The organism is Thermoactinomyces mirandus, assembly GCF_013868055.1.
Lineage (GTDB): Bacteria > Bacillota > Bacilli > Thermoactinomycetales > Thermoactinomycetaceae > Thermoactinomyces > Thermoactinomyces mirandus.
Genome location: NZ_JACEOL010000033.1, coordinates 1 through 57,671 on the forward strand (window position 1 = coordinate 1; position 57,671 = coordinate 57,671).

Annotated in this window: 53 protein-coding genes, 3 pseudogenes and 1 riboswitch (1 of these 57 running past the window's edge); of the genes and pseudogenes, 42 read left to right on the top strand and 14 right to left on the bottom strand. The window is 45.7% G+C overall.

The window, feature by feature from the left end:
- Positions 1-330 (top strand): transketolase-like TK C-terminal-containing protein (locus H2C83_RS10185; RefSeq protein WP_281364138.1); only part of this gene is annotated, 330 nt, incomplete at its 5' end.
- Positions 331-408: 78 nt separating this feature from the next.
- Here the strand turns inward: H2C83_RS10185 and H2C83_RS10190 are convergent.
- Complete coding sequence (locus H2C83_RS10190; RefSeq protein ID WP_181740368.1) at positions 409-1,164, bottom strand: arginase family protein; 756 nt, start codon at positions 1,162-1,164, stop codon at positions 409-411.
- A gap of 236 nt (positions 1,165-1,400) precedes the next feature.
- On the opposite strand from H2C83_RS10190, the gene H2C83_RS10195 reads away from it, so the two are divergent.
- Positions 1,401-1,994 carry a TetR/AcrR family transcriptional regulator gene (locus H2C83_RS10195; RefSeq protein ID WP_181740370.1) on the top strand — a complete coding sequence of 198 codons (594 nt, stop codon included), beginning with the start codon at positions 1,401-1,403 and terminating at the stop codon, positions 1,992-1,994.
- Between the two features lie 57 nt (positions 1,995-2,051).
- Here the strand turns inward: H2C83_RS10195 and H2C83_RS10200 are convergent, their stop codons facing one another.
- Entirely contained in the window at positions 2,052-2,906 is an 855-nt protein-coding gene (locus H2C83_RS10200) for a DUF6612 family protein (protein WP_181740372.1), read from the bottom strand.
- A gap of 242 nt (positions 2,907-3,148) precedes the next feature.
- On the opposite strand from H2C83_RS10200, the gene H2C83_RS10205 reads away from it, so the two are divergent.
- From H2C83_RS10205 to rraA, 3 genes are all read left to right on the top strand, one after another.
- A complete protein-coding gene (locus tag H2C83_RS10205; RefSeq protein ID WP_181740374.1) occupies positions 3,149-3,412 on the top strand; it encodes a class I SAM-dependent methyltransferase in 264 nt (87 codons plus the stop codon).
- Positions 3,413-3,473: 61 nt separating this feature from the next.
- On the top strand, positions 3,474-4,280 hold the full coding sequence (gene thiM / locus H2C83_RS10210; protein ID WP_181740376.1) for a hydroxyethylthiazole kinase: 807 nt from the start codon (positions 3,474-3,476) through the stop codon (positions 4,278-4,280).
- A 175-nt stretch (positions 4,281-4,455) separates the two neighbouring features.
- On the top strand, positions 4,456-4,935 hold the full coding sequence (gene rraA / locus H2C83_RS10215) for a ribonuclease E activity regulator RraA (RefSeq protein ID WP_181740378.1): 480 nt from the start codon (positions 4,456-4,458) through the stop codon (positions 4,933-4,935).
- A 50-nt stretch (positions 4,936-4,985) separates the two neighbouring features.
- Here the strand turns inward: rraA and H2C83_RS10220 are convergent, their stop codons facing one another.
- Positions 4,986-6,293, bottom strand: coding sequence for a nucleobase:cation symporter-2 family protein (locus H2C83_RS10220; protein WP_181740380.1), 1,308 nt, complete (start codon positions 6,291-6,293; stop codon positions 4,986-4,988).
- Positions 6,294-6,417: 124 nt separating this feature from the next.
- A riboswitch (purine riboswitch) is annotated at positions 6,418-6,520 on the bottom strand.
- Between the two features lie 276 nt (positions 6,521-6,796).
- Between H2C83_RS10220 and H2C83_RS10225 the strand changes: the two genes are divergently transcribed.
- From H2C83_RS10225 to H2C83_RS10250, 6 genes and pseudogenes are all read left to right on the top strand, one after another.
- Complete coding sequence (locus H2C83_RS10225) at positions 6,797-8,545, top strand: B12-binding domain-containing radical SAM protein (protein WP_181740382.1); 1,749 nt, start codon at positions 6,797-6,799, stop codon at positions 8,543-8,545.
- 278 nt (positions 8,546-8,823) lie between these two features.
- A complete protein-coding gene (locus tag H2C83_RS10230; RefSeq protein ID WP_181740384.1) occupies positions 8,824-9,639 on the top strand; it encodes a YitT family protein in 816 nt (271 codons plus the stop codon).
- Positions 9,640-9,767: 128 nt separating this feature from the next.
- Positions 9,768-10,812: pseudogene (fni, locus tag H2C83_RS10235) on the top strand (type 2 isopentenyl-diphosphate Delta-isomerase).
- Between the two features lie 152 nt (positions 10,813-10,964).
- Positions 10,965-11,444: a MarR family winged helix-turn-helix transcriptional regulator gene (locus H2C83_RS10240; RefSeq protein WP_181740386.1), complete on the top strand. Its 480-nt coding sequence runs from the start codon at positions 10,965-10,967 to the stop codon at positions 11,442-11,444.
- Between the two features lie 341 nt (positions 11,445-11,785).
- Entirely contained in the window at positions 11,786-11,935 is a 150-nt protein-coding gene (locus H2C83_RS10245; RefSeq protein ID WP_181740388.1) for a hypothetical protein, read from the top strand.
- 4 nt (positions 11,936-11,939) lie between these two features.
- Positions 11,940-12,878, top strand: coding sequence for a hypothetical protein (locus tag H2C83_RS10250; RefSeq protein ID WP_181740389.1), 939 nt, complete (start codon positions 11,940-11,942; stop codon positions 12,876-12,878).
- Between the two features lie 62 nt (positions 12,879-12,940).
- Here H2C83_RS10250 and speE read toward each other — a convergent pair whose 3' ends face one another.
- Positions 12,941-13,789, bottom strand: coding sequence for a polyamine aminopropyltransferase (gene speE, locus H2C83_RS10255; protein ID WP_181740391.1), 849 nt, complete (start codon positions 13,787-13,789; stop codon positions 12,941-12,943).
- A 180-nt stretch (positions 13,790-13,969) separates the two neighbouring features.
- Here speE and H2C83_RS10260 point away from each other — a divergent pair, with 180 nt between their 5' ends.
- The 8 genes from H2C83_RS10260 (at position 13,970) to H2C83_RS10295 (ending at position 20,281) form a co-directional block, all read left to right on the top strand.
- Positions 13,970-14,419 carry a MarR family winged helix-turn-helix transcriptional regulator gene (locus tag H2C83_RS10260; RefSeq protein WP_181740393.1) on the top strand — a complete coding sequence of 150 codons (450 nt, stop codon included), beginning with the start codon at positions 13,970-13,972 and terminating at the stop codon, positions 14,417-14,419.
- 136 nt (positions 14,420-14,555) lie between these two features.
- Positions 14,556-15,377, top strand: coding sequence for a glutamate racemase (racE, locus tag H2C83_RS10265; RefSeq protein ID WP_281364139.1), 822 nt, complete (start codon positions 14,556-14,558; stop codon positions 15,375-15,377).
- Between the two features lie 81 nt (positions 15,378-15,458).
- Positions 15,459-16,499, top strand: a complete 1,041-nt coding sequence (locus H2C83_RS10270; RefSeq protein ID WP_181740395.1) for a GerMN domain-containing protein — start codon at positions 15,459-15,461, stop codon at positions 16,497-16,499.
- 229 nt (positions 16,500-16,728) lie between these two features.
- The gene (gene rph, locus H2C83_RS10275; RefSeq protein WP_181740397.1) at positions 16,729-17,502 is read left to right on the top strand and encodes a ribonuclease PH; all 774 of its coding nucleotides are present in this window, start codon (positions 16,729-16,731) and stop codon (positions 17,500-17,502) included.
- Between the two features lie 99 nt (positions 17,503-17,601).
- Positions 17,602-18,243: an XTP/dITP diphosphatase gene (locus tag H2C83_RS10280; protein ID WP_181740399.1), complete on the top strand. Its 642-nt coding sequence runs from the start codon at positions 17,602-17,604 to the stop codon at positions 18,241-18,243.
- Positions 18,240-18,737, top strand: a complete 498-nt coding sequence (locus H2C83_RS10285; protein WP_181740401.1) for a metallophosphoesterase — start codon at positions 18,240-18,242, stop codon at positions 18,735-18,737. Before H2C83_RS10280 ends, H2C83_RS10285 begins: the two co-directional genes overlap by 4 nt.
- Positions 18,738-19,088: 351 nt before the next feature.
- Positions 19,089-19,298: a hypothetical protein gene (locus tag H2C83_RS10290; protein WP_181740584.1), complete on the top strand. Its 210-nt coding sequence runs from the start codon at positions 19,089-19,091 to the stop codon at positions 19,296-19,298.
- A 374-nt stretch (positions 19,299-19,672) separates the two neighbouring features.
- Positions 19,673-20,281 carry a transglutaminase-like domain-containing protein gene (locus H2C83_RS10295; protein ID WP_181740402.1) on the top strand — a complete coding sequence of 203 codons (609 nt, stop codon included), beginning with the start codon at positions 19,673-19,675 and terminating at the stop codon, positions 20,279-20,281.
- Positions 20,282-20,499: 218 nt separating this feature from the next.
- Here H2C83_RS10295 and H2C83_RS10300 read toward each other — a convergent pair whose 3' ends face one another.
- Positions 20,500-20,907 carry a BC1872 family protein gene (locus H2C83_RS10300; protein WP_181740404.1) on the bottom strand — a complete coding sequence of 136 codons (408 nt, stop codon included), beginning with the start codon at positions 20,905-20,907 and terminating at the stop codon, positions 20,500-20,502.
- A 177-nt stretch (positions 20,908-21,084) separates the two neighbouring features.
- Between H2C83_RS10300 and H2C83_RS10305 the strand changes: the two genes are divergently transcribed.
- On the top strand, positions 21,085-21,597 hold the full coding sequence (locus H2C83_RS10305) for a GNAT family N-acetyltransferase (RefSeq protein ID WP_181740406.1): 513 nt from the start codon (positions 21,085-21,087) through the stop codon (positions 21,595-21,597).
- Between the two features lie 304 nt (positions 21,598-21,901).
- The gene (gene abc-f / locus H2C83_RS10310; protein ID WP_181740408.1) at positions 21,902-23,536 is read left to right on the top strand and encodes a ribosomal protection-like ABC-F family protein; all 1,635 of its coding nucleotides are present in this window, start codon (positions 21,902-21,904) and stop codon (positions 23,534-23,536) included.
- A 100-nt stretch (positions 23,537-23,636) separates the two neighbouring features.
- Here the strand turns inward: abc-f and H2C83_RS10315 are convergent, their stop codons facing one another.
- A complete protein-coding gene (locus tag H2C83_RS10315; protein WP_181740410.1) occupies positions 23,637-24,302 on the bottom strand; it encodes an SOS response-associated peptidase in 666 nt (221 codons plus the stop codon).
- 363 nt (positions 24,303-24,665) lie between these two features.
- Between H2C83_RS10315 and H2C83_RS10320 the strand changes: the two are divergent.
- The 10 genes and pseudogenes from H2C83_RS10320 to ric all read left to right on the top strand — a co-directional run.
- Positions 24,666-25,070 (top strand): annotated as a pseudogene (locus tag H2C83_RS10320) (DUF4272 domain-containing protein); the annotation flags it as partial.
- 116 nt (positions 25,071-25,186) lie between these two features.
- Positions 25,187-25,762 carry an LOG family protein gene (locus H2C83_RS10325; protein ID WP_181740414.1) on the top strand — a complete coding sequence of 192 codons (576 nt, stop codon included), beginning with the start codon at positions 25,187-25,189 and terminating at the stop codon, positions 25,760-25,762.
- A gap of 426 nt (positions 25,763-26,188) precedes the next feature.
- On the top strand, positions 26,189-28,150 hold the full coding sequence (locus tag H2C83_RS10330; protein WP_181740416.1) for a sigma-54-dependent Fis family transcriptional regulator: 1,962 nt from the start codon (positions 26,189-26,191) through the stop codon (positions 28,148-28,150).
- A gap of 252 nt (positions 28,151-28,402) precedes the next feature.
- Positions 28,403-30,541, top strand: coding sequence for a hydantoinase/oxoprolinase family protein (locus H2C83_RS10335; protein ID WP_281364140.1), 2,139 nt, complete (start codon positions 28,403-28,405; stop codon positions 30,539-30,541).
- Positions 30,542-30,553: 12 nt separating this feature from the next.
- Positions 30,554-32,830, top strand: coding sequence for a hydantoinase B/oxoprolinase family protein (locus H2C83_RS10340; protein ID WP_181740418.1), 2,277 nt, complete (start codon positions 30,554-30,556; stop codon positions 32,828-32,830).
- A gap of 42 nt (positions 32,831-32,872) precedes the next feature.
- Positions 32,873-33,379 carry an acetone carboxylase subunit gamma gene (locus tag H2C83_RS10345; RefSeq protein WP_181740420.1) on the top strand — a complete coding sequence of 169 codons (507 nt, stop codon included), beginning with the start codon at positions 32,873-32,875 and terminating at the stop codon, positions 33,377-33,379.
- A gap of 197 nt (positions 33,380-33,576) precedes the next feature.
- Positions 33,577-33,978 carry a TetR/AcrR family transcriptional regulator gene (locus tag H2C83_RS10350; protein ID WP_181740422.1) on the top strand — a complete coding sequence of 134 codons (402 nt, stop codon included), beginning with the start codon at positions 33,577-33,579 and terminating at the stop codon, positions 33,976-33,978.
- 16 nt (positions 33,979-33,994) lie between these two features.
- Positions 33,995-34,228, top strand: a complete 234-nt coding sequence (locus H2C83_RS10355; RefSeq protein ID WP_181740424.1) for a hypothetical protein — start codon at positions 33,995-33,997, stop codon at positions 34,226-34,228.
- A 51-nt stretch (positions 34,229-34,279) separates the two neighbouring features.
- Entirely contained in the window at positions 34,280-36,958 is a 2,679-nt protein-coding gene (locus H2C83_RS10360) for a phosphoenolpyruvate synthase (protein WP_246333854.1), read from the top strand.
- Positions 36,959-37,450: 492 nt separating this feature from the next.
- Entirely contained in the window at positions 37,451-38,161 is a 711-nt protein-coding gene (gene ric / locus H2C83_RS10365; RefSeq protein ID WP_181740426.1) for an iron-sulfur cluster repair di-iron protein, read from the top strand.
- Between the two features lie 110 nt (positions 38,162-38,271).
- On the opposite strand, the gene H2C83_RS10370 is transcribed toward ric, so the two are convergent.
- The 7 genes from H2C83_RS10370 to H2C83_RS10400 form a co-directional block, all read right to left on the bottom strand.
- A complete protein-coding gene (locus H2C83_RS10370) occupies positions 38,272-39,597 on the bottom strand; it encodes an MATE family efflux transporter (RefSeq protein ID WP_246333858.1) in 1,326 nt (441 codons plus the stop codon).
- 570 nt (positions 39,598-40,167) lie between these two features.
- Positions 40,168-40,950 (bottom strand): ATP-binding cassette domain-containing protein, encoded by a 783-nt coding sequence (locus H2C83_RS10375; RefSeq protein WP_220184107.1) that lies wholly within the window; start codon positions 40,948-40,950, stop codon positions 40,168-40,170.
- A 30-nt stretch (positions 40,951-40,980) separates the two neighbouring features.
- On the bottom strand, positions 40,981-41,760 hold the full coding sequence (locus H2C83_RS10380; RefSeq protein ID WP_246333855.1) for an ABC transporter permease subunit: 780 nt from the start codon (positions 41,758-41,760) through the stop codon (positions 40,981-40,983).
- Positions 41,747-42,904, bottom strand: coding sequence for an FMNH2-dependent alkanesulfonate monooxygenase (gene ssuD, locus H2C83_RS10385; RefSeq protein ID WP_181740432.1), 1,158 nt, complete (start codon positions 42,902-42,904; stop codon positions 41,747-41,749). The genes H2C83_RS10380 and ssuD overlap by 14 nt, the downstream gene beginning before the upstream one ends.
- 26 nt (positions 42,905-42,930) lie before the next feature.
- Complete coding sequence (locus H2C83_RS10390) at positions 42,931-43,875, bottom strand: sulfonate ABC transporter substrate-binding protein (protein WP_220184108.1); 945 nt, start codon at positions 43,873-43,875, stop codon at positions 42,931-42,933.
- Between the two features lie 106 nt (positions 43,876-43,981).
- Positions 43,982-44,167, bottom strand: coding sequence for a YezD family protein (locus H2C83_RS10395; RefSeq protein ID WP_181740434.1), 186 nt, complete (start codon positions 44,165-44,167; stop codon positions 43,982-43,984).
- Positions 44,164-44,601, bottom strand: coding sequence for an RrF2 family transcriptional regulator (locus tag H2C83_RS10400; protein ID WP_181740436.1), 438 nt, complete (start codon positions 44,599-44,601; stop codon positions 44,164-44,166). Before H2C83_RS10400 ends, H2C83_RS10395 begins: the two co-directional genes overlap by 4 nt.
- 724 nt (positions 44,602-45,325) lie before the next feature.
- On the opposite strand from H2C83_RS10400, the gene H2C83_RS10405 reads away from it, so the two are divergent.
- From H2C83_RS10405 to H2C83_RS10430, 6 genes and pseudogenes are all read left to right on the top strand, one after another.
- Positions 45,326-46,948: a long-chain fatty acid--CoA ligase gene (locus H2C83_RS10405; RefSeq protein WP_181740438.1), complete on the top strand. Its 1,623-nt coding sequence runs from the start codon at positions 45,326-45,328 to the stop codon at positions 46,946-46,948.
- A gap of 122 nt (positions 46,949-47,070) precedes the next feature.
- Positions 47,071-47,265, top strand: a pseudogene (locus tag H2C83_RS10410) (acyl-CoA dehydrogenase family protein); the annotation flags it as partial.
- 15 nt (positions 47,266-47,280) lie between these two features.
- Positions 47,281-48,462, top strand: coding sequence for a CaiB/BaiF CoA transferase family protein (locus H2C83_RS10415; protein ID WP_181740440.1), 1,182 nt, complete (start codon positions 47,281-47,283; stop codon positions 48,460-48,462).
- A gap of 40 nt (positions 48,463-48,502) precedes the next feature.
- Positions 48,503-49,651, top strand: a complete 1,149-nt coding sequence (locus tag H2C83_RS10420) for a thiolase family protein (RefSeq protein ID WP_181740442.1) — start codon at positions 48,503-48,505, stop codon at positions 49,649-49,651.
- 23 nt (positions 49,652-49,674) lie between these two features.
- The gene (locus H2C83_RS10425) at positions 49,675-50,442 is read left to right on the top strand and encodes a 3-hydroxyacyl-CoA dehydrogenase (RefSeq protein ID WP_181740444.1); all 768 of its coding nucleotides are present in this window, start codon (positions 49,675-49,677) and stop codon (positions 50,440-50,442) included.
- A gap of 184 nt (positions 50,443-50,626) precedes the next feature.
- Complete coding sequence (locus H2C83_RS10430; protein WP_181740446.1) at positions 50,627-51,592, top strand: NAD(P)H-dependent flavin oxidoreductase; 966 nt, start codon at positions 50,627-50,629, stop codon at positions 51,590-51,592.
- 103 nt (positions 51,593-51,695) lie between these two features.
- On the opposite strand, the gene H2C83_RS17385 is transcribed toward H2C83_RS10430, so the two are convergent.
- Positions 51,696-51,941 (bottom strand): hypothetical protein, encoded by a 246-nt coding sequence (locus H2C83_RS17385; protein ID WP_220184109.1) that lies wholly within the window; start codon positions 51,939-51,941, stop codon positions 51,696-51,698.
- Positions 51,942-51,980: 39 nt separating this feature from the next.
- Between H2C83_RS17385 and tig the strand changes: the two genes are divergently transcribed.
- The 5 genes from tig to lonB all read left to right on the top strand — a co-directional run.
- Entirely contained in the window at positions 51,981-53,279 is a 1,299-nt protein-coding gene (gene tig / locus H2C83_RS10435; RefSeq protein ID WP_181740448.1) for a trigger factor, read from the top strand.
- Positions 53,280-53,359: 80 nt separating this feature from the next.
- Entirely contained in the window at positions 53,360-53,944 is a 585-nt protein-coding gene (clpP, locus tag H2C83_RS10440; RefSeq protein WP_181740450.1) for an ATP-dependent Clp endopeptidase proteolytic subunit ClpP, read from the top strand.
- Between the two features lie 13 nt (positions 53,945-53,957).
- Positions 53,958-55,223, top strand: coding sequence for an ATP-dependent protease ATP-binding subunit ClpX (gene clpX, locus H2C83_RS10445; protein ID WP_181740452.1), 1,266 nt, complete (start codon positions 53,958-53,960; stop codon positions 55,221-55,223).
- 157 nt (positions 55,224-55,380) lie between these two features.
- Positions 55,381-56,517: a lipid II:glycine glycyltransferase FemX gene (locus H2C83_RS10450; RefSeq protein ID WP_181740454.1), complete on the top strand. Its 1,137-nt coding sequence runs from the start codon at positions 55,381-55,383 to the stop codon at positions 56,515-56,517.
- Between the two features lie 121 nt (positions 56,518-56,638).
- Positions 56,639-57,671: the 5' portion of an ATP-dependent protease LonB gene (lonB, locus tag H2C83_RS10455; RefSeq protein WP_181740456.1), read on the top strand. It continues 629 nt past the right edge of the window; only the first 1,033 of its 1,662 coding nucleotides appear in the window; the start codon lies at positions 56,639-56,641; the stop codon falls past the right edge of the window.

Here is a 57,671-nt window from a genome sequence, read left to right on the forward strand (position 1 = left end):
GCAACGGGTTCGGAAGTTTCTCTGGCGATGGAAGCGCAAAAGGTGTTAAAAGAAAAAGGCATTGATGTCCGCGTGGTCAGCATGCCATCCTGGGATCGGTTTGAAGCACAGCCGGAAACATACAAGCGGGAAGTGCTTCCTCCGCAGGTGAAAGCCCGTGTGGCGGTAGAAACGGGTTCCCCCCTGGGCTGGGAACGGTATACGGGCGATGCCGGAAAAATCCTGGGGATCGATGTCTTTGGCGCATCGGCACCGGGGAATACTGTCATGAAAGAGTTCGGGTTTACCGTGGACAATGTGGTAAGACTGGTCGAGTCTGTTGTGAAATAATTATGTGCAAAATCAATGAAAAAGCACCTGGACTTGTGGTCCGGGTGCTTGCTTTTTTGTTTCCTTAAGGGACTTGATTTAAGAAGATGAGCCGGAAAAAACGGATTGCAGGATGGCCAGATTGGTTTGTTCATTTAAACGCAGTTCATTGGCATAGCGCCAGACTTCCACTGGAGAAACGGGAAGTTCACCACAAACATCCATCCCGAGAATGTTTTTTTGCCGCATCAATTTCTTGAGAGCGGACAGCAGATCCTGCAATTTCATTTTTCCCTGATCCCAGTTGGTAACCGCATAAGCACGGTCTAATACATCTTTGTCAATACTGATATAAATATTCCTGGTGGGAATGGCTGAGTCAAGGTTTTCCCAATGGCCAGTTTCCGGCCAGAGAATGATCTTATCTTTCAAATCAGGAGAATAATCTTGAAATTCGGAGCAAACACCAATGATCAATGCCCGTTGGAGATTGGGCAAGTTTGCCAGGGATCGTGCCACCCACGAACCGCAAGATAACAGACCTTGCTCTGAATCAGAAAGTTTTGTATCTGTATGGTTATCAAACAGGATCAGAGTAAAGGGGCGATCGATTTTGCTGAGAAACAGGCAAGTAACATAGTGATAGTTGCCATTTCCAATAAATGTAATGCCGTGCCCCGCCTGCTTTGAAATCCGCTCACTGATTTTTTTCAGGGCCCGGTGTGTGCAAAACAGGTTTGATTCAGGAATGTCACTTAGTTCGATCCAGTCTTTGGCAAAATGCGAAAGCCTGGGTTGTGTCTTGTAAGCACCATCAAAATTCAGGAACGTAACATCCTGAGATAAAAGTCCCATGTTCATCATTTCCTTTCTTCATGAAAACGAAATGAATTCAGAGGAGCAAGCGAAAATGTTTTAATATTATTCCCTGGATTGACTAAATAAAACGCACTTTACATTTTGTGAAATTTTGCCAAGTATTCGGGACAAGTTTGGGGCAATTGCCTGAATGGAATTGATACAAACCTGTATGATTGGTATGATTTGATTAATAGTTAAGAATTTTAAATTAGAGAAAAGAGGAGTCTTTCATGAAATATGCTACAGGAATTGAAACGAAAAAAAGAATTGTTGATGCGGCGTTCAAACTGATGGCACATCGGGGATTTGATGCGTTAAGCATTGATGATATTATGAAAAGTATCGGGAGGACAAAAGGGTCTTTTTATGTTCATTTCAACAGCAAGGAAGAGTTGCTGTATGAAATCATGGAAACCCGTTTGGACCGCGGATATAACCAATTGGCCGATGAAATTCTGGAGGAATTGTCCAGGGAACCTTGTCAGGTTCGGCCACTTCTGGAAAAAATAACAAAGGAAGTTTATTCGAGTCTTGGAGAGAACCGTTTGACCTGGACATCGGCTTTTTATCATTTACTGATCCACTCCCGAAAAAATGAGGTTGTGCAAACATGGCTGAAATCCAATGCGGAACAGTGGTCATCTCTCTTGAACCATGTTGTAGAAAAAGGTCAGGAGACAGGGCAAATCCGGACGGATGTGGATGCCCAGGTCATCACCAATATGATGATGGGGATAGTGATGGGTTATGATATCCTGTACATGATTGACCGTCCTGTCAATGATGAGGAAGTGAACCTGATTCATGACTGGATGTTTGTGTGATTTGCCGTGTATAAAAAAACCAACCGCATAGCGGTCAGTTTCAAATGCGAATGCTTCTTATATTCTCTGGGCGCTGTTTTTTACTTCTTCGGGTACCTGAATGGTTTCTGTATATTCCCCTTTCAGGTTCATTTCAAGATGCTGGTCGATAGTTAAAGTCGATCCTTCAACAGGGAATGATATTTTCATATCTTGTGCGATTCTGGTTTGTTTAAAGGTTTTTTCATCAATCCAGATTTTCTGGTTAAAGTTTTCGATTTTCATCTGGTCCAAACTTCCCAGGTTTATCCCGCTGGAGCTTTGGAAACTTGATTTTAACTGTTCCTTCAGCATATCCTGAAAAGAAGGATCGTTATTGAGAGCGGTCAGGTTCATTTCCAGTACGTAAGCACCGGAAGCCTTGTTTAGAGTAATTCCTTCCGGCAGTACGTTTCCACCCATTTTTTGAATCAATTGTTCAAGTTGTTTTAACGCAGCGGTCGGATCTTGTGATGCTTCAAAAGCAGATGTGTCCATCGTTGCTTTTGCCCAGCCTGCATCGGGAACTTTGTTGTAAAAAGTGTTTTCCACCAGGTACATTTCGATTGGCAACTGCATCCCGTTGGACTCAACAGAACCTTTTACATGAAATGCGATCGGATTTGACGTTATATTGACGGTAGATTTGATCTCTGTTTTGAGAGTTTGTGACAAGTCACCGCTGGACGTTGTAATATTCTGGTTTGACTTTAAATCATATGTATAACCGATCTGATCCATGGTCTGGATCGATTTGTCAATCACTTCGGTTGGAGTCAATTCGGGAGCCGCTTTGTCGGCTTCAGGATTTTTTGTCCCGTCACTGCTGCATCCGCTGATAAGTAGAAGACCGGAAAGTATGGCCACAGAAAACAGTTTCCAAAAATTTCGCATAAATGATTGCTCCTTTACCTTGAAATCATATGTGTATAATATTAACATAAATAAAGCATTTCAAATATTGTAATTATGTCAAAAATGATAAATTTGACACCTTTTTCAAGGCAAAATGGGAAAATTTTTCTTTGGTGGAGTTTTAGCATGGCTGGAGAGTTGCACTGTTAATATTTTTATTCTGGATTTTTTTGAATTAAAATACGGAGGTTTGTGAATGCCTTTACAAAGAAAAAGCAGAAATGTATGACCTGCTTGTTTCGAAACAACCGGATGTTGTCTCCATGTTGGGAAAAATCAGACCGTGGCGGGGGTTGGATGTGATTGACCTGAGGGCGGGTACGGGGAGACTTGCCTGCCAGCTGGCACTTGAGGCCCATTTTGTTATTGCACTTGATCAATCTTCAGCAATGCTTGAGGTTGCCACGGAAAAACTGGAAAAGATGGGGTTGGATAATTGGAATGGGCGGGGGTATGGTGGCGCGAGTTCCCGTAAAAGGTTATAGTGAAACAAAGAGGGAAAATGGTTTCATCGATCTGGTTTCGACAGGAAAGGATTGAGATTGAATGAATCAGGATTGGTACAAACTTTTGCCTCGAGTAAGAAACGAACAACCTCTTGTTCACAATATCACCAATGTCGTTGTCACCTCCTTTACAGCCAATGGTTTGCTTGCCCTGGGAGCCTCCCCCGTGATGGCCTACGCCAGGGAAGAAGTAGCGGATATGGCCAGGCTGGCCCGTGCCGTTGTATTGAATATCGGTACTCTGGATCATACTGTGGTAGATGCGATGATTATTGCCGGAAAGTCGGCCAATCAGCAGGGAGTGCCCGTTATTTTTGATCCGGTTGGTGTGGGGAGCACTGCTTTCCGGCTGGAAATGGCCAGGAAAATCCTGTCAGAAGTGAAAGTTTCCGTGATCCGCGGAAATGCCGGGGAGATTGCCGGGTTGATTGGGAAAACCGGTATGACCAGAGGGGTAGACGCTCTGGAACAAGAAGCGGGGAATCTTGTGGAAACGGCCGCAACCTGTGCCCGGCAATACCGGACGATTGTGGCCATGACCGGAAAGGAAGATATCCTGACAGATGGTGTTACACATTATATGGTGCAAAATGGTCACCCCATGCTGACGAAAGTGACCGGAACCGGTTGTTTGCTGTCATCTGTTCTGGGAGCGTTTGTGGCAGTTGAAGAGAATCATTTGCTGGCCGCTGTTTCCGGAGTGGCAAGCTATGGGGTTGCAGCTGAACTGGCCGCCAGGAAAACCGGCGAAAAAGGTCCGGGCCATTTTCAAATCCTGTTTCTGGATCAATTGTACAGGCTTTCTGAAGAAGATCTGTCATCTTTGGGACGCATTCAGAAATTATAGGTTTTCAGGTTCAGGAGGTTTTTAACCGGATAAAAACCGAAGCAAAACCGGCGGGAAAGGACCAGCCCTGTAACGTCACAGAAACGCTGGTTCCGCCGGTCGGTCTTCCGGTTTGTGATTTTTGGTGTCCTGTCTTTTTTGAAATTTGTATTTAATCTGAAAGGATGAATGACTGATGAAAACTGCAGACCTGTGTGACCACTATGCAAGCCGGTTAAGTGTATGTGAAGATGTTTTCAAATCTTTTGGCAAGAAAAAAAGCTTTTCCGGGCCGATCAGAACGGTGAAAGTTTTTGAAGATAATGTATTGGTCAAGGAAGCCTTGAATACAATTCCCGCCGGTTCCGTACTGGTTGTCGACGGGGGCGGATCAAAACGGTGCGCACTGATGGGAGACCGGCTGGCTGCCATTGCCGTCAGGCAAAAACTGGCCGGAGTTATTATCAATGGATGTATTCGTGATTCCGCAGAAATTGATCAAATGGATATCGGAGTGCTGGCCTTGGGGACAAATCCGTTAAAAAGCCGTAAAGAAGGAAAAGGCGAGCGGGATACGACCGTCTCTTTTGCCGGAGTCCACTTTAAACCGGGTTGGTATGCGTATGTGGATGAAGACGGAGTGGTTTTGTCTGAACAACCTCTGTCTCTGGATTAAAAAAGTCCTCCCACTGCAAATTGTGGGAGGAGTATTTTTTAGAAGGTTTGTCAGGAACTTTGCTGGATGGATGGGGATTTCTTTTTGACACCGCGAAGCAAGCGGAATAACAGATGCATGGCCACCGCAGTTACACTTCCTGTTACGATTCCGCTGTTGGTTAACAGTTGCAGATTTTCCGGCAAAGCCCTGAAAAGATCGGGGACAGCCGTAACACCCAGTCCCATCCCGATTGAGCAGGCGATGATCAGCAGGTTTTCATTGCTGTTGAAATCAATATCACTCAGGATGTGAATTCCGGATGCAATCACCATGCCAAACATGGCAATCATGGCTCCGCCCAGAACAGCAGGCGGGATGATAGTGGTAATAGCTGCGATTTTCGGGACCAGCCCAAGCAAAATCAGGATAAATCCGGCAACCGCGACGACATGGCGTGATTTCACCTGGGACAGTTGCACCAGGCCCACATTTTGTGAAAAGGTTGTATAAGGAAAAGCGTTAAAAATTCCTCCAATGATGGTGGCGATTCCTTCCGCCCGGTATCCTCGGGTCAAATCCTGAGACTTCAGCGGCTGGTTGCAGATTTTGCCGAGTGCCAGAAAAACGCCGGTCGATTCAATCATGCTGATTAAACTGACCAATACCATCATGAAAATGGCACTCGCTTCAAAAGCAGGTGTTTGAAAAAAGAATGGCCGCGGCATATGAAACCATGAAGCCTGTCTTACCGTACTCAGGTCTACCTTGTCCATAAAACAGGCAATGATGGTACCGGCGATCAATCCGATCAACACAGAAATGGAACGGGTAAAACCATCAAACAGGCGATACAGGATCAAAATCAGGATCAGTACGCCAAAACCGAGTAACAGATTGGATGGCGCCCCGAAATCGGGTGAACCCTCTCCGCCGGCGATATTGTTGATCGCTACCGGAATTAATGTCAGTCCGATGATGGTTACTACTGTTCCGATTACAACGGGCGGAAGCGATTGAACAAGCTTGCCGAGGATGCCTGAGAAAAACAGCAGGATAATCCCCGAGACGATAATGGCTCCATATACGGCGGCCATTCCGAACTGCGAACCAATCGCGATGATCGGGCCGACAGCGGTAAAAGTACAACCAAGAACAACCGGCAGTCCAATGCCGGAAAAACGGTTGCGAAAAATTTGCAGCAACGTGGCTACTCCGGATGTAACCAGATCGATGGCGATCAAATAGGCGATCTGCATGGGAGTCAGCTTTAAGGCGTTTCCGATGACGAGCGGAACTGCGACAGCGCCGGTATACATGGCGAGTACATGTTGAAATCCGAGTAAAGCAATTTTCAATCGATGATAACGGTTGAGCATTATGGACGCCCCCTGGAGAAAAGAATTAAAAAGCAAAAGCTCATCAGAAAAATCTTTCACAAAACGACGGCATGAGTGAAAGACCTGTCTGATGAGCTTTCTGGCAGGTTCCGGAAAAGAAAGGGTTCTTTCCCCTTTCACTCGTAGTCAGGTTATTTACGGTAACCTGGTAAGAGACTCGCAGACCATATTTCTGCAATTATACGAGTGTTGGCACTTAATCGATTTATGATCAGATTTTAACAAAATCCATACAAAAAGAAAAGAGAAATCGACTAAAAAACGAATGTTTTATTTTATTTTCGTTGTAATTGTTCGTTAATTTGCCGGCGATTTCCGGCGGACGGGTCATAAAAAACGGGGGATTGACGCTGTGCCTATTCGACCGTATGCTGGACATGCAGACTTTGGCAATAGCAATGAAACAGTCTGTTAACCTGTGCAGAACCGGGAAGAATGGATAACGTGTCTGGAAAAATGTTGAAACAAAAGAGGTTGAGAGGATGAAAGTTGTTTTATCCACCTTAAATGCAAAATTTATACACACTGCTTTGTCATTGCGTTTATTAAAGGCCTATTGCAATCGTGATTTTGCTGTGGAAATGGCTGAATATACCATAAAAGATCCGGCGATGACAATTGTATCCGATTTGTTTTCCCGCCGGCCGGATGTGATTGGATTTTCCTGCTACATATGGAATATTGAGAAAATCATCCTGGTGATTGACATGTTAAAAAAGGTACTGCCTGAAGTAAAAATTGTTTTGGGTGGACCGGAGGTTTCCCACGATACAAAATACTGGATGGAACGGATTCCGCAAGTTGACTTTATTGTTTACGGGGAAGGGGAGCAGACTTTTCATCAGCTGCTTTCGGAAATGGTGTTTCGCCAGCAATACGATCAGGTATTGGGTTTGGCTTATCGCAACGGAGAAGAGATCGTCATCAATCCTCCACGGCCACAACTCAATCTGGATGAGATTTCTTCACCATACCGTTTTAAGGAGGATTTGCCCCATCTGGCCAATCGTGTGGTGTATTTTGAGACAAGCCGGGGTTGTCCGTTTACCTGCCAGTTTTGCCTGTCGAGTACAGAGGTGGGCGTCCGGTTTTTTGATATTGAGCGAGTCAAAGAGGATCTGCTGTACCTGATTGAGAATGGAGCCAGGATCATAAAGTTTCTGGATCGGACTTTCAATATTAATCGGGATTATGCGCTGGAAATATTTCAGTTCCTGATTGACCATCATCAGGGGTGTGTTTTCCAGTTCGAAATCACCGCTGATATTATGCGTCCGGAAGTATTGGACTTCTTGACGAAAAATTCGCCCCCCGGGATTTTCCGCTTTGAAATTGGGGTTCAATCAACAAACGATGTGACGAATAAAGCGGTAAAACGAAGACAAAACTTTGCCAGGCTGGCGCAAACGGTCACCAGGATCAAGGAAAGCGGCAGGATTGCCCAACACCTTGATTTGATCGCAGGCCTTCCTTTTGAAGATTACGAACGATTCAGGATAACATTTAATGACGTGTTTGCCCTTGAACCGGAAGAAATGCAGTTGGGATTCCTGAAAATGCTTCGTGGAACCGGATTGCGCGAGCAGGCAGACCAATACGATTATGTTTATATGGAACAGGCTCCCTATGAAGTTCTGGGGAACAGGTTTCTTTCTTTTGAAGATATTGTCCGCATCAAACGGGTGGAAGATGTGCTGGAGAAATATTGGAACGCCCATCGAATGGACCATACCATCCGGTTTTTGATTCAGCATGAATTTCCGTCAGCATTTGATTTCTTCCAGGAGTTTGGTGACTATTGGGAACAGCAGGGCTGGCAGAGAATCGGACACCAGCTGGAAGATTTGTTTGTCTGTCTCCTTTCTTTCCTGAAAAGCCGTCATACAAGGCAATTGCCTGTGATCCTGGGCCTCATGAAATATGACTATTACCTGAATCATCAGCATCGGCCGCGCAAAGTCTGGTGGGACTGGACACTCGACAAGAAAGAACAATCCGCTTATTTGCGAGAAGCCCTTCAGTCTCCCGAACGGGTATCCGGGGATTTCAGGGAGCAGGCTTTCAGTGAGCGACAACTGTTCAAGCATGCAGTGATTGAACAATTGCCATTTGATTTGAAACGTTATCTGGAGAGCGGGGAGATTATCTTCCGGAATCAATTGTTGCTGGCCTGTTATGAGCCGGGGAAAAAAGTGAAAATTTATACCATGAATCCGCAAGAGATTTTGTAATTGTGGAATGCCATGAACCCTTCCGCACTTATTGGAAGGGTTTTTTAACGTTGATTATAACAATTTTAACAGGAAAACAGCTATGTTCTCTTTGACAAGTCCAAACTTCATCGATATGGCAGATCCGGCAAATCCACCTGCCAGGCAAAATTTGGATATCACTTCCCTTCTGACCAATCTCTTTTTTTCTAAAAAAACTATTGATTTGTAGACTGTATTGATTCATATTGTATGAGGTATATGATTTTGCTGGATAAATAGAAAGAAGAAGTGGTGTTATGTTTATTCGGTTATTGGTCATTATTTTTTCCTCTATTCTCATTGCGTTTTCCTGGAATTCATTTTTATTGCCTCATAAGGTACTGAGCAGCGGAGTTGCAGGGATTGGCATGATTATCAGTCTGTTGACTCCTATCAATACCGGTTATATCAATTTTGCATTGAATATTCCCCTGCTTGTTCTGGGGTTTGTGAAGCTGGGGAAAAAGTTCATGATGAATACGATTTTATCGGTTGTGGTCATATCCGGTGCCTTATTGTATTTACCGGTTAAGCCACTTTCTACTGATCCGATCCTGTCTGCGGTCTTTGGCGGGGTATTGGCCGGAATCGGAATTGGACTGATCTTTCGTTTTTCCGGGTCGACTGGCGGTCTGGACATCATTATCTTTTTGCTGGCAAGAAAAAAAGAAACTCCGCTGGGGACACTCACTTTTACCCTGAATGCCATTATTATCCTTATTTCAGGCTTCCTGTTTACATGGGATATTGCTTTGTATACGATGTTGTCCATCTATGTGACAGGGAAAGTTATTGATATGATTCATACCAGTCATTTGAAGTTAACGGTCATGATTATTACCAATAAAGGTGAGGAAGTTAAGCGGAACCTGATTTCCAGGCTGGTTCGGGGCATTACCATTGTTGATGGAGAAGGAGCTTATACGAAAGAGAAGAGGAAAGTTCTGTTCATGATTATTTCCCGTTATCAATTGTCTGAGGTGAAAAAAATCATTCGGGAAAGTGATCCGGGAGCTTTTGTCAACATTATGGAGACGCTCGATGTCATGGGATCATTTCACAGGGACTTGTAACAGAAGGTGACCGCAACAGAAAAAATTTGCGGTCCTTTTTTGTATTTGGCTTATTGCATGAAGAAAGGATGTTTTGCGTTAAACTATAGTCAGATTTTGGATGAATTTCAGCAGAAAGGACAGGATTTATGAAACAACCTGGCAACACGCAAAAAAGAAAAGATGAGCATATTCAAATCGTGCTGAATGAAAATGTAACAAGCGATAAGGTGACCACCGGATTTGAAAAATATCGCTTTGTGCACCAGGCATTGCCGGAGGTGGATCTCGAGGAAATCGATCTTTCCACTGCCTTTTTGGGAAAAGTCGCTTAAGGCTCCTTTATTTGTCAGTTCGATGACAGGAGGAACCCGGGAAACCGGTGAAATTAATAAAAGAATGACTATCGCCGCGCAGGAATGTGGCTGGGCAATGGCTCTGGCCATGCGGGTAGTTCTGGAACATCCGGAAATACAGCATACTTTTCAGGTACGTCGTTATGCTCCCGATATCCCGATTATTGCAAATATCGGAGCCGTCCAGTTAAATAAAGGAGTGGGTGCCGATGACTGCCGGCGCCTGGTTGAGATTGCCGAAGCGGATGTTTTGGTTTTGTATCTCAATGCGATGCAGGAAGTTTTCCAGCCGGAAGGAGATGTTGATTTCAGGGGGCTGTCAAGCAAAATTGAGAAATTGTGCCGGCAATTGTCCATACCCGTTGGCGTGAAAGAAGTGGGATGGGGAATCAATGGTGTTCTGGCGAAAATATTGTTTGATTGTGGTGTACAGTTTGTTGATGTAGCTGGAGCCGGAGGCATATTGTGGAGTCAGGTGGAAAAGCATCAAACCGGTCACCCGTTGCTGAAAAAAGCGGTCCAGGCTTTTACCGATTGGGGAATTCCAACAGCGGAGTGCATTCTGGAAGCAAAAAGTATGGCAAAAGCCCGAACGATTCTTGCAAGCGGAGGCCTGAAAACGGGAGTAGATGCGGCAAAAGCGATTGCCTTGGGCGCCGATTTGGCCGGATTGGTGCGTTCGCTGTTGCCTGCTGCTATTGATCCGGATTCCGAGAAGATGGTAAAGCGGCTGGAGCTGGTGATGCTGGAAATGAAAATCGCCATGTTTGGGGCAGGAATTACCTCCGTTTCAGACTTGAAGGAAAGTAACCGGCTTGTTTATGAGGCTTCCGGTTAACTTTTCTCTCAGGATCAATTTATGGATTTCGACAAAAATATGAATTTTGGGGTTCAGATAGATTGATTTTTTCTTGATCATGATAATATTTAGATCGATTAAATATTAATGGCTTTAATTAATGGAAGGTTTTCGGAAAGTGGGGGAGACTCATGGATCATGGAAATATATTATCGCGGATTCAGGCATTGACCTATTCCATTACCAGAAAAATCGGTCATCAGATTGAAGGAGTTTTGTCGGAACTGGGATTGACCCGCGGGCAATTTTATATTTTGAAAACCATCGAATCCCAAGGGAAATGCCGGGCAACAGATATTGCCAACATGATGGAGGTGAAGCCAAGCGCCGTTACGTTAATGATTGACCGGCTTGAAGCACGTCGGTGGGTAAGGCGTTCACAGGATACAAGTGACCGGCGTGTCATTATTATTGAATTGACCCCGGAAGGAAAGGAAGTTTTGGAAAAGGCCAGGAAAATTAGCGATGAGGTTGTCAGGCGTTATTTTGCCCATTTGTCTTATGGGGATTTAAACCATCTTCTGAAAATTTATGAGAAACTTGAGAGAATTGCCGTTGACAAGCATGAGAAATCAAAAGGGGAGAAAGGGAACAGAAGGGCCAGGCAATGAAAAACAGCAAAAAAAGCCTGTTACACAAAGCAGATTGCTATGCAGGACAGACAATTGCAGGTACGTGAGTTGAAAACAGCAAGGTGAAGGTACCGTTTCAGGCAATTTTTTTGGTATGATTAGAATGATAATTGAAAAATCAGCGAACTGTCGGTTTCTCTAAACTTTTTTATAACCGTGACTTACTTTAGCCAAAAGACAATGTTTTTTATGGCTACCAGAATATCAGAAGCATTCATCGCCTGGCGAGTGTTTCTCTTCAGGCACAACCATGGTTTCGATGATGATTTTGATAAAAAGATCTGGTATTATTGGTGGACAGTCAGTCATAGAATACTTGTGTGAAATTTCAACGGATGACAGGGATGGCTGTTTTTGCCGTCGGCTTTAACAAAGATATTTTCATAAAAAAGGAAGGTCTTTTCTATGCAGCTACCAGACTGGTTACAGAGTTGGAAATGGGATCAGCGGTGGCGGGAAACAGGATTTGACTTCTTGGATGAAGCAACTTATTTGGATGAACTGATACAATTCATGGATGGGGAAACGGACTTGATCGTTTTTGCCGAAGCTAGCAAATTAGGGTATGCGCGCCAGATTGTGCTTGCATATCAGCCATTGGTTGAAAACCAAATTTTTGCTGTATTTCAGGGTCAGTCTGTGTATACGTTGGCCATTCCAGCTGATCTGGATGAAGTTTGCCGTTTTTCCGAACATTACATATCCCCGGGTTGGCAAATAAATCAAAAACGGCTGCCATCAAATACCTTTCCCCGGGTTTGGCGGGGGACCAGCCAGAGGCCGTTGGCGCCTTTAACAAATGAAAATTTGAAACTGGCTCCTTTTTATATAGGAGTCGGTCATTATGAAAATGAAATGGTCGATATGGAAAATCGTGCCGCATTTAATCCTTTCCTTCATACGGACCGCATGGTAATGGCAAGTGCGGACGGAGGACAGGTTTCACAATGGTATACGCGCTATTCCGGTTCGATTTTTTCCATTTACCGGATCCCCACGGAAGACGGGCGCGGGATTTTTTATCTGTTTGTCCATTATTGTCCATGTCCTTTTGTCAAGGGAAAGCAACGCATCCTTGATCAGTTGTCAAAAGAGAAAAAATCAGCCGCCAAGTTACCGGCAGATGTTCCTGTTGATGTGATTTTTTCGTTATCCGGTTTCTTTTTCCAACAGCTTTATACGATTGAAGAGTTGAAAAAAGAAGCAATTCAAGGCAATTATGAATGGTTTATTCATTTATTGGGATATCTGGATTGTTCGCTTGTACAACAGGAAAATCAGGATATAGAACAAATGCTGGCCGATTTTGCCTGTTGCAATCATCAAACCATCCGGCAAGAGGTTGCCACATTGGCCCAGCTTCACGGTTGGCAGAGTCTCCTGAAACAATTGGAAAAACAGGATGTCAACTAATGTTATAAAGGAGTCAGGTTGTGTGCCTGGCTCCTTTTTCAATACCTTGGTCAAAAAGTGAGTTATTCAATTTTCAGGAATTCCGGCAGGTCAAAACAGGATTGCAGGATGGATTGATTGACGTACTTCGTGTCCTTGTGAAAATCATCGACACAGAGATCCCGATACTTTCTGGATCCCAAAGTGAAACTCCAGAATCCGCCCGGGTAAGTGGGAACGGTTGCAGTATAAACTTTGCAAACAGGAAACAGATTTCGAATATGGCCGATGGTTTCTTTCATGACGGAGCGGTGGAACAGGGGAGACTGGCTCTGGCAAACCATTAATCCGTCATCTTTCAAGGCATGGTAGATATTTTTATAAAAGCTTTGTTCAAACAGCGCTTTGGCAGGTCCAACCGGATCGGATGAATCAACGATAATGACATCGTAATGATTCCTGATCGCCTGTACATGTTTAATGCCATCGTTGAAAATAAATTGTACACGCGGGTCGGAAAGATTTCCCGAAACAGCTGGCAGATGCTCCTTGCAAACGTCAACGACCATTTGATCGATTTCCACCATATCTATTTCTTTTACCTGCTCATATTTGGCAACTTCTCTGGCGGCCCCGCAATCGCCTCCGCCGATAATCAGCACACGTTCGGGCTCCGGATGGATTGACAGCGGAATATGGGTGATCATCTCGTTATAAATGTGTCCATCCAATGAAGTTGTTTGCACGACTCCGTCCAATACCAGCATTCGTCCAAAATCGTAAGAATCGAGAATCATTACGTGCTGAAAAGGAGAGGATCGGGAAAAGATAATCTCTTTAATGCGATAGCTTACTTTCATATTTTCCCGTTCATCTTCTACAAGCCACAGGTCCCCGTTGATTTTCCGGAGAAAGCTTGATGATTCGCTCATATTTATGAACCTCCCTGATTGTGTATGTATGATTTCGACAAATCATTTTATCAAATGTTCTGCCCTTTTTGCAGTTGGAAGAATCCCTGCTTTTTTGTGCCATCCGTTTGTCAAGCTTCTTATTTTTTAATATACTTTTTCTGAAAAGCTTCTGATTAATGCATGACAAAGGAGAGGCTTATGGAGAATAAAGAGCCCATCCCCAATGAACGCTTTGCTGAGATCGAACGGTTACTCAGGAAAATCAGTGTGATTGTCAAGAGAAAAGGCAGAGAAATCCTGAACCATTTTCCCGTTACTCCTCCCCAGTTAACAGCCTTGTTGCTGCTCAGGGATGAAGGAGATTTAACCATTGGCGAACTGAGCCAAAAGATGTTTCTGGCATGCAGTACGATGACTGACATGATTGACCGGATGGAAAAAAACGGGGTTGTCAAGCGGGTAAAAGATGAAAATGACCGGCGTGTTGTGCGGATTCATCTGCTTGATAAAGGGCGCCAGATTATCCATGAAGTTCTGGCTGCGCGTCGTCAATATCTGGCAAATGTCCTGTCCCATTTGTCATATGAAGAAACGGAACAAATCAAGACACACCTGTCTGTTTTATACGAGGAAATGAAAAAAATGTGAGGTTATCCTCCATTCTTGACTGAATGGAGGTTTTTGTATGGACAGGTTCCAAAAAGGCCGGTTCTAAATATGATAAGATGGATGAAAATGGTTTTACAATGCGTTGGACGAATAAGAACAGGAGTTGGATTTCAACATGACGCAGCATATGAAAGAGCAAGCGATCGGCATTCTGGATTCCGGAGTTGGCGGACTGACCGTGGCGCGTGAAGTCATGCGGCAATTGCCCCGGGAAACCATCTACTATGTCGGGGATACGAAGCGTTGTCCATATGGTCCCAGAAGTATGGAAGAAGTTCAGACATTTACCATGGAGATCGTTCAGTTTTTGATGGGGTTTCCTCTGAAAGCGATTTTGATCGCTTGTAATACAGCAACAGCAGCAGCATTGGATCTGGTAAGAGAACAGATTAACGTTCCGGTGCTTGGGGTGATAGAACCCGGTGCCCGGGCAGCGATCAAAGCGACCCGGAATCATACGATTGGTGTTATCGGCACACAAGGAACGATCCGAAGCAAAGCGTACGAACGGGCACTTCGGCAAATTCATCCGGGTTTGGCCATACACAGTCTGGCCTGCCCGACACTGGTGCCTTTGGTGGAAAGCGGTTTGAGCCATACGGCGATGGCGGACAAGGTCGTGGGTGAGGCGCTGGCTCCGTTAAAGAAAACTTCGATTGACACCCTGATCCTGGGATGTACCCATTATCCGCTGTTGACCGATTCAATCCGGAAAACGATGAAAATATCTGTTTCAATCATCAGTTCCGCCGAAGAAACTGCTGCTGAATTGAGTACCATTTTGCAGCACCAGCAATTGCTGTCACAGCAGCGCTTCCCGCAACACCGTTTCTTTACCACGGGTTCGACAGAAACTTTTACAAAAGTTGCAGAAGAATTGTTCGGGAATCCGGTCATTGTCGAGCAAATTGATCTCGGCTCGCTTACCGTCGGATAAAAATTGATAAATTTAGTGCTAAATCCCTCCAGGGCTCGTATACATGTAGTAAATGACTTGTCCTTGGAGGGATGATTGTTCATGCATAATCGATGGTTTTGGGCATCAGCCTGTTTTTTGCTGGTTCCGCTGGTGTTGAGCGGTTGTGTGTTTGGGCCGGAAAAAAATGCATCAAAACCGATTGATCCGCCGCCTGCCGATATAGAGCAGAATACATCAGAAGTGACGGCAAATCAGGCAAAAAAAGAAGAAGCCGAACAGACCCTGGGAGTCGAACTTTATTTTATGACTCATACCGGCCATCTGGCTCCATATACCCTGAACCTCCCATCGTCAAAAGGAATTGCCAAAGAAGTATTAAAATTCATGGTAAAGGATGGGCCTGGACAGGCCATGCTTCCCAAAGGATTCACCCCGATCCTGCCAAAGGGGACGCAAGTGAAAGCACTGAATATTCAGGACGGAGTTGCAACCATTGATTTTTCCAAAGAATTTTTGAATTACAAACAGGAAGAAGAAGAGAATCTGTTAAGTGCGATTACGTGGACCTTGACCGGTTTTCCGACCGTAAACGAGGTAAACATTTGGGTCGACGGAAAGCTGCTTTCCGCAATGCCCAAGGGAAAAACCCCGGCACAGGGTTTGACCAGGAAAGATGGGATCAATCTGGAGGTAGCCAAGGGAACCGACATTACCCGCAGTATGCCGGTAACCCTTTATTTCATAGGGCAATTGCCGGATAACCATACTTATTACGTACCTGTTACCCGAATGGTTAATGCCTCGGACAATGTAGGTGAAGTGGTTATTGATGAACTGGTAAAAGGGCCGCAATTGCAATCCGGATTAAGTGCAGCGCTTGATACGACACTCAAAGTAAACAAGGTGCAGGTGAAAGGGGATCTGGCGGTTGCCGATTTCGGGGAACAGCTGCTGCAATACGGAAAAAATGCCGCTTCCGAGGATGCTCTGCAAACGATTGTACTTTCCCTGACCGAAAATACGTCAGCTGAAAAGGTAAAGCTGATCGTCAATGGAAAACAGAATATCACGGTGGAGGGAGAAAAGACAGTGAGTGAACCGGTCTCAAGACCTAAATTCATTAATCCCAATAAATCCTGACAAAGGATCAAAAGTTTGGGCGAAATCAGTTGATGAGCCTGCCTGAAGGTCCAAGGCTAGAGCGGCATGACTGCTTCCTGGGAGCAAACCGGTCCTGAAAATTGCATCAGGGTTTTTGTTTTCAGCTGCAAGGAATGAGTAGAATTTCATTCCTTTTTTCTTTTCTGATTCTGAATTTGTTTTGCGGGTATGCTATACTAAAGGAACTTGGCACAGGAGGGAAACATCATTGAGAACTGATGGACGTGCAAACAATGAACTGAGAAAAGTGGAGATGGAACGCGGGTTTATCAAAACGGCAGAAGGTTCGGTTTACATAACAGTCGGGGACACGCGAGTGATTTGTACCGCTACGGTGGAAGACCGTGTCCCCCCATTTTTGAGAAATTCCGGGAAGGGCTGGATTACGGCGGAATACTCCATGCTTCCCAGAGCAACCCAGCAAAGAACGATCCGGGAGTCCAGCCGGGGAAAAGTAAGCGGGCGAACGATGGAAATTCAACGACTGATTGGCCGGGCGCTTCGTTCTGTTGTGGATCTGTCGGCTATCGGAGAAAGAACGATTTGGATTGATTGTGATGTGATCCAGGCTGATGGAGGTACCCGTACCGCCTCGATTACAGGGGCGTATGTTGCCCTGGTGGATGCGTTGGCTCCTCTTGTAAGAAATGGAGTTCTTTCGACAATGCCGGTCAAGGATTTTCTGGCGGCGACCAGTGTGGGAATCGTGGGGAATCAAGTATTGCTGGATCTCTGTTATAAAGAGGACTCTTCGGCGACGGTCGATATGAATATTGTTATGACGGGCCTGGGGAAATATGTTGAAATTCAGGGGACGGGCGAGGAATCACCTTTTTCCGGTGAACAACTGACCCATTTGCTGGAGTTGGCGAGAAAGGGTACGATGGAATTAATCGGCATGCAAAAGGAAGTTTTGGGAATGGATGCCGATTTGGTAGGGGGAGCACCGGCAGATGAAAGTTCTTCTACCGCTTCCTTGTAATTGAAGGAAATGCCCATGAGCCTTGGTCTATGTTCATGGGCATTTTCGATTTCTATATTCTGCTGGAGCAAACAGGAGGGAAGGGAAAGACCCAACGAAATGAAGAAAAAATGGCCATTTCCTGAAATAATTATTGCAACAGGAAATATAAATAAATTAAAGCAATTTCAGGAACTGTTCGGTGAGTATTTGCATCTTGATGTAAAAGGATTGAAGGACTTGCCGGAGATGCCCGAGATCGTCGAGGATCAGGATACCTTTGAAGGAAACGCCCGTAAAAAAGCAGAAGTCATATCGCAAAGATTGAATGCCCCGGTTGTTTCCGATGATTCGGGCCTGGTGGTGCCCGCGTTAAATGGCGAACCAGGTGTTTATTCCGCCAGATATGCGGGAAAGAAGGCAACGGATGAAGAAAATAACTGCAAACTGTTGCAACGGATTAGGCCGCTCCCGCCGTCCCGGCGCAAGGCTTACTATGTTTGTGCGATGGCGCTGGCGATTCCGGGTGAACAGACGAAAATTGTGCGGGGCGAATGTGAAGGGGTTATTATCAGCCAGCCGAAAGGAAACCGGGGATTTGGCTATGACCCCATTTTCTTCTTGCCTTCTCATATGAAAACGATGGCGGAACTCTCCAATCAACAGAAATTTGCCATCAGTCACCGTGGCAAAGCGACCCGGCTTTTGATTGAGGAGATGAAGAAAGCCTATCACTTCGAGAGTGAGGGGGGAAATCCATGAAAGTGTTGGTGATTAGCGACTCTCATGGCAGAACGAAATTACTCAACGAGATCGTGGAACGCGTCAGGCCGGATCATGTCATTCACTGTGGCGATTTTTGCACCAGCCGGCAAAACCTTCCCTCGGGTTCCCTAACTGTGGTCAGGGGCAATTGTGATTGGGAAACGGTACCGGAAGAACAGATTTTTGAAACGGGCTCACTCCGTTTTTTTGTCACCCATGGCCACCGTCACCAGGTGAAATATTCGCTGTTGCCGATTCGGTACCGGGCGCAGGAAACAGGAGCCGATATTGCCTGTTTTGGCCATACCCATTTACCGATCTGCGAAAAAGACGAGGGAATTTTACTGATCAATCCTGGCAGCATTTCGTACCCGAGGGGATTTAAATACCGAACTTATGCCGTCCTGGAGAAAAAAGAGAATCAGCCATTGAAGGTCTCTTTCTATAAGGTGGATGGAAGCCCGGTTCCGGAACTCGCATATGAAGAATAGAATAAAAATGGGGGATGCTTATTGGAAGCAGATTGGCCTGATTTTTAAGGGGTAGCGTTCGCTCGAGGCCAACAGGGATGAAACGGCGCCTGAAAGCGAACGCCAAAGTGCCCTTGGCCATAGTTGAAATGATCGAATCCCTGACGGTCATCCCATAAAGGTGCATGGTGGAATGGAAAAAACGGTTGACGGAGAGAGCAAACTGTTATAAAATATTTCTGTCGCTAACTTGATATGAATATGTCCCAGTAGCTCAGCTGGATAGAGCAGCGGCCTTCAATCAGGAGCCTCTACAGGGAAACAGAAACCTGTAGAGTGGACGGCACTATATCGGTGAAGCCTTAACAGGTCATGCTGATGGTAACACCGAGGAAACTTGCGATCTCTTTTAAAGGTGCTACTATGAAACATCATACAAAGGATCAGGGAGATTTAGGAGTTTTGAAGGCTCAAGTTGATCCTGCAACCTTTAACAAGTTGATCAGCTTGAGGGTAGAGACTCCAAAGAATAATCAGGTGCAAAATGTGAAATTTGCTCATGATTATCGTGAGGTTCCGTAGAGACTATACGTGCCGCACCTGAAATGGTGAAGATATAGTCCAGACCACAAACAATGTTTGTTGGTAGCGAAAGCTATAGTGGTATGCTAAGCCGTCGGTCGGGAGTTCGAATCTCTCCTGGGACACCAAAAGATTGAATGTGAAGCGTTCTCCTTAAGATCTGGTCAGGCGGTTAAGGGGAACGCTTTTTTGTCAGGAATATTTGAACCTCTGCAGAAGAAATGTACTTATACTGAAAATGCGGTGAGGCTTTTGGGGTTTTCCTTTTTATATCGTTGGTTGTATAGTTTAAGTCAATTACACCATAATTGTAGATGTATTAAATTGGATGTATAATTATTTGAAAATTCAGTGTAGTATGGAGGATATGATTAATGGAAGTAATTCCCGAGTCAGTGAATATTAAAGACTACTTGGATGAATTGGACGTAGTTGATTATTCTCATCCTTTAATCAGGCAAAAGGCTGACGAGTTGTTTTATGATGAGCAGTCCGAAATTGAAAAGGTGAAGATTGCTTTCGAATTTGTTCGGGATAAAATTTCTCATTCATGGGATATTCAAAGTACAAGAGTTGTTTGCAAAGCCTCTGAGGTATTCAAAAACAAAGAAGGTATCTGCTATGCAAAATCTAACCTGTTGACTGCTTTGCTAAGGTTACAGGGAATCCCTGCAGGTTTTTGTTATCAACGTTTGATGATATTTGATACACCAGACAAAGGTTACTGTCTTCATGCACTTAATGGAGTGTTTCTCAGGTCATTGAACCGATGGATCCGTATAGATGCTCGTGGAAACAAACCGGGTGTACAAGCCCAATTTTCTGTAAATAAAGAAATTCTGGCATTCTTGCCCCAAGAAGAGTTTGGCGAAAAGGATTATCCAATCATTTATACCAAGCCTAATCCCAAAACAATTGCTACTTTAGAAGTAAATACAAATGCAATTAAGATGTATAAACATCATCTACCGGATTATATATAAATATACACAATATAAATTTTAAGGGTTCTGTAGTATTACGATGATTGCATGTAAAGCTTTTTCTGTGCAACTGTATGATGAATATGGATGATAAACCGGCATAATACTTTTGTTCGCATTTACTATGATTTTTGAATTTATAATGATGGTTGTTCAACATGAGTTTTATATAAAAAAATGGAGGAAATGAAAAAGCCCACCATCGGTGAGCCTTTTTCCTATTCCCAATACCCTTTTATCGCATCCAGTGCTGCCAGGCAAACCGATTTGGCCATCGATTCACTGACGCCCGTTCCGCTTCGTTCCTCTTTCTGGAACTTCACGCTGACCTGTTTGCCGGCACTTTTGATTTCATAATCAAATCCCAGATTCTGCATCCGCTTGACTACTTTCCAGGCATAGTGGGGCAACACACTGTAACTTTTCAGCAGATGCTCTTCCAGAAGAGAGGGCCCCATCTCCGGATTCTTCAGAAAAAACTTTTTCCAGATGTTGGTTGTCAATACCATGCCCGGGAAAACCATCTCCGGACATCCTTCCTTCACCACGATCAATCCCATCACTTCATCAGCGATCCGTTCATCCAATTGCCGTCTTAACTGTGCTTCTCTCTGTTTGGGATGCATTTTTGCTCTCTCCTTGTTTATTTTTTTAGTTTCTATCATAAACGATAGGAAGCGCAGGGAGTAACATTTTTTCCTTGTGTAATGGTTTTTCCGGGAAACTCCTGGCCATTACCGAAGCTTATGTCTATTTTTTTATGAAATCTCTATGCCGGTTTTACAAATAGGGGAGGTTTTATCATGAATTCTGAAGTGACGATCCGAAAAGCTGTTGAAAATGATGCTGAACAGATCATCCAGCATACAAAAAAGGTATTAAAAGAAAATCCGGATGTATTTGCTACGACTCTTGAGGAGTATAATATGAGCGTCAAAGAAGAGAAGAAATGGATCAAACTTGTTAAAAAACAAGGTTTGTTAATCGTTGCAGAAGTGAATGGTACGATCATTGGAATGCTTGATTTTGAATTATCCCCGCGTAAAAAATTTTGTCACCAGGGAAGTTTTGGCATGAGTATCCAGGAAGCATTCACCAATAAAGGGATTGGAGGTTTATTAATAAAAACATTGCTAGCATGGGCTGAAAAAGATAACAGGGTGGAAAAGGTTTCCCTCGAGGTATTTTCAAATAACAGGCGAGCCATCCATGTATATAAAAAGTATGGTTTTACAGAGGAAGGTATAAGAAAAAAACATGTTAAATCAGGGCCTGGTGAATATCTGGATGTTATTTTAATGAGCCGATTTGTTTGACCATCATTGACAGATGTGCTTGTGCCAGGTAGAATGAAAGCACGAATAACAAAGGAGGTGGGGAAGGTAAATCAGACTGGTAAAGGCATGACGGAAATACAGAAATATTTGTGGATTCGTCGTGCAATTTTTTCTGTCGCATGGGTACAACGGGATACGTATGTCCTTTTTTAACCATGCGAATAGAAAAATGCCAGGAAGAGACATCTTGCCCATGACCGGATATATTTTCTTTTTATGGATGGCAGATCGGCTCTGCCATCTTTTTTTGTTGTGTCTCTTCCTTTTTAAGGAGCTAGACGAAATGATTATTTGCCAAATGCAGCAAGCAAAGCAAACCTATGGGGCAAATACCGTTTTTGAAAATGTAACCTGTGAAATCCGGCAAGGAGAAAGAATTGGTGTTGTCGGGCGCAATGGCACGGGAAAAACAACACTCTTAAAACTGATCGCCGGCCAGGAACTGCCTTGTGAGGGCCAGGTCACCTGGAAAAAAGGTCTTTCCATTGGTCTTTTGGATCAAATGCCTGATGTGGATGGTGATAAACGGGTATATGATTTTCTTTTTGAAGGATATGGAGAATTGATAAAAATAAAGGAAACAATGGCTGAACTGGAGCAAAAATTGGCTCAGGAATCAATCGCCCCGTCATCACTAAATAAATATCTGGATTGTTATGGGCGTTTGCAGGAGAAATTTCAGCAAGATGGCGGGTATGAAGTGGATGCCAAAATCAGAAGAGTGGCTCACGGGCTCCAGATTTCCTTTTTGCTTGAAAAGAAATGGAAACAGCTGAGTGGCGGGGAAAGGACAAAAGCCGGACTTGCCAGGCTCCTTCTGATGTCCCCTGATCTGTTGTTGTTGGATGAACCAACCAATCATCTGGACTTGCCTGCCATTGAATGGTTGACAGAATTTCTGTCCCATTATGATGGAACCGTCGTTTTGGTTTCCCACGATCGTTATTTTCTGGATGAAGTCGTTACCCGGATTTTCGAATTGGAGCAGGGGGAACTTCTTGTTTACCACAGCAATTATTCCGGTTATGTAAGGGAACGGGAAGAACGGGTCTTGCGCGAATTTCAGCAATATCAAGACCAGCAAAAGAAAATCAGAAAAATGAAAGAAGCGATCAAGCGCTTGAAAGATTGGGCCAATCGTTCCAATCCGCCCAATGAGGGATTGCACCGGCGGGCAAAAAGTATGGAAAAGGCATTGGAACGGATGGAAATATTAAAAAAACCGATTCTGGAACAAAAGAAGATTTGTCTGGATTTTGGGACAGCCCATCGAAGTGGAGAAGATGTGGTGATCCTTGATGGTGCCAGCAAACGGTTTGACAAAAGGGAACTTTTCCGCCATGTTGATCTGCACGTTCGTTTCCGGGAACGGGTTGCCATTGTCGGTAAAAACGGGAGCGGAAAATCGACCTTGCTGAAAATGATCATGGGCATGGAGACTCCCGATGAAGGCGAAGTATTTACAGGAAGCAATGTCTCGATCGGTTACTTGTCTCAACACAATCAGGAAGTGGATCATGAGAAAACCATTCTGGATGAGTTTCGGGATAAAATTCCCGTGACTGAAGAGGAGGCGCGACGGATTCTGGCGCGGTATCTGTTTTATGGCAATACCGTATTTCGGAAAGTGAAAGCATTAAGCGGTGGCGAGCGCATGCGGCTGCGTCTGGCCCAGCTTGTTTATCGGCATCATAATTTGCTGATTTTGGATGAACCGACCAACCATTTGGATATCGATTCAAGAGAAGTGCTGGAAGAAGCCTTGTCCGGGTTTGAAGGAACCATTATTGCTGTTTCCCATGACCGCTATTTTCTGGATCGGATTTTTCCCATAACGTATTGGCTGAAAGATCATACTTTAACCCGTTATGAAGGCAATTATTCGTATGCCAGACAGAAAAGGCAACTTGATCAATGACGGGCAGACATGGCAAAGGGGGATGATTCCCTTTGCCGTTTTATTTGGTCAATTATCCCTGATTCAATCAATTTCTTTAAAAACTGGTCCGGGCGCAGCTTCACGAAAGATCAACCGGTTCTTTCAGCGACGGATCGTCATTCCGCGGGGAATTGACCAGCGGTGACACCGGGTATGCTTCCATTTCCTTCTCCGGATAGGGGAGAAAAAGCGATTGCAGGTAGTCGGGATCAGTGTCCGGGTGAAGCCACAGCTCCCAGGCATCTTCGGGCAGGATGAGCGGCATCCGATTGTGGACTTTCCTGGCAAGCGAATTGGGTTCCACCGTGATGATGGTGCAGGAAACAAGAGTTTCATTGCCATGCTTCCACCGGTCCCATAACCCTGCAAAGACAAAGGGTTCTCCGTTTTTCAGCTGGAAGCGGTAAGGCTGTTTCCTCTCTCCAAGCCTTTTCCATTCGTAAAACCCGTCAGCTGGAATCAGGCAGCGCTGTTTTCGAAAAGGATATTTATATGCCGGTTTTGCAGCCAGTGTTTCTGCCCTGGCGTTAATCATCTTGTAGCCGATTCGGATATCTTTGGCCCAAAAAGGAACAAGCCCCCATCTCATTGATTTTCCCGTACGCCCGTTCTTTCCGTGGACGATTGCAAGAACAGGCTGGCTAGGCGCAATATTGTATCGCGGGCTTATGTTATCTGCAAAAATAAACTGGAATTTCTCCATTAATCGGGTCAACTCGGTGGCAAGAGAAAAACGACCGCACATGGGATCACCCCGTTTAAGGATTTGTGTGAAAATAATCGCTGAACTTGTTTTACAAGTTGAATGTATCATGATCGGAGTCTGATGACAAAGTTCCCCGAAGCGGTAAAGCTGATGATCATACGAACAAAGATGATAAAGTTATTTTAAGATAATCATCACTTTTAACAGCTGGAATAAAATTCTCTTTTTCGATAAAATAACAGGATAAAATATTCAAATATAAAGGAGATTAATCCGATGGCCGATGCTGAACCAAACAAGCAAGTCGTTGTTGATCCGGACAGCGAACGAGTCCTGATGATATTCAATTTCCCTGTTTATCCCACAAAAGATGAAATCCGTCCCCGTTGAGCCAGGGAAGTAGCCAAAAGGGCCTTGTCTCTTCATCTGTTATTGGGAGTAATCTTTTTCAAGGAACCGGATAAGGTTGTAAAGTGGGCTGTGGATGAGGGATTATGGGATTCCCTGAGTCCCCTGGAACAACATATCTTTCGTGTGCCGATTTCTGACCTCAGTCCGGATGAGAAAAAGCGGAAACAACAGACAATGCAGTCCAACATGCTGATCTGGCGAATAGAGGGGTTGCTCACGTTGTTATGGGGCATGGGACTGGTGGAAAAGCTGGAATTGCCTGTTGAACGTTTTACCAACCAACAGGTTAAAGCCTATGAAAAAGAGGAAGAACTGCCATTTGACATGATGGTTACATATGAGCGGATTAATGCCTTAAACTGGATTTGCGGACTGATTGGGGAATGGGATGATTAGGAACACTGAATATGAGAAAATCTTCCTGTGGGATCGGGCGGATTTTTAACGTATTTCATTTGTTATTCTCAATTTTTGGTATAACATGGATGTAGCGATAACAGGGGAGTGGTATAATGAAGCGCGTTTGTGTTTTTGCCGGATCCAACCCCGGGAGTAGTCCCGAGTACAGGGAGTCTGCCATTTTATTGGGGCGGGAACTGGTAAAAAAAAGGCTTGAACTGGTATACGGCGGTTCCAGTGTAGGGTTGATGGGAGAGATAGCCAATACGGTATTGGAGCGGGGAGGCATCGTCATCGGTGTGATGCCGAGAAACCTGTTCCGCAAAGAAGTGGTGCATCGAAAGCTGACAAATCTCCATGAAGTAAATGATATGCATGAGAGAAAAGCGAAAATGGGGGAACTGTCTGATGCCTTTGTCGCTTTGCCTGGAGGATTCGGAACACTGGAAGAAATTTTTGAGATTGTCAGCTGGGGACAGATTGGTATTCATCAGAAACCGATCGGCATGCTGAATGTGGCCGGGTATTACGATCCTCTGATTGAGATGATTGAAAAAGGAGTAAAAGGAGGATTTATTCCACCCTCCAACGGGGAAATGATTGTTTGCGAAACAAATCCGGCTTTACTTCTGGAAAAACTTTATACATACAAACCGCCGCAAAAAAGCAAATGGAGTAATCTGGCCTGATCAGCAGGAGCCATCCACACATGCAAATGGATGGCTCGTGGCATTGGCATGTGTGGTGGCGTGTCAGTAACTCTGGAAGCAGGTCAGGAGCATCAACTTTAATCCCGTAACCGAGCCCTTTTTTTAATTGCCAAGATGCTTTTCCTTATCGAGATTCATTTACTCGTTTCGTTTGTCATCCCTGCCCGTCCGCCGGAAAATAAACCAAAATGTTACAATATTTTGTCTTCAGTTCTGTTGAATGTGGAAAATACTGATTCTGCCTGGAGTATGCTTTTATTCGACAAACAAAACGGTTCATAAACAAATTAGAATAAATAAAAGGAATTTAGAATATTTAGTCTAATTAATCAATATAGAATTTTATGGATTTAATTCGCCCGAAAAATATTTGCAAAAGGGTTTTATTTTTTGGAGGGGGGAACAATGAAAAAATCCAATATCTCAGTTTTTTCAATTCGGGATCTTGGAGCCAAAAGCAGGGAATTAAAAAAGATATGGGAAAATTTTTTGTTGGGGGAATCATCCAAAGACAAGCTTAGACAAGTGGTTTACCAATCATGGGAGCGTTGCAGGCATTATGGGGTCAATCCGCACAAACAGGAGACAACCATTGTTTACGATGCCCGGCAGTTGAAAAAAATCCTGAACCAGTCAAAACTTTTTAATGCAGCACTCCCAGTGCTTCACAACTTGAAAAGGCAAACAGAAAATACAGGCTATATCGTTACTTTGTGCGATCGTTTCGGGCGTATCATTTATTTGGATGGAGATCCCCAGACTTTGCGACAAGCCGAAAAAATGAACTTTGTCCAAGGTGCAGACTGGAGTGAGAAGAAGGCAGGCACCAATGCAATTGGTACCTGCATTAAAATTTCCGAACCAATCCAGATCTTTGCTGCGGAGCATTATTGCGAAGGGGTGCATCCCTGGACCTGTTCCTCCGCTCCAATTTACGACCCGTTAACCGGGGAACTGTTGGGAGTTATTGATTTAACCGGCAAATGGATGGACGTCCAGCCACATACGTTGGGAATGGTGGTGGTGAGTGCTCTTTCAGTGCAACAGCGGTTAAAGGAATCTTCCATGATCGTTCGTCAGATTCTGCTACACGAATATTTAAAGGCCATTCATCGCTGGCCCAATGATGCGGTCATCGTAATGGATCAGGCGATGAATGTGGTAGAAGGAAACAAACGGGCATGCAAGCTGCTTGAAATCGGCTCATTTCAGGAACTGGAGAACAACCGGGAGTGGATTGAAAGCCTGAATCATTTGCTCTCTAGCAATGGCAACCAGAAGGAACAGGAATGGCAACTTCCCTCACTGAATTTGCGGGTTTACGCATCTGTGATTACCCATGAAGGGGAACGGGCCGGATTTCTGTTACACTTGCAGAGAAACTTGCTAAATAACAGCATCATCCACAAAAGCGAACAACCTGCCTGGCAGGGTATTATCGGGAAATCCCGGGCGATCAGGCAGTTGATTCACAAATGCCAGATTGTGGCCAATACTTTTGTGCCTGTTCTCATTACCGGAGAAAGCGGTACGGGCAAGGAGCGATTTGCCCGGGCCATCCATGAATCGAGCGAACAGAAAGATGCCCCGTTTATTGCCGTCAACTGTGGTGCGATTCCCAAAGAACTGATTGCCAGTGAATTGTTTGGCTATGAGCCCGGAACCTTTACAGGCGGCAAAAAGGAAGGCAAAAAAGGGAAATTCGAAGAAGCAGATGGAGGAACCCTGTTTCTGGATGAAGTTGGAGAAATGCCGCTGGAGTTCCAGGTGCATTTGCTTCGGGTTTTGCAGGAACGGGAGGTTGTAAGGCTGGGATCAGCCAAGCCGGTTCCCGTTCGTGTCCGGGTCATTGCGGCAACGAATCAGAACCTGGAGGAGATGATGAAAGCCGGTTTGTTTCGTAGAGACCTGTATTATCGTCTCAATGTGGTCTCATTGCATATTCCTCCCCTGAATGAGAGGCTGGAAGATATCCCGCTTTTGGCGGACTATTTTGTAAAACAGTTCAAGGAGCAGCACAAAAAGGAAATAGAGGGAATAGCAGAGGAAACATTGTCTTTGTTAAAATCCTGTTTCTGGCCGGGGAATGTCAGGGAATTGCAGAATGTTCTGGAGTACGGAGTATTGTTTTGTGATGAGAAAGAAATTCAGATTCATCACTTGCCTCCTGCACTGCAAAAAAACAGTCCGGTTGCAAAAAAAGAGCAAATACCCGACTGGAACCTTATTGAAAATGAAGAAAGGAAGGTGTTGCTCGGCCTTCTGGATGAGACTGGTGGGAATTTGTCAGAAGTGGCACGAAGGATGAAGATCGCCCGCACTACACTTTATCGGCGACTAAAAAAATATCAGATTCAGACAAACTAAAAGCCCCGTGACATAAGGGGTTTTTTTGCTGTTCAACTGACTTGTTGTATCGCTACAACTGTATCGGATTGCTACAGTTTGTCCGCAAATCCTGGTCAGGGATAACCAGAAGCGGATGTAAAACCGGGAAATATTTTTTTATCAGGTTGGCATCCAATTTGCTTTATAGAAAAGTGAGCAGACAGGATGTCAGCAATCAGGGGACTGGCGTCAATATGTCTGGATTCAATAACGAGAAGGGAGAGAGGTTGATTGGAAAAGAATTCGCAAATTTTGGCCATTGACGCCGGGGGAACAATGACAGACACCTTCATTATTGATGACCAGGGAGAGTTCGTGGTTGGAAAAGCTCAGTCAACACCATATGATGAGTCCATTGGCCTGATTAATTCCGCAAAAGACGCGCTCAGTTATTGGGACACATCGGTTGAAACAGAGTTTCCGAAACTCCTGGCCGGGGTCTATTCCGGTACCGCGATGCTCAACCGTCTGGTTCAACGGAGAGGACGCCGGGTTGGACTGATTGTCAATAAAGGCATGGAAGATTTTCATCGCATGGGAAGAGCTATTCAGGCTTATCTGGGCTATTCTTATTCAGACCGTTTGCATATTAATACCCACCGGTATGATCCCCCGCTTGTTCCCGGAGAATTGACCCGCGGAGTGACAGAACGGGTTGACCTGTTTGGAAATGTGGTTATTCCACTGTATGAACATGAAGTCGAACCGGCTGTCCGTGAGTTATTGGAAATGGATGTTCAAGCAATTGTGATCAGTTTGCTTCATTCATACCGATATCCTGCACATGAACGGAAAGTAAGGGATATTGCCCGGGAAATGATCAAAAAGTCGGGGAAGGATATTCCTGTTTTCGCTTCCGTTGACTATTATCCGGTACGGAAGGAATCACACCGGACCAATACAACCATCATTGAAGCGTATGCAGCGGACCCATCGCGTGAAACCCTGAAAAAAATCAACCAGCGCATTTCGGAGAAAGGGGCTTCATTTGACCTGCGTGTCATGGCCAGCCATGGCGGCACGATCAGCATCGAAGCAAACGAACTGGCGAGAACGCTGGTATCCGGCCCGATTGGCGGTGTGGTGGGGGCAAAATATCTGGGTGAGTTATTGGGAATCCCCAATATCGCCTGTTCCGATATCGGAGGAACCAGCTTTGACATCGCTTTGATTACACAGGGGGACCTGAGCATAAATCCAAGCCCGGACATGGCACGTCTGGTTCTGTCCCTGCCGTTGGTAGCCATGGATACGGTCGGTGCCGGAGCGGGAAGTTACGTGCGTGTCGATCCCAACTATAAATCCATTACACTTGGTCCGGACAGTGCCGGTTACCGTGTGGGCGTCTGTTATCCGGAAGGCGGGGTTGACACGGTTACAGTTTCTGACTGCCATGTAGTGCTGGGACTGATCAATCCTGACAATTTTCTGGGAGGAGAGGTAAAGCTTTATCCGGAGCGTGCCTATAAAGCGGTGAAAGAACAGATTGCCGATCCGCTGGGGCTGTCGGTGGAAGACGCCGCTTATGGTGTGATTGATTTGCTCGAATCGCAACTCCGAAATTATCTGGAATCGATGATTCTGGGAAAAGGTTATTCGCCATCGCAATATGTCTGTTTCTCATATGGCGGAGGCGGGCCATTGCATACAGCCGGGTATACAAAAGGACTGGGATTTGACAAAGTGATGGTGCCGGCCTGGGCCGCAGGGTTTTCCGCGTTTGGCTGTGCCGCGGCTGATTTTGAATACCGTTATGACAAAACCCTTGACATTAATGTGGATGACGGTGCTGCTGACGAAATCAAGCTGGCGGCAGGGAAGGAATTGCTAGCGGCATGGGAAGAGTTGAAAGAAAAAGTGGGAAACGAGTTTGTGAAAAATCATTTTGCAATGGATGATGTCGATTTCCGACTCTATTTCCGGATGCAATATCAGGGTCAGTTGAACGATCTGGAGATTGAAGCGCCCATTAAAGACTTCCAGGGGGTTAAGGACTGGGATGCGCTGATAGAAGCATTTGAAGAGGTTTATACCCGTGTGTATGCCAAAGCAGCCAGATCTCCGGAGTTGGGCTACAGCATTACGGGCGCCATTGTCAGGGGGCTGGTGGACGTAGTGAAACCCAAAATTCCAAAAGAGGCATTGTCCGGAGAAGAACCACCCAAAGAAGCCTATCTTGGAAAAAGAAAGGTTTATTGGAAAGGCGAATGGACAGAAGTGGACATCTGGGAAATGGAAAAATTGAAAGCCGGCAACCGGATCCGGGCCTTTTCCATTATCGAATCGCCGGCAACCACCTATGTCGTGCCGCCGGGATTTGAGACGGTTCTTGACGAGCATCGTATCTTTCACTTGATTGAAGTGGATTAAGGAGGGAAAAACATGCCCATTCAGATCGATAAAAAGAAAGGTTTTGAACGTAAGCCGATCGGCTGGGACGGAAAAACGTTAAAGCAGATGCGTCAGGAGACGGATGAGATCAGCCGCTTAACAGGCTATTACTGTGGTTTGGACAGATTGCCCTTTAAAGAATCAGATCCGATCCGGTTTGAAAAGATTTTTTCCAAGTTGCGGGGAGGCGTGGTTCACGCCAGGGAAACCGCCAAACGTGTGGCTGCTTCGCCAATTGTGGAGCAGGAAGGGGAACTTTGCTTTACGTTGTATACACCGGAAGCTGATTCCGTGGTTACTTCCACCGGGATCATCATTCATGTGGGTACAATGGGAGCTGCTATCAAATACATGATCCAGAATGATTATGAGGAAAACCCGGGCATCGAGGACGGTGACATTTTCTGTAACAATGATTGTCACATTGGAAATGTTCACCCCTGTGATGTGCATACCATTGTTCCTGTCTTTTGGGAAGGTGAACTGATTGGCTGGGTTGGCGGCGTTACCCACGTCATTGATACGGGTGCCACAGCCCCGGGAAGTATGACGGTGGGACCTGTTACCCGTTATGATGACGGATACCAGGTTGCCTGCCGGAAAATCGGAACAAATGACACCTTGCACAAGGACTGGCTCATCGAAAGCCAGCGCTCGGTTCGGACGAAAAAGTACTGGTTGCTGGATGAGCGGACCCGGATTGCCGGCTGCCACATGATTCGGGATCTGGTGCTTGATATTGTGAGAGAGGAAGGAGTCGACACCTATAAGCATTTTATTCGCGAAGTGATTGAGGACGGGCGCCGCGGATTTATGAACCAGGTGAAGACACTGTTGATTCCGGGGCGCTACCGCCAGGTTTCCTTTGTGGATGTTCCGTACAAAAATCTTGACGTTCCACCGTTTGCCCGCATCAATACCATGATGCACGCACCGACAGAAATGATCATCCATAAGGACGGGAAATTTGAAATCGACTTTGAGGGAGTCAACCGTTGGGGATGGCACAGCTACAATGCCACACCTGTTTCGATTACCAGCGGGATCTGGGTCATGATGTCGCAAACGCTGATTCCGAATGATCGGGTGAACGACGGCGCTTACTACGCAAGTAAATTTGACTTGCCTTACGGTTCCTGGCTAAACCCGGATGATGTACAAACGGCACACAGCTATGCCTGGCATTTCCTCGTCTCTGCCTGGAGTCCATTGTGGCGTGCTTTAAGCCGTCAATATTTTGCCCGCGGTTATCTGGAAGAGGTTAACGCCGGTAACGCCAATACTTCAAACTGGTTACAGGGCGGAGGATACAACCAGTTTAATGAGTCACACGCCGTCAACAGTTTTGAATCAGCGGCGGAAGGCGTTGGAGCCAGTGCCGTAAAGGACGGAATTGACCATGCGGCAGCGATTTGGAACCCCGAAGGAGATATGGGGGATATGGAAATCTGGGAGCTGGCCGAACCGCTTCTCTATTTGGGCAGAAGTATAAAGCCCAACACCGCCGGATACGGGAAGTACCGGGGGGGTTCCGGTTATGAAACTTTGCGGATGGTTTACGGAGCCAAAGACTGGACCATGTTTTTCATGGGCAATGGGTATATTTCCAGCGATTGCGGTTTGATGGGAGGATATCCGGCCGCGGCAGGTTACCGGTTTGAAGCGCATGGGACCAATCTGAAAGAGCGAATTGCCAAGCAACTGCCCATTCCAACCGGAGGAGATACCGACCCCGATCATCCACAGTATGAGCAATTGTTTGAGGCCAGGGAAATTATCCGTGACAAACAGGCAATTACAACGGAAACGATTTTCGAAAATTATGACTTGTATCTGAACTATTTGCGCGGAGGTCCCGGATTTGGAGATCCGCTGGAACGGAAACCCAAGGCGATTGAAGACGATTTGAATGGCGGTTATTTGTTGCCGCGTTATGCGGAAAAAGTTTATGGAGCGGTATTCCATCAGGATAAGAAAGGACATTACACGGTTGATGAAGAAGCGACCGAAAGGCGTCGTCAGGAAATCCGGAAAGAACGCCTGAAACGGGGAACACCAACCAAAAAATGGATGGAAGAAGAACGCAAAAAGATTTTGGAGAAAGAGGCATCGATTCAGGTACGCCACATGTATGCAGGCAGTTTTGCACTCAGCGAAAAATTTACCAATGAATTCAAGGAATTCTGGAACTTGCCGGAAAGCTGGAACTTGCCGGAAGACGAACTGGAGATCCCGGTATTTGGAGCGAAAATCAACAGAAATTCCTGAGTGACGGGCGATGATGATTATTAAAAAACTGGAGGTGTTCAAATGGCTGTTCGGATTGATCGCAAGACGATTGAAGAGTTGATTGACGGTACGATTGATTTTTACAAGCTGAAGGAACTTTTGTCCAATTTCAAGGATAAGGACCGGTTCCAAACCTATTTGAGTATTTTGCAGGAACGGGTACCATGGGATGACCCGATTTTGCTCCCGGCCGGACTGCACCTTTATATCGTGCAAAAAGAAAACGGGGATCGCATTGTCAAATGTGACTGTGGCCATGAATTTTGTGATTACAGGGATAACTGGAAACTGCATGCCCTCGTTTATGTGCGCGATACGGAAGAGAAAATGAATGAGCTTTATCCAAAACTGCTCGCTCCTGACCCAGAGTGGCAGGTCATCCGGGAGTATTACTGTCCAGGGTGTGCCTCGCAACTGGAAGTAGAGGCGGTTGCTCCCTGGTACCCTGTGCTGAAAGATTTCGAACCGGATATTGATACATTTTATGAAGACTGGCTTGGGCTTCCTCTGCCGCTGGGCAAAAAATAAGACAAACGACCGGGGGATGATTGTTCCCCGGTCAATTTATATATTTGGATCAGCAATTTACGCCATTATCCGGAAAGGTGATGTTTCTTATGAAAAGGTTTTTGTTTTCTTTTCATAACATCGGAAGATGAGATAAATATGAACATTTTTCGCATTTTGCGTTAAATTATTGACCATATGGTCAATGGAGGGGCAATATGAAACAGATTTATCAGCAAATCCCTGAAGAGAAAAGAGAAAAAATTCTTCAGGCAGCAATTGCCGAATTTGCGGAACATGGTTATGAGAAAGCGTCTACCAATAAGAACATCCAGGAAGCTTCCATATCCAAGGGACTCCTGTTTCACTACTTTGGCAACAAGAAACATCTGTTTTTGGCTACCTTTGATTACTTTCTGGATCGATATGTCGGTGAAATGATAGAACGGATTCCTCCACTGCCTGACTTGCCGGATGATTTTTTTGAGCGCATCCTTTGCCTGAGTGAATTGAAATACCGGTATTTCTTGCAACATCCGGAAGTTTATTTTTTCTTGCCTACCGCCTACCAACGAATTGTCCAAAAAATTTCCCGGCGAGGCCGAAAAAAGGCATTCTGATTTTCGGGGCATTTCCTTGCACTTTATGCTTGAGCAGATCAACCGTTCAAAATTTCGCGAAGACCTGGATCTTGAAAAGGCGGTTTCTTTTATCTACCTCAGTTTAAAGACGCTTACCCGGCAATGGTTGGACCGGGTAACGAAACAACAACCCGAAAATGCCTTGAACCGGTGGAAGGAGATGTTAAACGAGTATCGGGAAATGCTGGATATCTTTAAAAACGGGGTTTACCAGCGAGGCAAGAAGTAAGGGACAGAAGTCTTGGGTAAATTGATTTCCTTTAAAGGGAAGTGAAAACTGATGAACTATATTCTTCATTTCAATCAAATCGACCGAAAAAGCATACCGCTTGTTGGCGGAAAAGGGGCAAATCTCGGGGAACTGGCCAGAGCCGGGTTTCCGGTCCCACCCGGGTTTTGTGTCACAACTGTCGCTTATCGCCAATGGATTGATGCAAACAGGGAAATGGAACAATGGTTTGACCAGTTAAAGCATTTAAAACCGGAACAGCTTGATGAAATTCGTCGAACAGGAGAGAAAATCCGTGAACAAATTCTGGATGTTCCATTTCCGGACCTGATTAAAGCAGAGATTGTCGAGGCATGGAAAGAGCTGGGCAAGGACTATGCCTATGCTGTCCGATCCAGTGCAACTGCGGAAGATTTGCCGACCGCTTCTTTTGCCGGGCAACAGGAAACTTTTCTCAATGTGAAGGGAGAAATGCCGCTCATCGAAGCGGTCAAGAAATGCTGGGCTTCTCTGTTCACGGATCGCGCAATTTTATATCGCGCTAAAAACGGGCTGGATCATCGGTCTGTATCGATGTCCGTGGTCATTCAGCGGATGATCCTGCCGGAGAGATCCGGAATCATGTTTACACTGGACCCGGTTGCCGGACATCGGCACACCGTTTCCATCGATGCGGGATTCGGACTGGGCGAGGCGCTTGTCTCCGGCATCGTTTCGGCGGATTTGTACAAAGTGCGGAACAATGGGATTGTCCACAGGCAAATCGCCAAAAAAGAAAAAGGGATCTTTCCGGTTGCAGAAGGCGGAACTGAAACCAGGGAACTTCCTCCAGAACTTCAGGAAGAACAGGTGCTGCCGGATGAAAAGATTCTCGAGCTTGCTGCAATCGGCCGCAAAATAGAGAAACATTACGGTTCAGCCCAGGATATCGAGTGGGGGATGGAAGGAAAACAGATCTACATTTTGCAAAGCCGGCCTGTCACTTCGGCATTTCCTGTTCCGCCCGCCAAGGACAACAATTACCGGATCTATTTGTCCCTGGGCCATAAACAAATGATGACAGACTACATGAAGCCGCTGGGAATTTCCGTTATGAGAACATTGGTTCCGCTGGATAAAAGTTCTGCTTGTGATGAAAGCCAGGCTTATGTAGAAGCCGGCGGGAGGCTGTATCTCGATTGTTCTGAAGTGATGTATTCAAAATTTGTACGGCGGAAACTGAGTCAGGTCACCATGCCGGATGATGATCTTTCTGCACTCAAAAAAGCGGTGCTGCGGGAAGGGTTTGAAAAAAGAATTCCGAAAAAAAGGATGACCAGACAGACATTTCGCATATGGAAACTGATATTGGATCTCTATGGCAGACTACTCCCCAGATTGATCAGGATGATGGTTTTTGAAGATCCTGTTATGGTTTACAAAAGGGTTAATTCAGCTTTTGAACAGGAATTGTCCCGTTTACAACAAAGCGTTGATCAGCGGTCCGGAGCGGAACGGATCAGGTACGTCCAGGAACATGTCGGAGGCAAACTGTTTTTCTCCCTGCTGGATTCGTTAGCTTGTACTTTTGTGGGAATTATTGCCCGATCCAAAATTGAACGGCTTGTAAAAAAATGGCTGGGTGAAGAATTAAGTGCTTCCATTCACAAATCTCCCCCCGGGAACGTTACAAGTGAAATGGGTTTGCTGATCGGGGATTTGGCGGATATCGCTAGAGACTATCCGGAAGTGGCAAATTACCTTGAACGTGCCAACGACAGCACTTTTTACAAAGGATTAAGAGAAGTGGAAGGTGGCGATGTATTTAAAGCAGAACTGGACCGTTTTATGGAGAAATTCGGGATGCGCGCCCAGGGGGAAATCGATATCACCAGAGTTCGCTATAAAGAAGCACCGACCATTCTTGTCCCTTCCATCCTGAGCCACATGCGGTCAAACAATCCCAATGAACACCGGGAAAAGTTCGAACAGGGAGCAAAAGAGGCCAATGAGGCTATCCAAAATTTGTTGACAAGGGTCAGGAAAACGAAAGGGGCAAGAAAAGCCAAAAAACTGTCCCATCTTGTGCACCTTTACAGGAACATGACAGGGACCCGTGAATTGCCCAAGTATATGATCATCCGCTATTTTGGTGTTTACCGGGATGCTTTTCTGGAAGAAGAGAAAGTTTTATGTTCGAAAAAGATTATTGACCATAAAGAAGACATATTTTACCTTACTTTCAATGAAATCATTGCCTTGATGGAAAATCGCCTGCATACAGATGTCAAGAAGTTGATTCGTTCCCGAAAACAACTGGAAATGCATTATCAAAAGCTTATCCCGCCCCGCGTCATGACCAGCGATGGAGAAATATTTACTGCCGAAAGAAGCAATACAGAAGCCCCCCCAGGCGCATTGATCGGGATTCCGGTATCAGCTGGCGTTGCAGAAGGATTTGTTAAAGTGGTTCGTCGGTTGGAAGAAGGATCGTTGGGCAAAGGAGATATTTTGGTTGCACCATATACTGACCCGGGTTGGACTCCGTTATTTCATTCGGCCAAAGCACTGGTCACCGAGATCGGGGGCACGATGACCCATGGGGCAGTCGTGGCAAGAGAGTACGGAATTCCCGCTGTTTGCGGTGTAGAAAATGCCACAAAAATATTGAAGGATGGCCAGTATGTCCGTGTTGAAGGAACAAAAGGATATGTTAAGATTCTGGATAAAAAGAATGAATCTGTCTGTTAGTGGAATAGCACCAGTTTAGCTGTTTTTAAGCCGTTTAAGCGGCTTATTTTTTTTAAAAGATCGCTTTCGCACATCTGAATCTATCGTTTTTCCAGAGAGTTATCTGTCCGGGGCAGAATTTATAAAAGTGTGACAAAAAATAAAACTAATCATTCAGTAAATAGTTAGTGTGAATTTCATCACAACCCGAATGGAACCCCTCCCTTTATACTGAACATGCATTCAGAAAAATAAATATAGCGGGGAAGAGAAGTTGTGTCCGAATTCCCTGGCGATTCTGTCCGGTTTTGCCAAGCTAGACGGGATCGTTTTTTATTTACTTAATTTACGGGAATGTGACTTAATTCACTGAGACAATCTTTCGGGTGGTTTAGAATTAGAAGCAGAAATCCGGTTGATAAAGCCCTTCCCGGGAGGGAATGACAGGCACATATTCAATATCAATTAGAAAATATCAAGGTCTTGACTATGAATAAAAGTGAGGTTGTTATAATGAATAGATTTGACGGTACCGAAAAAATTGGTGATATCGTCTCGATTTTTCCCGGAGCCAGCAATTTGTTTAAACAGTTTCAGATTGATTTTTGCTGTGGCGGGAACAGGGAGTTAGCGACAGTGCTTCGTCAGATGGATCTGAATGGAGAAACTTTTCTGGCCGGGTTAAATGAAGCTTATGAAAAGGCCAACCGGCAGGCAGAACAGGACACCGATTGGCGGAATGTTTCTTATGCGGATCTGATCAGCCACGTTGTCAATACCCATCATGCATATTTAAATAATGAATTGCCTGTTTTAAGCCAATTCGTTACCAAAATTCTGCGTGTCCACGGCCGGAATCATCCGGAGCTGACTTCCTTGCACCGTGTGTTTCATCAATTGAAAATGGATCTGGAGCAACATCTGGTTAGCGAAGAAGAAGTTGTTTTTCCGCTGATTCTCGAGTATGAAAAAACAGGTTCTGTGGCCGCTTTGGAGAAAGCTTTGCAAAAAATTGATGAACTGGAATCAGAACATGACGATGCCGGTGATCTCCTCAAAGAGATGAGAAAGATTACAGATCGATATACGTTGCCGGAAGGGGCATGCCGAACCTATACGCTTACCTTCCAAAAGCTTGAACAGTTGGAATCGGATATGTTCCAGCACGTTCACCTGGAAAACAATATTATGTTCCCTCGTCTTCGTGAAGAACTGAAGAACTGATAAAGCCCCTGACCATTAAAGGAAGAACGATTACAGGCTTGATTTGTGAAAAAAGCAGCTGTCCTCCATTAAAAAGGGCAGCTGCTTTATCGATTTATGAATCCGCTTCTTCAAGCCTCGTCAAAGAAACGCCGATGCGTTTTCCCTTTCCAGAACTTGTGATAATACACATACTGTCCAATCAGGGAAACAGTAAAGGAAACGGGATAGGCCATCCAAACTCCGTACAGGCCAAAAAACTTCGATAAAATATACGCCGAAGGGATTTCTGTGACAATCACAGCGGTAATAATAATCAGTGTCGGCCAGAAGACGGTTCCGCTGGATCGCATCAAACCCGACAAAATGATGTTGTGTCCCAGCAATATAAAAGCCCATAAAGTGAAATACAGCGATTTTTGTGCAATTTCAATCGTAGACGGATCAGTCAGGAAAATTGACAGCACCTGTCTGCTAAACAGATAGATGATTCCGGTTAAAAGGATTCCAATGATGTAATTCATCCGGACCGTTGTTTTTACCAGTTCATCCAAACGTCCCTGAAGATTGGCTCCGATCATTTGCGCTCCAAAGATCCCGATGGCAATCGCCAGACTCATCGCCGGGATGTGTACATAGTTAATCACCTGGTTAATCACGCCATAGGCAGCAGTTGCCTGTGGGCCAAAATGGTTGACAAAGGTGACGATGGCAATTTCCGAGATGGAGATCACGATCATCTGGATGCTTGTCGGCAGTCCGATTTTTATCATTAACCGTAAAATTTGCGGATCCAGTTTCAGCTTCTTGACCGTTGTTTTGTCCAGTGCCAGGGGATGCCCGATTTTTAACAGATAGATAACCAAAAGGATAAATGTGATGATACTGGCAACGATTTGTGCCAGCGCGGCGCCTTCCAGCCCCATTTTTGGCACACCCCATCCAAACAGGAACAGCGGCGTGAGCAGGATGGTAAGTACGGTGCTGATAATAAGGAAATAAAAAGGTGTTTTGGAATCACCGGTTCCGCGCAAAAGAGTCGTATAGATCACATAAGGAAACAAGAAAGGCAGTCCTGAAAAAAGCATATGCATGTAGCTGGCGGAATCCCGTTTGATTTCTTCCGGAATCTCAATTAATGACAGCAATTGATCAGAAAACAGAAGCCCGATGGTTAGAGAAAACAGACCCAGAATAAAACTGAAAGAAAGAGAAGTACCAACTGTCGACTTCATTCTCTCCATGTTTTTGCTGCCATGAGCCTGACCGATCAGGATGGAACTGGCGCTCCCCAGGCCCGTTACAAAAGAGATCAGGAAGAAGGCCAGCGGAAGGACTGTACTGGCTGCCGCCAGGGCGTTTTCTCCCAAATGTTTGCCGATCAGAACGGAACTGACGGTTCCGCCCAGGGACTGCAAGATATTGCTGTAAATTAGCGGCATGAGAAAGATGAACATCGTTTTCCACAATGGAAGAGAAAAATCAATGGTATGTTCTTTTTTGGATGAAAAAGAAACTTTATTATTGGAAATGGCATGGCTCTCGTGTGACACAGTTATCTTCCCCCTTTCAGTTTTGGTTTGATCACACCGAGTTTCCATACTTGTCAAATAAATAAAAGTTTGGATTTAAAGTTCGGACTTACGGAAATCGGTCTTTCTAAATTCTTATTACAAAGAATCTTATAATATAAGAGATAAATTTCTTATTCGTTATTTGATTATACTTTCCTTTAAAAAGAACAAATGCAAATATCCAGATCAACCAGTAACTTTTGCTGAATCCAACTTACCAACTATACTATAAAAAATATATAAAAGGAAGCATTTTCTAATTTCCATGAATTGTTATTTTTTGAAACAACAGCTTTGTCAGAGAAGGGTGACCGTAAATCGGTTCGAAAATACAAAAACCCAGCCACAAGGGTTGGGTTTGTATAAAAAGTCAGACTGGTAGTCATCTCCGGTTTGATCAGCTTCTATAAGTAATGGGCAGGGTTGGGAAGAAATTTTTGTCCATTCCTTTCATTATATAGAGAAGTTTTGTCCGCTTGCCGGTTCCCCGATATTGGTGAAGCATCCATAACCTGATCCAGGATATTTCCAACCAGTGAAGCAAAGACCGGATGATTCCGCCTGGGGTCGTGGAAGTGGAACCTGTATGTCCATCCCCACTTTTCCGTCCTTGATCAAGATAACCCGGTCAGCCAATACCACTGCTTCTTCCACATCGTGGGTAACCAGGATGGATGTGAATTTCTGTTCTTGCCAAAGTTCTTCAATCAATTGTTGCATTTCGATCCGTGTCAATGCGTCCAGGGCGCCCAAAGGCTCATCCAGCAACAGCAGCCGGGGACGGCTCACCAGAGCCCGGGCCAGGGCTACCCGCTGGCGTTGCCCGCCGGAGAGTATATTCGGCCATTCATCTTTGTAGTTTATCAAACCGACTCGCTGAAGGATTTCATTGGTTTGTTCTTTTCTTTTTTCTTTATTTTTGTCACTGATTCCCAGTGCTACATTTTCAAAAACCCTTTTCCACGGCAAAAGGCGGGCTTCCTGAAACATCATCCTGGCATCAGAATTCAAACCGGAGATCGGTTGTCCGTCCTGAAGCATCATTCCTGCACTGGGTTTTTCGATTCCTGCAATCAAGCGGAGCATAGTGCTTTTTCCACTGCCGGACCTCCCCACGACAGCAATGAATTCACCAGGTTCAATCTGAAGGTTGACTTGATCAAGAACCGGGTTATTGCCGAATTTTTTTTGTAACCCCTGTATTTTCAGCATGGTCCCTGAAATTTTGTTGTTCATTGAAAACACCCTCTCTGATCTGCAAAGAAGTTATCCGTTTACCCGCCAGCGCAAGCAACGTTTTTCCAGAATTTTCGCAAAAACATCAGCCAGTTTCCCGAGCAATGCATATAGCAGGATACTTAAAACGACCACATCCATTTGCATGAATTCCCGTGCATTCATTGCCATGTATCCGATCCCGGAGTCAAAGGATATCGTCTCAGCCACGATCAAGGTCAGCCACATAATTCCCAGGGCATAGCGGAGGCCGATGAGGATTGACGGCAGTGCGTTTGGCAGCATGATGTGCCAGATAAAGTACCAGTTGGTCAACTGATAAACTTTTCCCACCTCTATCAGACCGGGGTCAATATGACGGATGCCATGAAAGGTATTCAAATAAATGGGGAAAAACACACCCAATGCGACAAGGAACAATTTGGATTCTTCTCCGATGCCAAACCACATGATGGCAAGCGGGATCAAGGCCAGATGGGGAATATTGCGCAACATTTGTATCGTCGAATCGAGCAGCTTTTCAGCGATTGGGAAAATACCGTTCAAAAAACCCAACAACAGCCCTGTGCTTCCGCCAATCCCCAAACCGAGCAAAGCGCGAACAGCGCTGTCACCAATGTGGTGAAATAATTCCCCGGTCGTGGTCAAGTGAACAGCAGACTCTATTACCGTAAGCGGGGCAGGCAGGGTTCTGGTTGAAATCCAGCCAATACTGCTGAGAATTTGCCAAACACCAATCAGAATTACCGGGACAAACCAGGAAATAAGAAAGTCCAGTTTATGACGGGAACGGGATTTATTTGTGATCAATGGCCATACCTTCTTTCTTTTCGGGAAAATGGTCATTGGCCACGATTTCCCCAAACGGGCTGCAGACATGTGGCTGTGAATAAATGGTACTTTTGGGAAGCGACAGTTCAGGAAAGAGCAATTCGGACACACGATATGCTTCTTCCAAATGGGGATAACCGGACAGGATAAATTTATCAATCCCCAGGTTCGCATAGTCCCTGATCCGTTCAGCCACGGTAGAGGGATCTCCGACAAGAGCGGTACCGGCACCTCCGCGAACCAGACCAATTCCCGCCCATAAATTGGGGCTGATCTCCAAATCGGATTTTTTTCCACGGTGGAGTTGTGACATTCGATGCTGCCCGACTGAATCAAACCGGGAAAAAATGCGTTGGGAAGTTGTGATGGTTTCATCATCTACATAGCGAATCAACTGTTCCGCCGCCTCCCAGGCCTCTTTTTCTGTTTCCCGCACAATGATATGCAAGCGGATGCCGAACCTGATTGTTCTGCCTTGCCTGGCGGCAAGACTGCGAACTTGTTCAATTTTGGCTGCTACCTGTGCTGGAGGTTCACCCCAGGTAAGGTAGACGTCTGCATGTTTGGCGGCCACGTTCATCCCTGCCGGAGAGGATCCGCCAAAGAACAGGGGAGGGTACGGGGTTTGCACTGGAGGAAATATCTGTTTTCCGCCAGCAATGTTTATATGGTTGCCGTTGAAATGAACTTCTTCTCCCTGCATGATTGCTCTCCAGACAGCCAAAAATTCATCTGTTGCTTCATAACGGGTGTCGTGATCGACATGAATCCCGTCTCCGGCCAATTCAACCGGATCTCCTCCCGCTACGATATTAATGAATAACCGGCCTCCGGACAAACGGTCAAACGTGGCTGCCATTCGCGCAGTAAGAGTAGGAGAAATAATACCAGGACGAACGGCAACGAGAAATTTCATCCGCTTTGTTACGGACAAAAGTGAAGAGGCAACAATCCATGCGTCCTCGCAGGAGCGACCGGTAGGTACCAATGCCCCGCTGAAGCCGAGGTGATCCACGGCTTGTGCCAGCTGGAGCAAATACGGATACTGAACGGCACGTCCTCCAATCGATGTGCCTAAATAACGACTGTCACCATGTGTGGGGATAAACCAGAACAGTTCCATTTTTTTCATCCTTTCGTTTAATAAGGTTAATTTTTATTCCAGATTACATCCCGGATGTCAATGGGTTTGGGAATCAAGCCAATTTGCAAGAAAGTATTTGCGATTTGCTGCTGATCACGGATGATGGATTCATTGATCGGTACCACGCCGTAATCGGCACGATGAATGGCGATGTTAACCGGTTCAAAATCCATCCCGATCTGTTTGGATAGCAACCCGACCGTCTGCCGGGGATTTTTGTTGAACCAGTCTGCTGACTTGTCCAGTTCATCCAGAATGATCTTTATGACATCCTGGTTTTGCCGGGCATAGCTTTTTGCAGCGAAGTAGTAGGAACGATTGGATGTATATCCCTTTGCGTTGGTCAGTGTTCTGACCCCTAAATCCGTCTGGGCATCCGCGTAATAAGGGTCCCAGATGACCCAGGCATCAACGCTTTTTCTGATAAAGGCCGCCTTTGCATCGGCCGGTGGCAAATAAACCGGCTTGATGTCTTTATACTGCAATCCTTCTTTTTCCAATGCTTTTACCAGCAAATAGTGGACATTGGAGCCCTTGTTCAAAGCCACTTTTTTTCCTTTTAATTGCCGGATGTCGTGAATGGGCGAATCTTTGGGAACGACAATTGCCTCAGCTTCGGGGCGAGGTAACCCGGCTCCGAAATAAACGAGCGGAGCATCTGCCGCCTGGGCAAAAATGGGCGGTGTGTTACCAGTTTCTCCGATATCAATACTTCCGGCATTTAAGGCTTCCAGCAACTGGGGGCCGGCCGGAAATTGTATCCATTTTACCCGGATTCCCCGGGATTTAAGTTGGCTGTCCAATGTTCCACGCGCTTTTAAAATACTCATGATACCAAATTTCTGGTATCCGATGCGGATTTCGGTTGCATCTATGCCGGGTTTATCTGAGCAGCCGGCTGCCGTGGCTGCAAATAAAACAATGAAAAGAAAAACAGAGAACATACGCATCGGAATTTCACCTCTTTTCTGAAAAAATATAAAAAGGCCCCAAATCCTGTTTGATTGGTCAGGGATGGGGCCTCCAGTGATCTGGTCGGCATTCTTAAAAACTTTTTTACATATTATTTTCTTTTGGAGAACCAATCTTTGACGGTTTAAGGGCAAAGCGAAGTTTTTCGGTACGATCGATTTGCACAATATTGGAATCATGAACCGTAATGACAATCGTTCCGTATTCAAGGCCTTCCAGTAACTTTCGAATCCGGAAAATCTGCTCATCAGAAATGGATAATGCTCTCATTTCAGTTTCATGCTCCCTTCAGGAATGGAAATTTGATCTTCAAGCAGATCATTCAAGGTTGTATTTTCCAAAAGTTGAGAAACGGTGTCGCGAATCAGGGTCCATAACGGCTTTAACAAGCATTTTTCTTCCAACGGACATGGATCATAAGCAGTGACACTGACACACCCCATTGGTGCCAATGGACCTTCAAGTTGCCGGATTACCTGGCCTATGACTATTTGTTCGGGTGACTTGCGCAGTATGTATCCTCCGCGGATTCCACGCTTGCTTTTTACATATCCGAGATGTTTGAGTTGCAGCAGAATCTGTTCCAGATAGTTAACCGGGACCAGTGTTTTTTCGGAAATTTCAGCAATAGGAATGACATTTGGATGCTGTCCGAGAAGGATCAAGGCACGCAGCGCATATTCTCCCCGGGTAGAAACTTTCATTTCCTGTCTCCTTTACAGAATCACAACAGAATCAATGGTAGCTTATGCTTTTCCAGGATGGGTCAAGCCGTGCAAAGCACCTGCCTGAATAAGGAGAAACCATGCCAATGGTTTGGTATCTGTATACTGCCAATACTTGATAATCTTTAGCATATTAGTCAACTTTTTCGGTGAGTCATTTCATCATATGTTTGATTCAAATGCATTATTCTTTTTCCGAATATTAATTTAAATCAAATTTAATATATTATCCCGTTTTAGTCAACCATTATTTTCGTTATTTCTGATATATTTACTATGTTTTAAAAGGGCAAGGGAGATTTATGATGTGATTAAATTAGAAAAGGTGCAGTTCAAGAATACATGAGATATTTTTTAAAGTGATTTTCTTTGAATATCCGCTGGTGCAGGATTTCTTTGGACACGCCCCTGATGAGGCTTTAAACATTCAGAGGATGCTGTTTGTGTCTGACTAAAAAAGGCGGTATCAGGAGAAAGCACAACAGTATTTTAAGGTTAAATGTTTCAATTTTTATCTCATTTTTGCTAAAATTAATATAGATCATAATGTTTTTTATTTAAAAAACTGATTAGAGGTATAAAAATCATCAATGCGTAACGGACGTTGACTTTAGATGAGAAAAAAATAGAAGTTCCCGGCAAGAGAAGAAATCAGGCAAAAGGCAAGATTGTATTTCATTCAAGGATTCCGGAGGCTGATAGAGTGAAGGCAACGATGATGGATTATCCTTTGACCCTTCCGCATTTGCTGGAAAGAGCAGGCAAATTGTTTCGAACTCGCGAGATAGTTTCCAGAATGCCGGACCGTTCGGTCCACCGGTATACTTATGGCGATTTTTACCGGCGGGCCCGTTTGCTGGCCAATGCGCTTAAAAAAGCAGGACTGAAGCGGGGAGATCGTGTTGGGACACTGATGTGGAACCATTATGTTCATTTGGAGGCCTATTTTGGTGTGCCCGTGGCAGGCGGTGTGGTCCATACGCTCAACCTTCGGCTCTATCCGGAGGAAATTGCCTATATGATCCGGCATGCAAAAGACCGGTTCCTCATCATCGATAATATTTTGCTGCCATTTTTCGCAAAATTCCGAAATATGGTCAATGTGGAAAAAATTATTGTTGTTCCGTTAACAGACAGTCCTGTCCCTTCCGAATATGAAAATTATGAGCAGTTGCTTGGGCAGACTGATGGCTGTTTTTCCTATCCTGAACTGAACGAGAATGAGGCCGCCGGCATGAGCTATACCTCGGGAACAACCGGGAAACCCAAAGGGGTTGTTTATACCCATCGCGCTCTTGTTCTTCATTCTTTTGCGTTGGCGCTCAGGGACAGCCTGGGGATTTCCGAGGAGGATTCGGTTATGCCCGTTGTTCCAATGTTTCATGTTAATGCTTGGGGTCTCCCGTTTGCCTGTACCATGATGGGAGCGAGGCAAGTGTTGCCAGGGCCCCATCTGGATCCGGCAAGTTTGCTGGAATTGATGGAAAAGGAAAAGGTAACGGTGGGGGCCGGTGTGCCGACGGTTTGGCTGGGGGTTTTGCAGGAACTGACTCAGAACCCGGACCGGTGGAATCTTCTTCCGGATGTGAATGTGCTCATCGGGGGATCAGCAGCTCCGGAATCGTTGATACGGGGCCTGAAGCGCCACAATCTGCATGTGCTGCATGGATGGGGAATGACCGAAACAACGCCGGTTGCCACCATCTCCCGGCTCAGACCTCATTTAAAAAAAATTTCGCCGGATAAACAGTTTGCCTATCAGGCAAAACAGGGTGTACCTGTACCGTTTGTCGAGTTGCGAATTGTGAATGAAAATGGGGAAGGGCCCTGGGATGGCAGGACGATGGGGGAGCTTCAGGTTCGCGGACCGTGGATCGCGGGAGATTATTATAATCGTCCAGACTGCGGGAATTCGTTTACGGAAGATGGCTGGCTCCGTACAGGGGATGTTGCTTGCATCGATCCGGATGGTTACGTGAAAATTACCGACCGCACCAAAGATCTGATCAAATCAGGCGGCGAGTGGATCAGTTCTGTCGATTTGGAAAATGCGTTAATGGATCATTCCTCTGTTGCCGAGGCGGCAGTCATTGCCATGCCGCATCCGAAATGGCAGGAACGTCCGCTTGCCATCGTTGTGCTGAAAGAAGGTGAAAAGACGTCCCCGGAGGAATTGCGAAAGTTTTTGGCTTCCAAATTCAGCAAGTGGTGGCTTCCGGATCAGTTTGTGTTTGCTGACGAAATTCCCCGCACTTCCGCCGGCAAATTCTCCAAAGCCAAATTGCGGGAGAGGTATGTTCGAAGTGACGATCAGGATTGCCACTGAGTGACCGAAAGAGAATTTTGCCTGGGCAACGATCTGACGGTTCAGGCGAAAAAAGGACAGGATTTCCGCTTACCTTTAAGACGAATTTTTTCCTCATTAATAAATATTCTGATTATGGGTAGGTGAGAATGGCCAAATGGTGGCAGACAGACATGGCCAAACGGGTAGCCGCCCAGTGTATGCAGCTCTATGGCGGATACGGATATATGGAGGAATATCCCATTGCCCGCAGGTACCGTGATATTCCGGTTTCGGCCATTTATGCAGGAACCAATGAAATCATGAAAATGATCATTGCCAGAAAAATGGGTTTATGAGAGGGGACATGCATCATGCAACAATTGCCGCTTGCTTCGCTACGTGTACTTGATTTGAGCCGCCTCCTGCCAGGGCCGTACTGTACAATGCTGCTGGCTGATTTCGGTGCGGAAGTGATCAAGATTGAAGATCCCCGGGAGGGCGATTATGCCCGATCGTACGGACCGGGTTGGGGAGAGGACAGCGCCTTTTTTTCTTCGCTCAATCGCAACAAGAAAAGTGTAACGCTTAACCTGAAGACGGAGGAAGGAAAAGCCATCTTCAGGAAAATGGTGCAAACAGCAGATGTGCTTGTCGAATCGTTCCGCCCGGGAGTGATGGAGCGGCTTGGTTTGGGATACGGTACCCTGAAGGAAATCCATCCAGGACTGATCTATTGTGCCATTACCGGGTACGGTCAGGATGGTCCCTATGCCCATCGGCCCGGTCATGACATTAATTTCCTGAGTCTTGCCGGCATGTTGGATCTGCAAGGTGAAAAAGATGGAAAACCCGTCCTTTCGTCAGTACAGATTGCCGATCTTGGCGGCGGTGCCATGATGGCTGTTACAGGAATTCTGTTGGCCCTCATGTCACGACAAGTTACCGGCAAAGGGCAGCTGGTGGACATATCGATGCTGGATGGGGCAATTTCCTGGATGCAGGCGATTCTTCCCCGTTTTCTTGCTACAGGCAAGGCGCCTGAGAGGGGGGAACCATTTTTGTCCGGCGGCCTGGCTTGTTATGGAATTTATGAAACGGCTGACCGCCGCTATCTGGCAGTCGGGGCCCTGGAACCAAAGTTTTGGGAAAATTTTTGCCGTAAAATTGGCAAAGAAGAATGGATATCCCGTTTAAATGCACCGCAGTTGGAACAGGAAGAGATGAAAAAAGAGATTGCCACGGTCATTCACAAAAAAACGCTATCGGAATGGGTGGAATTTTTTGACGGTGCAGATGCCTGTGTTTCTCCCGTTCTGACCATGGAAGAAATGGTGCAGGATCCGCAGGTCAGGCACCGCCAAATGATCCTGGACTTTGAGCATCCCATGCATGGAACCGTCCAGTTTCCGGGAATTCCTGTTAAAATGTCAGAAACAAACGGATCAATACGTTCATTCGCTCCGGCTCCGGGAGAACACAATTATCTCTATTTAAAAAAGTTGGGGTACACTGATCAGGAACTGGACCGTTTGAAAACGGAACAGATCATTTGAAACGGACGGCTGATCCCGCAAGAGTAAAGGAGGGGATTTGATGAGGGAAGCAGTCATCATTGAAGCTGTGAGGACACCGATTGGCCGACGAAACGGTGTTTTAAGCGGCATTCGTCCGGACGAACTTGCGGCCATGGTGCTGAAAGCGGTGGTGGAACGGGCCGGAATTTCCCCGGAGATTGTAGAAGATGTGATTATGGGATGTGTTTCCCAGGTAGGGGAGCAAGCGGTAAATATCTCCAGGATCGCCGCACTGATTGCCGGCTACCCGGTGGAAGTTCCCGGTACCACCATTGACCGGCAATGCGGTTCCAGTCAGCAGTCGGTTCATTTTGCTGCCCAGGCGATTATCAGCGGAGACATGGATGTGGTTGTGGCGGCCGGCGTGGAGAGCATGTCCCGTGTACCCATGTTTTCCAGTTTTCAGGGTGCAAAGTTCAGTGAAAAGCTGACATCCCGTTACGAGATCATTAACCAGGGGTTGTCTGCCGAAAGAATTGCAGCCAGGTGGGGATTTACAAGGGCTCAATTGGATGAGTTTTCCCTTGCAAGCCATGAAAAGGCATTATTGGCGCAACAGGAAGGGCGTTTCCAGCGGGAAATTCTGCCGGTGGATGTTCTCATAAACGGGGAAAAAGTGACAATTGCCCAGGATGAAGGGCCGCGGAATGATACTGCCCTGGAAAAGCTGGCGGTTCTTCCCCCGTCATTTATGGGAAATGGGCTGATTCATGCCGGCAATTCCAGCCAGATCAGCGATGGGGCTGCGGCCGTCCTGTTAATGTCCCGTGACAAAGCGGAGCGGATTGGCTTAAAGCCGAAATTCCGCGTTTTGGCCCGTACGGTGGTCGGTTCTGATCCGACTCTGATGCTGACAGGGCCGATTCCGGCGACAAAGCAGGTGTTGATGAAAGCGGGCTTGCAGGTGGACGATATAGATCTGTTTGAAGTGAATGAGGCGTTTGCTTCTGTTCCGCTTGCCTGGCTGAGCGAAACGGGTGCTGATCCCGGAAAATTGAATCCAAACGGGGGAGCAATCGCCCTGGGACATCCGCTTGGGGCTTCAGGTGCCCGTTTAATGACCACAATGATGTACGAATTAGAGCGAAGCGGCGGACGTTACGGCTTGCAAACGATGTGTGAAGGGCACGGGATGGCCAATGCGACGATTATTGAACGTTTGGACTAAAAACGGAGCAAGGAGGAATCGGAATGAATCTGAAAAACCGGGTTGCCCTGGTGACCGGTGGTGCTTCCGGACTGGGTGAGGCGACCGTCCGAAGGATCGTGTCTGAAGGCGGAATGGCAGTCATTGTGGATCTGTCGGAAGAAAAAGGGGAGAAACTGAGAGCGGAACTTGGGGAAAAAACGGTTTTCCTTCGGGCCGACGTAACTGATGAGACGGAGGTAAAACAGGTTGTCCAACAAATTGGAGACAGATTCGGACAGCTTGATATCCTGGTAAACTGCGCCGGAATTGCCATTGCGGAAAAGGTGCTGTCCAGAAAGGGGTCGCATGCCCTTTCTTCCTTTGCAAAACTAATTGAAGTCAATCTGATTGGCACCTTCAACGTAATCCGGATTACGGTTGAGAAAATGGCTGCCAACCGGCCGAATGAAGAAGGGGAACGTGGAGTGATTGTAAATACGGCCTCTGTTGCAGCGTTTGAAGGGCAAATCGGCCAGGCGGCATACAGCGCCTCCAAAGGAGGCATAGCAGCGATGACCCTGCCAATTGCCAGGGAACTGGCACGATACGGAATTCGGGTCATGGCCATTGCCCCCGGGTTATTTGATACGCCACTGTTTGCTTCTCTGCCGGAGGAAGCAAGGGATTCCCTGGGAAAAATGGTTCCGTTCCCGTCACGGCTAGGGTTGCCGGATGAATTTGCCCGTCTGGTACAAAGCATAGTGGAAAATCCGATGTTAAACGGAGAGACGATCCGCCTGGACGGTGCTATCCGCATGCAGCCAAAATGATTGTTCTTATCAGCCATCATGTTGAAGCAGCGGTAAAAACATTAAAAATTCATTAAAAGCAATTTTACGAATAGTTGGATTGTTTGATAAAATAAAGAAGAAGAGCGGCAAAAAAGCAGGGGATTTTGTTTAAAGCCGGAACCTGTTTGCCACAAAGGGAATATAAAGAAAGGGAGATGGATTGATGCAGCATAAACTGCCGTCAGAGATTTCAGACCAATTGGTTTTGCCTGTAATTGCCGCGCCCATGTTTCTTGTATCGGGCCCCGATATGGTGATTGAAAGCTGCAAGGCAGGAATCATCGGCTCATTTCCATTACTCAACGCGCGCACGACGGATATTCTGGACTGCTGGATGAAGCGCATCACCTCAGAGCTGGAAAAAGCGAAAACCGACAATCCGGGACACCGCATTGCCCCGTGGGCAGTCAATCTGGTTGTGCACCGGACTAATCAGCGGTACAGGGATGATCTGGAATTAATCAGAAAATATAAGCCGCCCATTGTGATCACCTCACTTGGAGACCCGGCCCCTGCCGTCAAGGTGGTACATAAGTATAACGGACTTGTCTTTTCCGATGTCATTAAAATTGCCCATGCAAAGAAAGCCGTCTCTGCCGGCGTTGATGGTCTGGTTCTTGTTTCCTCCGGGGCAGGCGGGCATGGCGGCACAATCAACCCTTTTGCCTTTATCGGGGAAGTCCGGAAATTCTGGGATGGTATCACGCTTCTGGCCGGTTGTCTGTCCAGTGGACGGGATATTCTCGCCGCCCAATTACTGGGGGCTGATCTCGCTTACATGGGTACGCGTTTTATCCCTGCTTCCGAGAGTACTGCGAGTGAAAATTACAAACAAATGGTTATTGATTCCACGCTGGAAGATGTGATATATACCGATGCTTTCAGCGGTGTGAATGCCAATTATCTCAAGCCAAGCATTCGCAAGGCCGGCCTGGATCTGGAACTGCTGGAAAGGAAAGAAACAATGGATTTTTCTGTTTTAAGCCGGACCGGTTCCAAAGTATGGAAGGATATCTGGTCGGCAGGGCAAGGCGTGGGATGCATCAACCGGGTACAAACCATTGCCGAAATTGTGGACGAACTGAAGCAGGAGTATGAGGAAGCTTGTCAGAAACTTTCCGGAAGGTGAAGAATATAGCTTGAGCCGTCCCTTTCCGCGCCGGGTGAAGGGACGGCGATATGCAGCAACCGGATGATTGCCCGTTTTAAATGAGGAGTTGCTCGTCTCTTTTTCAAGCGGATCCTGATGAAACCAGGATTAAACCGATTGTTGCTGAATCATCAGCCATTTTCTTTACAGATGGAATGTCATGGCTTAACATAAGGGCTGTTGGTATGGGATACATAAGGATTGATAAAGAAAGTTCCCCGAAAAAAGGCTTTTTATCCGGCTTACGAATGTTTATTGCAAAGTCTTTTTGCTGTGTTATAATGAAAGGGTTATTGTGGGGAGCGTACCAGTGAATCGGACTATTCATACCATATGATAGATTTGCGATGCAGGAGGTAACAGTTAAATGAAGGCTAGTTGGGAAAAAACCGAAAAAAACAGAGGAATACTCACTGTAGAAACTGACGAACAATCCGTTGAAAATGCATTGGACCAAGCGTTCAAAAAAGTTGTGAAAAAGGTAAATGTCCCCGGGTTCCGCAAAGGCAAGGTCCCACGTCCCGTTTTTGAAAAAAGGTTTGGCGTGGAAGCATTATACCAGGACGCACTCGATATTCTGCTTCCTGAAGCTTATGAAGCGGCGGTGGAAGAAACAGGAATCGTTCCGGTAGATCGTCCCGAGATCGACATTGAACAACTGGAAAAAGGCAAATCCCTGATTTTTAAAGCCACGGTAACGGTCAAGCCGGAAGTGAAACTGGGTGAATACAAAGGCCTGGAAGTGAAAGTGGATGAAGAGAAATTCACGGTAAAATCCGAAGATGTGGATGCTGAACTGGAAAAAATGCAAAAGCAGCAAGGTCAGCTTGAAGCGATCGAAGATGGAAGTGTGGAAAAAGAAGATCGTGTTATTATTGATTTTGAAGGCTTTGTCGACGGAGAGGTATTTGAAGGCGGAAAAGCGGAACAGTATACTTTGGAAGTGGGTTCCGGCAGCTTTATCCCCGGTTTTGAAGATCAACTGATCGGGATGAAACCCGGAGAAGAAAAAGAAATCGAAGTTACTTTCCCCGAAGATTACCATGTGGACGAGCTGAAGGGAAAACCGGCGACATTCAGGGTCAAACTTCACGAAATCAAACGTTTGAATCTGCCTGAGATAGATGATGAGTTTGCCCAGGATGTAAGTGAATTTGATACCCTGGATGAGTTGAAAGCAGATATTGAGAAAAACCTGAAAGAAAAAGCCGAGAAAGAAGAAGAAAATCATATCCGTAACGAACTGGTTGAAAAAGCGGCCCAAAATGCTGATGTGGAAATTCCGGAAGTGATGATTGACCAGGAAACGGAAAATATGTTGCGCCAATTCGAACAGCGTCTGATGTATCAGGGTCTCAATCTGGAAACATATGCCCAGTTTACGGGTCAGGATCGGGATGCACTGAAAACCCAGTTTAAAGAAGATGCGGAGAAGCGCGTGCTTGCCAATCTAACTCTTGAAGCAATTGCCAAAGAGGAAAATATTGACGTGAATGATGAGGAAGTCGAAGAAGAAATCAAACAGATGGCTGAAGAAATGGGGCGTGAAACAGAAGATGTCCGCCGTATTCTGGAAAGCCGGAATGCCTTGGATTCAGTAAAAGAGCAACTTCGAGCAAAGAAAACGATCGATCTACTTGTATCGAACAGTAAAAATAAGGCATAATGAAGTAAGGAGATGAAATAAGGCACGTGAAATACGTGCCTTGTTTTTAAAATTTTTCACTCCGAAATGAGGTGCTGTTAATGCCTTTGGTACCGATGGTAGTAGAACAAACCAATCGTGGAGAGCGTTCTTACGATATTTATTCCAGGCTTTTGAAAGATCGCATTATCTTCCTTGGGGGTCCGATTGACGATAATGTGGCTAACTTGGTGGTCGCACAACTCCTGTTTTTGAGTGCAGAAGACCCGGAAAAAGACATTTTTTTGTACATAAATTCCCCAGGAGGCTCTGTAACAGCCGGAATGGCTATTTACGATACAATGAACCATGTACAGCCCCAGGTTTCAACGATTTGTATCGGACTTGCCGCAAGCATGGGAGCCTTCTTGCTTGCTGCTGGAGCAAAAGGAAAACGTGTTGCCTTGCCTAACAGTGAAGTAATGATTCACCAGCCGTTGGGCGGTGCAAAGGGGCAGGCGACTGACATAAAAATTCATGCTGACTGGATTCTGCGAACCAGAGAAAGGATTAACCGGATCTTGGCTGAAAGAACTGGTCAGCCCATTGATAAAATCGCTCGGGATACGGATCGTGACTTCTTTATGAGCGCCGAAGAAGCGAAAAATTACGGCCTCGTAGATCAGGTGATGACAAGCGTCCGTTGAAAGGGGTGAGACAATGTTTAAATTCAACGAAGAAAAAGGGCAATTGAAATGTTCATTCTGTGGAAAATCTCAGGATCAGGTGCGCAAGCTGGTTGCCGGTCCTGGTGTATATATCTGCGATGAATGCATTGAATTATGCAATGAGATTGTCGAAGAGGAATTGGGCAACGAAGAGGAAATTGATTTGCAAAACCTGCCCAAACCGCAGGAAATCTGTTCCATCCTTGACCAATTCGTCATTGGACAGGATAGTGCCAAAAAATCCTTGTCTGTAGCCGTTTATAATCATTACAAACGGATCAACTCCTCACAAAAATCAGACGATGTCGAGTTGCAAAAAAGCAATATCCTGATGGTTGGTCCTACCGGAAGCGGCAAAACGCTGCTGGCCCAAACCTTGGCACGCATTCTGAATGTTCCCTTTGCCATTGCTGACGCTACTTCCTTGACTGAAGCCGGCTATGTAGGCGAAGATGTGGAGAATATCCTGCTCAAGCTTATTCAGTCAGCCGATTACGATGTGGAGAAAGCAGAACGCGGGATCATCTATATCGATGAAATAGACAAGGTAGCCCGCAAATCGGAAAATCCGTCCATTACCCGTGATGTATCCGGTGAAGGTGTACAACAGGCACTGTTGAAGATCCTGGAAGGAACGGTTGCAAGTGTACCTCCGCAAGGCGGTCGAAAACATCCTCATCAGGAATTCATCCAGATTGATACAAGCAACATTCTGTTTATTTGCGGCGGGGCTTTTGATGGCTTGGAAACGATTATTAAACGGCGGATCGGCAAGAAAGTGATCGGATTCGGAATGGATCAGCAAAGCGTTAACATGAAGCCGGGCGAATATCTGAAGCTGGTATTGCCTGAAGATCTGTTAAAATTTGGTCTCATTCCGGAATTTGTCGGGCGTCTGCCCGTAATTTCCACCCTGGAACCACTGGATGAGCATGCTCTGGTGAGAATTCTGAAAGAGCCAAAAAACGCTCTGGTAAAGCAATACCAAAAGCTTTTGGAAATGGATAATGTCGAACTGACATTTGAAAAAGATGCGCTGGAAGCTATTGCATCCGAAGCGATCAAGCGGAAAACAGGTGCTCGCGGCTTGCGGGCCATCATTGAATCGATCATGTTGGATGTCATGTTTGAATTGCCTTCACGTGAAGATATTGTGAAATGTGTGATCACCAAAGACACGGTTCTGCAAGGAATTGTTCCCAAATTGATTACACGGGAAGGTCGGGTAATCAAGAATAAAAAAGAAGAATCTGCCTGAAAGGCAACGGTTGATTGCATCTGCTCCCAAATAGCAGATGCTTTTTTATATGGAACATGGTATGTTAAAATGTAGTAGTTTCTTGATCGATTGGAGAAGCAGTTCTACGCTCTCGGTAGGGCTGCTTTTTCTCGATTAACAAAGGGGTGAGGAGAAATTGTTACAAATTGTATCTGTAGACAGAGAACATTATTTAGATTTTGTCGAAACACAACCTTATAGAAATTTCATGCAATACCCGTCATGGGCCGATTTGAAGACAGAGTGGAAGTGGATCAGCGAGTTTTTGGGATGGATGACCGGGGAAGGGAAAATGGTTGGAGGCGCAGTCGTTCTATATAGAAAAGTTCCAGGTTTAAATAAATTTTTGGCATACATACCTCGCGGACCAATGATTGATTGGTTTTCCAGTTATCCTTTAAAGGATTGGTTTCATCCATTATTTCACCACCTGAAAAAACGAAATGTCTTCACCGTAAAAATGGACCCTCCACTGGTAAGCAAAAAATGGTCAGCAGAACGCATTGTCCAATCCATTCAGGATTTTAAATCCCATGGACTGAAACACAGGCGTTTAACAGATATCCAGCCGAACCAGATTTTCAACGCGGTTGAATATGTCAAGCAAGAGCTTGCTGAAATTGGATGGAAACGAAACGGCGGTAAAGACAGTTTTGATACCGTACAGCCCCAGTTTGTATTTCGACTGAACATGAAAGGAAAGTCGATGGAGCAAATTTTTTCCTCTTTTAATCCGGTTTGGCAAAACCGGATCCGGCAGGCAGAGAGCGAAGGAATTCAAGTCTATTTAGGCACTGAAAACGATCTGCCTGATTTTCATGATCTGTTGACATTGGCAGCCAAACGGGAACAGTCACATGTCCGGGATATTTCCTATTTTGAAAAAATGTTTGAAACGCTGATCCTTGAAAATCCATACCGGATTCGCCTTTATTTGGCGCAAAAAAACAAGCGGTTGCTCAGTGCAGCTCTTGCGGTAAGGGTGGACGGCCATACCTGGGATTTGTATAATGCAAGGCGAAGTGATTCGCTTGAAGACCCGTCTGCCTATCTCTTGCGCTGGAAAATGATTCAGGATGCTTATCGAAACGGGGATCGTATCTTTGATTTTCGTGGAATTTCCACGACTTTGGATGAACATAGCCAGTTATATGAATTGTTGAAGTTTAAAATGGGCTTTGGCGGTGAAGCCTGCCAATTTATGGGTGAATGGGATTACCCGGTTGTTCCCATGCTGCATTGGGCTTTTGACATGTACATGAAAAAAAGATAAGTTTTGGTTCATTTTGGCTGAACCAAAAAGCATGAGTATCCCTTTCCTCAGGCGGTCATAATACAAACAAAAACAGACGGATTTTCTTTCAAGTCAGAGGGAGGAAAGGAATGGGCTAGAGATGAGCTGGACTGCTTTACTCATGTTTTTGCAAGTATTTTTTTCCATTATTATAGGTTTATATTTCTGGAGTTTATTAAAAAGCCAACAGACCAGCCGCAGTGCAGTTGACAAGGAATCGCGCAAAGAATTGGACCGGCTCAGGGCAATGCGTAAAATTGCGTTAACGGAGCCCCTGGCTGAAAAAACGAGGCCGGCACGGTTGGAAGATATTGTCGGACAGGAAGAGGGAATCCGTTCGCTGAAAGCTGCATTATGTGGCCCCAATCCGCAGCATGTGCTGATTTATGGACCCCCTGGAGTGGGAAAAACAGCTGCTGCCCGCGTTATTCTGGAGGAAGCAAAGAAAAACCCCATCTCCCCGTTTACGAGCCAGTCCAAGTTTATTGAACTGGATGCCACGACCGCCCGGTTTGACGAGCGCGGGATTGCCGATCCCCTGATCGGATCTGTTCATGATCCCATTTATCAAGGGGCTGGAGCAATGGGAGCTGCCGGAATTCCCCAGCCTAAGCCGGGAGCGGTCACAAAGGCCCATGGCGGTGTTTTGTTTATTGATGAAATCGGGGAATTGCATCCGGTACAAATGAACAAGCTGTTGAAAGTGTTGGAAGACCGGAAAGTCTTTCTGGAAAGCGCTTATTATAGTGAAGAAGATACAAATACGCCCAATCATATCCATGATATTTTCCAAAACGGGTTGCCTGCGGATTTTCGATTAATTGGTGCAACGACACGAACGCCGGAAGAAATTCCGCCGGCCATTCGCTCGCGTTGTATGGAGATTTTTTTTCGTCCTTTGCTGGCCCATGAAATTGAAAAGGTTGCCGTTCAGGCATTGAAGCGTATTCGCTTTGACTACAGCAAGAAAGCGATTGAGGTGATCATGCGCTATGCCATGAACGGACGCGATGCCGTAAACATCGTGCAGACGGCGGTGGGACTGGCCATGTCCGAACAGCGCAGCCGGGTGGAAGCCAGCGATGTGGAATGGGTTGTTCATAGCAGCCAGTTAAGTCCGCGTCCTGATCAGA

Bases quoted from the DNA above. Each gene is read 5' to 3' on its own strand.
- H2C83_RS10190 (WP_181740368.1), bottom strand. From the start codon at position 1,164: ATGGGACTTTTATCTCAGGATGTTACGTTCCTGAATTTTGATGGTGCT.
- H2C83_RS10195 (WP_181740370.1), top strand. From the start codon at position 1,401: ATGAAATATGCTACAGGAATTGAAACGAAAAAAAGAATTGTTGATGCG.
- H2C83_RS10200 (WP_181740372.1), bottom strand. From the start codon at position 2,906: ATGCGAAATTTTTGGAAACTGTTTTCTGTGGCCATACTTTCCGGTCTT.
- H2C83_RS10205 (WP_181740374.1), top strand. From the start codon at position 3,149: ATGTATGACCTGCTTGTTTCGAAACAACCGGATGTTGTCTCCATGTTG.
- thiM (WP_181740376.1), top strand. From the start codon at position 3,474: ATGAATCAGGATTGGTACAAACTTTTGCCTCGAGTAAGAAACGAACAA.
- rraA (WP_181740378.1), top strand. From the start codon at position 4,456: ATGAAAACTGCAGACCTGTGTGACCACTATGCAAGCCGGTTAAGTGTA.
- H2C83_RS10220 (WP_181740380.1), bottom strand. From the start codon at position 6,293: ATGCTCAACCGTTATCATCGATTGAAAATTGCTTTACTCGGATTTCAA.
- H2C83_RS10225 (WP_181740382.1), top strand. From the start codon at position 6,797: ATGAAAGTTGTTTTATCCACCTTAAATGCAAAATTTATACACACTGCT.
- H2C83_RS10230 (WP_181740384.1), top strand. From the start codon at position 8,824: ATGTTTATTCGGTTATTGGTCATTATTTTTTCCTCTATTCTCATTGCG.
- H2C83_RS10240 (WP_181740386.1), top strand. From the start codon at position 10,965: ATGGATCATGGAAATATATTATCGCGGATTCAGGCATTGACCTATTCC.
- speE (WP_181740391.1), bottom strand. From the start codon at position 13,789: ATGAGCGAATCATCAAGCTTTCTCCGGAAAATCAACGGGGACCTGTGG.
- H2C83_RS10260 (WP_181740393.1), top strand. From the start codon at position 13,970: ATGGAGAATAAAGAGCCCATCCCCAATGAACGCTTTGCTGAGATCGAA.
- racE (WP_281364139.1), top strand. From the start codon at position 14,556: ATGACGCAGCATATGAAAGAGCAAGCGATCGGCATTCTGGATTCCGGA.
- H2C83_RS10270 (WP_181740395.1), top strand. From the start codon at position 15,459: ATGCATAATCGATGGTTTTGGGCATCAGCCTGTTTTTTGCTGGTTCCG.
- H2C83_RS10280 (WP_181740399.1), top strand. From the start codon at position 17,602: ATGAAGAAAAAATGGCCATTTCCTGAAATAATTATTGCAACAGGAAAT.
- H2C83_RS10285 (WP_181740401.1), top strand. From the start codon at position 18,240: ATGAAAGTGTTGGTGATTAGCGACTCTCATGGCAGAACGAAATTACTC.
- H2C83_RS10290 (WP_181740584.1), top strand. From the start codon at position 19,089: ATGCTGATGGTAACACCGAGGAAACTTGCGATCTCTTTTAAAGGTGCT.
- H2C83_RS10295 (WP_181740402.1), top strand. From the start codon at position 19,673: ATGGAAGTAATTCCCGAGTCAGTGAATATTAAAGACTACTTGGATGAA.
- H2C83_RS10300 (WP_181740404.1), bottom strand. From the start codon at position 20,907: ATGCATCCCAAACAGAGAGAAGCACAGTTAAGACGGCAATTGGATGAA.
- H2C83_RS10305 (WP_181740406.1), top strand. From the start codon at position 21,085: ATGAATTCTGAAGTGACGATCCGAAAAGCTGTTGAAAATGATGCTGAA.
- abc-f (WP_181740408.1), top strand. From the start codon at position 21,902: ATGATTATTTGCCAAATGCAGCAAGCAAAGCAAACCTATGGGGCAAAT.
- H2C83_RS10315 (WP_181740410.1), bottom strand. From the start codon at position 24,302: ATGTGCGGTCGTTTTTCTCTTGCCACCGAGTTGACCCGATTAATGGAG.
- H2C83_RS10325 (WP_181740414.1), top strand. From the start codon at position 25,187: ATGAAGCGCGTTTGTGTTTTTGCCGGATCCAACCCCGGGAGTAGTCCC.
- H2C83_RS10330 (WP_181740416.1), top strand. From the start codon at position 26,189: ATGAAAAAATCCAATATCTCAGTTTTTTCAATTCGGGATCTTGGAGCC.
- H2C83_RS10340 (WP_181740418.1), top strand. From the start codon at position 30,554: ATGCCCATTCAGATCGATAAAAAGAAAGGTTTTGAACGTAAGCCGATC.
- H2C83_RS10345 (WP_181740420.1), top strand. From the start codon at position 32,873: ATGGCTGTTCGGATTGATCGCAAGACGATTGAAGAGTTGATTGACGGT.
- H2C83_RS10350 (WP_181740422.1), top strand. From the start codon at position 33,577: ATGAAACAGATTTATCAGCAAATCCCTGAAGAGAAAAGAGAAAAAATT.
- H2C83_RS10360 (WP_246333854.1), top strand. From the start codon at position 34,280: ATGAACTATATTCTTCATTTCAATCAAATCGACCGAAAAAGCATACCG.
- ric (WP_181740426.1), top strand. From the start codon at position 37,451: ATGAATAGATTTGACGGTACCGAAAAAATTGGTGATATCGTCTCGATT.
- H2C83_RS10370 (WP_246333858.1), bottom strand. From the start codon at position 39,597: ATGTTCATCTTTCTCATGCCGCTAATTTACAGCAATATCTTGCAGTCC.
- H2C83_RS10375 (WP_220184107.1), bottom strand. From the start codon at position 40,950: ATGAACAACAAAATTTCAGGGACCATGCTGAAAATACAGGGGTTACAA.
- ssuD (WP_181740432.1), bottom strand. From the start codon at position 42,904: ATGGAACTGTTCTGGTTTATCCCCACACATGGTGACAGTCGTTATTTA.
- H2C83_RS10390 (WP_220184108.1), bottom strand. From the start codon at position 43,875: ATGCGTATGTTCTCTGTTTTTCTTTTCATTGTTTTATTTGCAGCCACG.
- H2C83_RS10395 (WP_181740434.1), bottom strand. From the start codon at position 44,167: ATGAGAGCATTATCCATTTCTGATGAGCAGATTTTCCGGATTCGAAAG.
- H2C83_RS10400 (WP_181740436.1), bottom strand. From the start codon at position 44,601: ATGAAAGTTTCTACCCGGGGAGAATATGCGCTGCGTGCCTTGATCCTT.
- H2C83_RS10415 (WP_181740440.1), top strand. From the start codon at position 47,281: ATGCAACAATTGCCGCTTGCTTCGCTACGTGTACTTGATTTGAGCCGC.
- H2C83_RS10420 (WP_181740442.1), top strand. From the start codon at position 48,503: ATGAGGGAAGCAGTCATCATTGAAGCTGTGAGGACACCGATTGGCCGA.
- H2C83_RS10425 (WP_181740444.1), top strand. From the start codon at position 49,675: ATGAATCTGAAAAACCGGGTTGCCCTGGTGACCGGTGGTGCTTCCGGA.
- H2C83_RS10430 (WP_181740446.1), top strand. From the start codon at position 50,627: ATGCAGCATAAACTGCCGTCAGAGATTTCAGACCAATTGGTTTTGCCT.
- H2C83_RS17385 (WP_220184109.1), bottom strand. From the start codon at position 51,941: ATGAATAGTCCGATTCACTGGTACGCTCCCCACAATAACCCTTTCATT.
- tig (WP_181740448.1), top strand. From the start codon at position 51,981: ATGAAGGCTAGTTGGGAAAAAACCGAAAAAAACAGAGGAATACTCACT.
- clpP (WP_181740450.1), top strand. From the start codon at position 53,360: ATGCCTTTGGTACCGATGGTAGTAGAACAAACCAATCGTGGAGAGCGT.
- clpX (WP_181740452.1), top strand. From the start codon at position 53,958: ATGTTTAAATTCAACGAAGAAAAAGGGCAATTGAAATGTTCATTCTGT.